This is a genomic window from Microcoleus sp. Aus8_D2 (assembly GCF_036702665.1).
Lineage (GTDB): Bacteria > Cyanobacteriota > Cyanobacteriia > Cyanobacteriales > Microcoleaceae > Microcoleus.
Map to the genome: position 1 here is coordinate 8,458 of NZ_JAUBUN010000008.1, position 44,122 is coordinate 52,579.

Sequence of the window (44,122 nt, forward strand, 5' to 3'; positions counted from 1 at the left end):
CTAGGATAAGAGGACTAAAGTCCTCACTACAAACCTATTTTATAGCTGTCTATTTGTGACAGAAACAGTTTTTTTTGCAAAGCCTGGTTTGTAGTGAGGACTTCAGTCCTTCTTAACTCAACTAGGATAAGAGGACTAAAGTCCTCACTACAAACCTATTTTATAGCTGTCTATTTGTGACAGAAACAGTTTTTTTTGTGGCTGTGTCGGAGTCACCTGAAATTAACCGCACTGAAATTATTGTCTCGAAGCTACACCCAACTGTTGAAACAGCATACTCGGCAAATATGCCCCACCACCTACCCATTCGGCTTCGGTACTTAAATCTGCCAAATTTTTAAAGGCTTCAAAAATGCTGCCTGCCACCATTGTATTCTTGACGCGACCGACAATTTTGCCTTTTTCTACTTTATAGCCTAAGTCTAAGTTGACAGAAAATTCGCCAGCTAACTGATTTGACTGACCGGCCCCTAAAACCTGTTCTATTATAAGACCTTCGTCCATGCTAGCAATCAAGTCTTGGGTGCTGGTGTTTCCTGGGGAAATACAGAAGTTGGTCAAGTCTGGGCCCGGGCGAGACAATCCGCCACGGAAACCGTTACCGGTCGATCGTACACCGGCGCGGGCGGCCCACCTGCGATCCCAATAAAATCCGGTGACAGTTCCTTTGTCAATCAAGACTTTGCGGGTGGTGGGGGTTCCTTCGTCGTCGAAGGGACAAGTGGAAGGGCCTAGGGTGGGGTCTTCAAAAAAGGTGAAGCGTTCGTCAAATAAGGTTTCGCCGATTTTGTCGGCTAGGGGAGAGGCTTTTTGAACTACTGCTTGACCTGAAAGGATGGTATCAAATAAACCTCCGAGGGTGCTGGCGGCGGCTCTGGGGGTAAACAATACTGGGTAGGAACCGCTGGGGATGGTGGCTGAATGTTCGGCGAGGCGGTATTTTTCGAGGAGCGATTGCAGGATGCTGTCGGTATCTAGGGGTCGATCGCGCGCGACATCGTAACTGTATGCTTGCATAAAGTCTTCTCCTTGTACCAAATTTCCGGCGATCGTCCCGCTGACGATTTGGCTGCTTCTTTCGGCATACACGTCTTGCGTCGTGGCAATTTTGACGCGGCCGCTGCGGACGTGGAAGCCCACATCTACCATAATATCGGCATTGTAGGCGTGAACTTGCTCGATGAGGTTTTTGCCGTTTTCGACTAATTCAGCGGTTGTGGGCGGAGTGTAGGTGGTTTCCGGGCCTTTGAGGTGGAAGTCGGAGGCGAGTTCAAATTCTGCGGGGTCGCCGATTTCGGCTGTTTGAATTGCTGCATCTACTAAGTCGTCTATCCGGGTTAAGTCTGTGGAACTAGCAAAGCCGATTTTGCCTTGGTAAATTAGCCGGAGTGCTACGCCTTGCAGTGCTTTGGTTTGCAGGGACTTGAGGCGATTGTTTTCAAATTCGATCGGCGTGTCTTGACTCGACAGGTAATATACTTCAGCGGCATCCGCTCGCTGACTTGCCAATTTCAAAATCTGCTCTATGGTTGAATCGCTCACAATAATAATAGCCTTTCAGGTTGGTCTTTTTTTATTTTAGCGAGTGTTTCGCATGAAAATAGTCTCTCTTACCTTGACCGGCAATAACGCCGACTTAATAGAAGCTGCTGCAAGTCAGTGTCGCCGATTGGGTAGCAATACGAAGGACAGTTTTAGATCTAGTCGAGTATCCAAAACCCTTACTGGCTATATGGTGGACTATTTTTTCTTTCGTTTAAGTCCAGCCCTAAGTTTCGTAAAATGCGTTAAAAATGACAGGGCTTGCCCTCTAAGGCTTACAGGGCCGTTAAAAAACTGTCCGAACTATTGGGTAGATGCTTGTATTGTAATTGATACTGGCGTCTCTGACGAGAGTTTAGCCATTGCTTCGGCCATTGCTGGAGCAAAATATGTAGAGCGCAAATTTGAGTGGGTATCTGACTTTGCTGCTGCTCGGAATTTGGGCTGGGAAGCCGTCAAAAAAAATCGGTGCAGATTGGGCAATTATTTTCGATACAGGCGATCGCATTCACCGACAAGTAAATAGTATTCGAGATGGGAGCGATCGTCTAGGAGGTGACATTTTTCTAGTTGGCGAAAGTCATAGAAGTTACTGCAAATAAAAAAATATATAATTGCGACCACCTTAAAATATATCGGTGCGACTAGCGATTGGCAAAATTATAGTTCAGATTAGGGATGTTAGATCTCTTCCAAAAGTCTTTTTGAGCAATTTTTGGAACGGGCTCTCCGGCCCATTCCACAAAAATTTTTTTTTCTGTGGAACGGGCCGGAGAGCCCGTTCCTAACTATTTTTGCAAGAGGTCTGTTATTAAGATATTGCTCGAAAGTCGATTTCGCGCGATCGTGGCGATTGCTCTAATTCATTTTTTCATCAAAAAAATTACTCTTACAATATCCTAGGCCACGCCACTGCAAAAAGTACGATTAAATTACTAGACCAAAAAAGCAGTAACAACCACAATAAGCTGCTGACAACTATTGGATTGTGATTGTTAAGTTGAGCCATTGCTGTCACAAGCTGTTGACCTTGCCATAATTGCCAAATTCTAAAAGCTGTGTACATTGTTCCGCTAAACACTACCAAGCTGGGAAACAAAACACGACTCAAAATCTGCTCTGCTGCAATTTGGACTATTAAAACCACTAAATAGAATCCCATAATTTTTCTGGGTTCGGGAGAGCGCCACCAGATAAACAAGGCAATTCCAGGAAGTAATAGTCCTATAAAAACTGCTAACTTTATCCATATTTGAATAAAGTTAGTTTCTGAGGTGCTGTAATTAATCGTCTTTGCGATGGGCAAAGTATCCCTAAACATTAACCAGTTGATGGGCAACAATATTAGAGTAGCAAAAGCGATAAACAAAAGCGTTGTTTTCCAACAAAATGCCACAATTTATTACCTCAATGTTTGAATTTTAGTAGCGAGACGATTGTGCGCCGATTCGGTGACTGTTTTGCAGAAACTATTGTGAGGTTTGGATCTTATTGTTTGTTTGCACTTAGCTACTGAGTTTGCCTTGGGATGCCAACTTTCCGTTTTCTCCAACGATGACTTAATGCCGCAATACCAAACATCAGCAATCCTGGCAGAGAAGATGGTTCTGGAACTGCAACGCTGGTGACGCTGACATTTGGATCTAGGGCATCTCCTTGAGAGTAAATATAATCACGCGCAACTGGGTCTTCAAGCATATTTGCTCGCAAAAATAGGGCGCTCCAACGCGCGATCGTTTCAATCCCAACGGCTCGCTCTAGTGTAGCAGTGTTGCTGTCGGGGATCGCACCAACAGGGCGATCGACATTGGTGATGCTAAAGTGATTGGCATTATTAACACTAATCAAAGTTTTGGGCGGTGTTTGAATGTTATCAAAGGTGCGTTGGGCTCGCTCGCTCAGGGCTACACCATCGCTCTGCCCTTGAATCAATGCCACTGCAATGCCATCATTAGCAATGGGGACATATTCATTAGTAATTGGATTTCGCAAGTTGGCTCCAAAAAATACACCTGCTAATAGTTCTTTCGGCCTGGTAAATGGCTCTCGACAGAGAAACAATTCTGTGAGACATTGGTTGGCGATCGCCGATAAGCCCACCGCACCACCAAAAGAATGACCCAATAAACCGAGGCGCTGCGTATCGACAACAGACGCAATAGGAGATGTGGGCTTTGTATTCTCGATCGCCATTTGAGACAAAACCGCCGCAATTTGCGAAGTTTCTGACGCCAAGTTGGGTGGTAAACTGGGATTGAAGGGCGAAGGGCGTAAATGGTTGGGCACGACTACCACAAAGCCGTACCGTGCGACGAGGCTAGCATAATCTGAGTAAAACGATTTATCTACAAGCGCACCTTGCAATAAAAGTGCGATCGGAAAAGAGTAATTTCCCGAAGTAAGATCCGATGGTTGGGGATAGTAAATGTCTGCTAAATCGTTATTAGCAGATATCGTGGTGCTGTAACGATCCGAGCCGTCAAATTGCGGCGAGTAATCGAGGGTTGCTGCGTAGGTTTTGCCGCCAACGGCAACAGCAATTGCAACAATTGCACAGATGATAGATATCTGTTGTGCCGATATAAAATTAGCGCTAATATTCATAATTAACATGGCTCTATCGGGGTACGAAAGCTATATATAAAATAGTAAATCTGGGATTAGTTTAAGTAACAATGGGAAAAATCTATAGATAGATTGTATGAGCAATCCCCTTGCTTGTGCGTTGCCATTATTTTGATAACTTTTGATAAATATAGCAGTTTGCAATATTTGCGGTTTATAGCCATTACAGTTCTCATTTGTGCAGGCATTTACCCTGAATGAATCGGAGCTGCACCTGGACTTCTGATGCAGGTGGTATCCAAATACTGCCTTAAATTTATACTCTAAACCAATTTATAAAATCTACCTAAAGGTAGAGAATTGGTTGCCTATTTATAGCAAACAAAGTAAATAGTTTGCTTCCCTAAAATTGAATTATGAATCACAATTTAAATGGCGGAATTTCAGTGGCTGTACCATTTATAAAAAATCTGACTACCAAACAAGTGTTTGGCTTGTTTTCTCAATCCAAAGCGTCAGGTGCGGATCTATCAACTTGTTGCTCTTTTTTTAGGGATTGTCTGTGGATACGCACCGTAAAAAGACTGAGGTCAGCTTATAGATTATCTGCTTCTAGCAGCGGTAAATCTGGTGATGGTGCTCTTGGTTGCGATCGCTCGTAATGTTGGCGCCATACTTTATAGTAAAGAATCGGCACAGCCGATCGCGATAATAACAGTTAGGCGATTTCCCCAGCCATCTGAGAGATGGCTAAGCCTTGGAAAATCGGATGGATCGGTAAGGATAATTGCCGTATTAGCTTAAGTTGTTATCAATGGCAGTCCTGGCCGCAGGGACGACTCCTCGAAACCGGGTTTTTTACCCTTACTGCGGGTAACAAGAAGGATTTTCGTAAAAAACCCGGTTTCTGACTCCTAGTGCGTAAGTTTTAAAGGGTCTTTTTCTTGTTTAAGCATTATATTTTTGATAAAATCTAACTCAGCCAAGCTAAGCCTGCTAAAGTAAGAAATATCGCCATTAATGCCACCCATACAAATAGATTGCCTTTGGTATTAACCTGAGTCAAATCTACAGGTTCTGGTAAGGCTGGCTTTGGTTTTGCGTACTTGATATCAGCGTTCGGATTGGCTTGAAAATTAATTGATTTATTGTCATCCAAAGCTGCTAAATCGGGGATTTTTACCGTCCATTCGTCAGGGATACTGAGTTTGGGGGCTTCGAGAATGAACAGCAAGCGCTTTGCTTGTTGGCGGGTTTCTTGGCGGGGATGGCGGGTGAGTTTGCGGCAAAGCTCGATCGCCCTTGCTGTATCGCCAGAGGCTTCGTAGGCTGTCACCAGCCACATCTGCACCTCGCCACCCAACCGGGATGTGCGATCGACCAAACCTGTCGCTGTTTCTAAACTTTGGATAGCTTGACCGTAGCGGCCGCTCTCAAAAGCTACTCGACCAGCTTGGTACTCAGTTTCAACTATTTCTAACTTTTCGGAAGTCACCAGCCCTCACCCAATTGACAAATATTATTTTCCCCAATTCCCCAAACCCTAGAATTCGCTGTTGTGTGACGACATACCGGACTCGTTGTCGCGCTTGGAACCCAGCAAGTCTAACTGGTCTACCCTAATTACTGGCTTTGAGCGATTTGAACCCGTATTGCGGTCTTGCCAGCGATCGAACTTCAAAGAGCCAGTTACTCCAATTAGAGAGCCTTTGCGAACGTAGTCAGCAGCAATCTGCGCTGTTTTGCCCCAGATTTCCAGATTAAACCAGTCTGGCTGATCGCTGTTCTTCGTTTTGCGGTTGACTGCCAGCGTCAAATTACACTTAACTGTACCCGACTCAAAATACTTCACGTCCGGGTCGCCGCCGACGCGGCCTACTAAAGTCACAACGTTAAGACTCATAAATTTTTTCGGGAATGTGCTCGATTGGTGATGTAGTTAAAGTCTCCCAGACGCGCGCTCGCCTCCAAACTGAACTTGGAACAGCGCGAATCAGGGCTTCATCCTGATTTTACACCCACTGACGAGAACATATTTATTGTGGATGATTGGCGAGTCTGCGATCAACTTATGCTCGACAATGTACATTTCTGACTAGACTCAGGATGAAAAACGTAATAGAATCCACCTCGGTTACACTTTTGTAACAACATTATTGCACACATTAGTATTTTAGTTTGGGGGGGTACAAATCAGTGGGTCTTCTCAATCGATTTTCCTTATCTAGAGATATGGGTATCGACCTCGGTACTGCTAACACGCTCGTTTATGTATCCGGCAAAGGTATTGTTCTGCAAGAACCGTCCGTAGTGGCGATCGACCAAGACTTGAAAATACCGCTGGCTGTCGGAGAAGACGCTAAAAAAATGCTCGGGCGCACGCCTGGGAATGTCATAGCACTTCGCCCGCTGCGCGACGGGGTAATCGCCGACTTCGATACGGCCGAACTCATGCTCAAGACTTTTATCCGCAGGGTTCACGAAGGCAAAAGTTTGGTTTCGCCACGGATCATTATTGGCATCCCTAGTGGTGTCACCGGAGTCGAGAGGCGGGCTGTCATTGAGGCGGCTACTCAGGCCGGTGCTAGAGAAGTACGGTTAATTGATGAACCTATCGCGGCGGCGATCGGGGCTGGACTGCCTGTGGCTGAGGCAACTGGCAATATGATTATAGATATCGGTGGGGGTACGACGGAAGTTGCGGTTTTGAGTTTGCAAGGTACCGTGATCAGCGAGTCTGTGCGGGTGGCGGGCGACGAACTCAATGAGGCGATCGTCCAATACATGAAAAAAGTTCACAATTTGGTCATCGGCGAACGCACTGCTGAAGAAATTAAGATTCAGGTGGGTTCTGCATATCCAACGACCGAGGATGACGACGTGATGATGGAAGTGCGGGGCTTGCACTTGCTCTCAGGTCTACCGCGAACTGTTACAATCAAAGGCCCAGAAATTCGCGAAAGTATGTCGGAACCGCTTTCAGTAATCGTGGAAGCTGTCAAGCGTACTTTGGAACGCACTCCCCCGGAATTAGCAGCAGATATTATTGACAGAGGAATTATGCTGGCCGGTGGTGGCGCACTCATGAAAGGTTTAGATACTCTGATCAGTCACGAAACTGGAATTGTGACTCACGTGGCAGCAGATCCTCTGTGCTGCGTGGTTTTGGGAACTGGTAGGGTTTTGGAAAACAAACAGTTGGAACGGGTTTTCAGCGGGCAGTCGTCGCGCAATATGTAGTTAACAAATTTGGGATTTTGGATTTAGAACTAGGGCTGCCATCTAAAATCTAAAATCCTGACATAACAATTTTACATTACTGAAATTATGCTAAAAAACACAATCCGCAGGTGGTGGGATCTGCGCCTACAAATCGCTCTTTTAGGTTTAGCTGTAACTGCGGCTTGGGGAGTTCGACAAACACAAGGTGCTGCACTGTTTGAAGTTTACAATTGGGTGTCTCGTCCGTTTCACGCCAATGGCTCTGGGCAAGAGCAGATCATCTCGGCTAGAACTCAAGAATTGCAAGCGCAGCTATTAGAATCTGAGGCTCAAAATCAGAAGCTAAAAGAGCTTTTAGGTTACGTTTCTGCTAAGAAACCTAAAGGGATTGTTGCTCCGATTGTGGGTCGCAGCGCTGACCATTGGTGGCAACAAGTAACGTTGGGGCGAGGCAGTAAGGATGGGATTAAAACAGATTTTACTGTCATGGGTCCCGGCGGTTTGGTAGGTCGGGTTGTCAGCGTGACTCCTAATACTAGCTTGGTGTTGTTAATTAGCGACCCTACGAGTCAATTGGGTGTGGGAATTACCCGCAGTCGCAACATGGGTTTTATGCGCGGGAAAGGCCCCAATCAGGCTGTGATGGAGTTTTTTGATAATGTTCCTAATGTCAAGCCTGGGGATCTAGTTTCAACTTCTTCTTTCAGTCAGTTGTTCCCTGCTGGTTTGCCTGTGGGAAAAGTGGTTTCGGTGGATATGAATAAAACTCCTGCTCCCGAAGCTGTTGTTGAGTTCTCTGCACCGATGAATGCTCTGGAGTGGGCGGTTGTTTATCCCCACGATAAGCAAGCCGAACTCAAGGCTTCGCAGGGTGAATCTTCTGCACCTTCGGGGGGAGCAAACCAGTAATGAAGCGTTTATTTCGGATGTCTTCGCGATCGCGCCAATTTCTCAACTTCAGCGTTACATTTGTTTCTGTGATGCTGTGCATACTGATATTGCCCACTCGGTTCCCGGGAATGGAATTGTTGGGAATTGGTCCGAACTGGCTGTTAATTTGGTTGGTAGCTTGGAGTATTAAGCGGAAACGTACAGTTTGGGGAGCTGCTAGCATGGGCTTGGCTTTGGGGTTTCTTCAAGATGCGATGACGGCTCCTTATCCCACCCATGCTGTAAGTCTAGTTGTTGTAGGTGTCTTAACAGTTGTTTTGCAGAAAACTTGGTCGATTCCGGCTGATATTGTTGAGAGAGATCCGATTCCGATCGCCTTAATTGTGTTTGGGATGGCGGTGCTGGCGGAAACGGTGATGGGGCTGCAATTTTTGGCTATGGGCGATCGGGCTTTACTGGAAATTTGGAGCTATCACCAGCGAGTGGCTTTGTGTTCTGCTATTCTCAGCAGTCTTTGGGCTCCGGTAATTTATTTTCCCCTCAATCGCTTGTGGGAAATGACCAGGAATTTTGAAAAATCTTAGTCATAGGGCATAGGGCATAGGGCATAGGGCATGGGCCAAACAGGGCATAGGGCATAGGGCATAGGGCATAGGGCATAGGGCATAGGGCATAGGGCATAGGGCATAGGGCATAGGGCATAGGGGATTAGTCATTAGTGCTGTCCCCACTCGCGAATATTAGTCATCAGTCATCAGTCATCAGCCATCAGTTAATAGTTAATAGTTAACTAATTGGGAGTTGCACACGAGTGGCGAGAAACCGGATTTTTTACGAAAAGACGTGTTGTCGCCCACTGATTCAGTAAAAAACCCGGTTTCTAAGGTTCGGAGTGCGTCCAAGACTGTAGTCAGTCTACTATCACTTGTTGCGCCGATCCTAATAAGTGATGAACGGCAATAATCAAGTCGCTGAGAATGTAATTAGGCTGGTGCTTTTGCAGTTGATAGCGGCTGCGAATGCCGCAGGTAACGGCAATTGTGGGTATTCCCAATGCTTGTCCTGCGAGGATATCTGCTTCGGTATCTCCGATCATCCAAGCCGAACTCAGGGATGACTCAAATTCTTCTGCAACTTCCGCCAACAATTCGGTTTTTAAGGCTGTATAGTTGTGATAAGCGGCATCCGGCATCTGAGTTCCGCGAATGCTGGTAAACAGTCTGGCTAAACCGTAATTTTGCAACAGTTGAACGGCTTGATTTCTCGGCCGCAGGGTGACTAAAATAAGCCGCACGCCACGAGAGTGCAAAAGTGCGATCGCCCATTGCACTCCTGGCTGGATGCGATCTAAGTGCAACAAGTCTGGCTGATTGACGATCCGACTCACGCATCCGAGAAAAACATGAATTTCTTCTCCCGACAAGCCGGAACTTTTAGCTATTTCAGCATCGGGCACTCGGTTTTGTTTCATTTGCCAAAACTGCTGTTTGCTGAGGATTTGGAGGTTGAGGTTGATTCCCTGGGCCCCGTAGGCTGCTTGAGTGTCGGCTAATCCCTGTTGATATGTGGTGTAGTAGCGATCGGACACATCGACTATGGGCCCGTCTAAATCGCAAAATACCGTCATCCGGGGGGACGAGTCAGCGTCTGATGGTAGGTTGTACTGAGGGTTTTGAGAGTCCGGGGCAACAGCAGTTAACATATAAGGTTAAGTAAATCAAGGGAGTTATACATTTCTTGACTTTAGCAAGATTCTATAAGTTATAATACAAAATTTTTAGTCAGATTATTAAAAAAACCTATTAAGATTTTGAGGATTGGTGTGAATAAGGGCGATCGATCCGGCTGGCGCGTCCATAAAATCAAGGAAAAAAGTGATTTTTGTGGCTGTTGATATGTGCTTTAACCATTAAAGTTTAGAATTAAGTTTTTAGTCTTTTGTAATTTACCCATGCTCAAACAAAGCGATTTTGTTAGGAATTCGGACACTAATCGAGTAGAGGTGCTTTCCGAAGCACTGCCTTACATCCAACACTTTGCCGGTCGCACAATTGTGGTCAAATATGGCGGTGCGGCGATGAAAGATAGCACTCTCAAAGACAAAGTAGTTCGAGATATTGTACTGCTAGCTTGCGTGGGGATGCGTCCGGTTGTGGTTCACGGCGGCGGCCCAGAAATTAATATTTGGCTGGAAAAACTGGGAATTGAACCACAATTTAAGGATGGTTTGCGGGTGACTGATGCCGCCACAATGGAAGTCGTAGAAATGGTTTTGGTGGGCAAGGTAAATAAGGAAATTGTTTCGTTAATCAACCAAGCTGGCGGCAAAGCAGTGGGATTGTGCGGCAAGGATGCGAATCTAATTCAAGCTCGTCCCGATGGCCGAGAAGGAATTGGGTTTGTGGGTGAAGTTAGCGGCGTGAAAATCCAGATTTTGGAGTCTTTGGTAAACAGCGGTTATATTCCGGTAGTGTCGAGCGTGGCGGCGGATGAACACGGTCAATCTTACAACATTAATGCTGACACAGTTGCCGGAGAAATTGCGGCTGGTTTGGGAGCAGAAAAGTTAATTTTGATGACTGACACTGCGGGAATTTTGGAAGATTATCACAAGCCGGATACTCTGATTGCTAAGTTGGATATTCAGGAAGCGAGAGAGTTAGTTGAGTCGGGCGTTGTGTCGGGCGGGATGATTCCGAAGGTTAATTGTTGCGTGCGGAGTTTGGCTCAGGGTGTGAAGGGCGCTCACATTATTGATGGGCGAATTCCTCACGCTTTGCTGCAAGAAATATTCACGGATGCGGGGATTGGCTCGATGATTGTTGCTTCTGAGTTTAGCGGGGCGAAGTTAAGGCACAAGTAAGGCATAAATTTTAGCGTGGGGCGGGTAAGTGAAGCGGTAAATCCTTGCTTTACCCGTCCTGAGAATCGCTTTTTAGTTTCCTGGTAGGACTTGTGGGAACTATTGTTGAAGTGTACGATCTGGTAAAGGAACGTGAGTATTTAATGGAGTTTGCTGATAGTCAAGGGATTCAAGATGCTATGGCTATTGTGAAAGCAGATGAAATTTTAGTTCTGCAATATGAACTTGCAGTTGCTTAGTAATGTGAGGGGAGTAGAAGTGAGATAACGGCGATTCACGCTCGGGATAGCTACGCTCGCGCGTACTTTGGACTGAAAGGGATCTCGCCCGCGTGAGATTTGGGATGGGAGACGGGCGATCGCGACTAAACCGCTTTTTAAGCAAGTTTTGAGCCTAAGTTATAATAAAGATCGCTTTATAAGGAGCAATTAGATGAATATTGTCCTAAAACCAGAATACGAAGAGTTTATTCAAGCGCAAATGCAAAGCGGGAAATATGGCAGTGTTGAAGAAATAATTGGAGAAGCGATCGCGCTTTTGAGAGAACGAAAACGACACATCGAAGAACTGCGCGATCAAATAGCGGTGGGAAGCGCACAAATTGCTAAGGGACAAGTCACAGATGGGGAACTTGTTTTTGCCAGACTGCAAGAAAAGATCGATCGCATAGAACAGTCAGGGGTATGAACAGTTACACATTTTCCGATGAAGCTGTCCGAGACTTGAATGAGATTTGCGAGTACATTGCTAGAAATAGTTCCAAAGCAGCCAGCGAGCTTTTTGATGCCATCCGTCAAAAATGTAAACTTGTGGCCGAATTTCCAAATATGGGCAAACGTTATGAGATGTTGGCCCCCAATTTGCGCGGATTTATTGTGAGGGATTTCTTGATTTTTTACTACCCCAGATCGGACGGGATTGATATTGCTCGCGTGGTGCGTGGCGATCGAGATTTGGCATTATTGTTTTCAGAGTTAGGGGAAGATTAATCGGCGTTGGATGTATCTGAATGGCGATCGCACTTTTGGAAAAAAGGGATCTCGCCCGCGTGAGATTTGGGATGGGAGATGGGCGAGATCGCACTTTTGGAAGGAAAAGGCGCACTTTGGGATTGGGGATGACCACCGCCCTGACTTTTTATGAATTTTTTACCTAGTTCTAGCCTAAGCTATAATTAAAGATGGATCTGTCCTGTTAATCTCCGATGACTACACAATCTGTTTCGCGTTATGTCGCACGTCACCCTGAAATATTGCAAGGCGAACCAATTATCGCAGAAACGAGAACTTCTGTTCGTGCGATCGTAGAATTGTGGCGTTTGGGTATTACTCCTGAAGAAATTCCGATGCACTTACCTCATCTGAAATTAGCTCAAGTTTTTGATGCACTGAGCTTTTATTTGGATAATCAGGAAGAAATAAATACTTATATTGAACGCAATCGAATTCCTGAAGAATTGATTCATCCTGCTGTTAAATCAGCAATGGAAAAACTGTGAAATTGTTTGCAACTATCTATACAGATGAAGATGTTTCTAAGCTTGTAGCCACTTTATTGCGGGCTAGGGGTTTTGATGTGACGACAACGAGCGAACAGGGAATGCTGAGTCAATCGGATAGTCAACAATTGGCTTATGCTGCATCTATTGAACGATGTTTGCTTACTCACAATCGCGTAGATTTTGAGCGATTACACCTAGAATATATGACAGCAGGACACTCACATTCTGGGATTATTGTGATTCCTCAAAAGAACGCCTATGAGATTGCCCAACGGGTTGCTATTCTGTTAAATACGCTCACGGCTGATGAAATCGCTAATCAGCTTTTGTATGTGTAAAGCGATCGCTTATTAGAAAAATGGATTTCGCTCGCGTGAGATTTGGGATAAGGGGCGAGATCGCTTTATTCCCAAAGGGATCTCGCCAAAGTTACTGCTGTTTGATTTACACCCTAAACAAGAGTAGTTTTCACGTATTCGGTTACAGGTTTCAAATCGATATCATCATTGGAAGCCAACGTTTTAAATAGATGGCGCGGGATGCCGGCCGCCATCAAAGCTTCTAGATCGCGATCGAGCTTTGACCAATCCCCATAAATACCGACAAACTGAGTTACACAAGCTAAAGATGAATCCTTGGGGTCATTGACGCCCGTGTATCTGTACTCAATATCAAAACCTGCTTTTTCTCCGATTTCTTCAATATCCCAGTCCACAAGATCCATATCCGTTGGTTCAACAGCTAGGGCAATATGACCGGGCGGTATGGGGTCAAGTGGTTCGCAGCACCAACCAAAAGAAGAGTTCCACAGGCTCTTACCAACCGATTCTCGAATTTTCATGAGTTTTCCTCACTCAAAGTAGCAGCGAAACCAGGCTTTTCCTTCATAGCGAAGGCATTTTTTACGTTTCAATGAAGAGTTGTTACATCAGAATATGCTAGGATTTTAGCATCCGCAGTTAGTAACGGACACGCGCAAATCCTCGCCGTTGCGACGATGATTTGATCTGCGGGATCGCGGTGAAAACCTATAAGTTTAGTTGACTCGACAATAATCGGAATGGTGAGATCGAGTAGCTGCACTCCGGGATAAGCCAAAGCTTGTGTTAACCACTCATCAACTGTAACGGACAAAGTAAGTCTTCCCATTTCTACTAATTTAGAAACTTCCCAACAAGAAATGATGCTGATTCCTAAACCTTGAGATTGATATTGTTGTATCCAGTCCCGATGTTTCTGAGTCAGTCGCGGGTTATCGTCAACCCACCAAACCCATATATGAGTATCTAGTACAATCATTGTAACACTTCCCAATCTTCCAACGAAACCGCAGGTTCCAACGGTTCATCGTAGCGAATAACTGTGCCGCGTAAAGGATATAGAAAAGCATTGTTCATGGTTTCATTAACTAAATTTAGATAGCTAATGAATTCTCGATATCCATCCAATTCTGTTTGTTCTTCGGAAGTTAGACTTGATGCTTGTTGTTGAGCAGTTAAAGTTTTGATTCTCTCCTGGGTTTTGATAGAAGCGCTAAATATTAAAAGTCCGTTGACTAACTCAATGCGGACAGAACCTTCGCTTGGTAAGCTGTTGGGTAAGTGAGGCAGCTTGAGGGGCAAGTTAGCAATCATGGCATTAATTGACTGTATTTAATATGCTTTGATGTTGATTATTCAATTATACTAATTGCTGGGTGGCGTGTGACAAATATTCTACAGCATAAATTCTTTGGATGGTGCGATCGCACTTTTCGACTGAAAGGGATATCGCCCGCGTGAGATTTGGGATGGGAGACGGGCGATTCACGATCGGGATAGCTTCGCTCGCGCGTACTGAATTCAGTATAATATGAAATGGCTTAAAGATTATCTCTTATGACCGATGAGTTGCGACAACAAATTGCTGAAATAGCTAGTAAATTTAAGCTATTTGAATGTAAGGCTTGTGCTTTAAGTATCCAAGATTTTTTAATTCAAAGAGGTATTTCTGGAAAAAAGATAAAAATTTACACTGGCAGCGCCAAGGGAAAATATGGTAATATTTACCATGATGACCTGGGACAGAATATTTCTACGAATGGACGGCATGAAGGGATTGCAGTTCAAATAGATGGGGAGGTATTAATTTTTGATAATATCCATAATGAAGGAATTCCTAAACAAGAGTGGCTGGGAAAGTTTTATTGTTTAGCGCTCGATCTGGGCGGTGAATTTGAGATTGCGGAAGTTGAAATTTAGCTAATAAGGAAATAAAACGATGTTAGATTTGTATGATTTGCTAGGAAAGATTCAAAAAAGATCGTCTTTGTACTTGGGGAAACAATCGCTTAGCCATCTCCATGTTTTCTTAGATGGCTATACTTTTGCTCGCCGTCAACTTGGGATTCCTGTCACAGAAGAAGAAAAAAAGTTTGAGGATTTTCAAGAATGGATAGAGAATCGATTTAACCAAGCAGATACTCAATCTTGGAGTAGGATTATTCTTTTCTATTCTGAGGATGAAGCAGATGCACTGAAACGTTTTTTTGATTTATTTGAGGAATTTTTGAAGTGTGAAAAGTTACTAAAAGATGATGCAACAAATAATTACGAAATGTCGGATGAGTTGAGTGTTGTAGCTGGAAATATTTGAGTTTGATATTGATAGGGATGTCCGAGGGGCGAGATCACTTTGGAATGAAAGGGATCTCGCCCGCGTGAGATTTGGGATGGGATAGGGGCGCACTTTTGGAATGAAAGGGATCTCGCTCGTGTGAGATTTGGGATGGGAGACGGGCGCACTTTTGGAAGGAAAGGGATCTCGCCAATAACATTACTGCCAGATAGCTATCAATAATCTAGGTCATAATTCATGGTAAAATTAATTGTGCTTTCTCCGGTTCCTAAAGGAGTACGTACAGAACGGGGAAATAGGAACTCGAAACTAGACACTCCATTGCCAAAATCAATGTAATTACCGCCACTTCGACCCATAACAAGCACAGTTTCTTGCCAATTTCCACCGTTTACTCTATACAGAAACGGCATAGGGCCCGTGTAGCCAGCCGTCTGCTCTGCATTTACATAGAAACCACCAATCTGTTTAGCACCTGATACTGTATTATAGGGGCCAAACTTGCACTCAAAGCTAAATTCTGCTCTGGGAATGAAACAAGACCCTCTTCTTTCTGGGCCAGCCCAGTTGTTTGCTAAAGCCACAAGGGGAACTGACATTAGAATTGCTAGGATGGAAAATGTAGCTCCTAAAATAGTAATTTTTGCAGTTTTTTGGGACATTATTTGACTCTAATTAGATGTAGGTTTACGTAGATTTGCATCGATTCGTAAGGGAGAGGAATAAGAGCGATCGCCCTTTTGGAATCAAAGGGCGATTGCCTCTTATAAAAAAGATAGGTCATACCTAGAAAGACTTAAATGACAATCGAAACTAAAATGTTTACCTCACAGAAAAACATACTTTTATTCGCTGACAAGTAGGTAGCCGGGGTTAAAAAAACTATGTAGCGGTATGTAAATAGGGCTAATGATTGCTGCTAGAGGCATTCGGATACTTTACAATCGATTACATAGTTTTCTTTTATAGCGGCGACTACTTATATTTGAGCTAAGGATTTACTTTTAGTCCGAAAATAATCATCAAACAAATTATTTCCATTGGAATGGAATGGTTTGTCTCTGCCACATATTTGTCTTGTTTCCAGTAAGTTTGTTGATTTCAACGTGTGAGTGAACTCCCTGAGATACGCCATTGTAACCAACTTTTCCAATTTGCTCATTTACTTCTACACGAGCACCTGCTCGTTTAAATTTTGATGGTATTGAGCCTTGTTGTAAGTGCAAATACATAGCTCGATAACCATCATCTATACCGTCATTGTCATCCAATTTTACAACCAAATAATTAGCAGTTGTTCCTTGCCTTCCATCATCAATACTTAACAGATTTGAATTTCTGTCAGGGGTACTATCCTTCCAATCAACTACTGTTCCGGCACGCATTGCGTATAGTTGTGTGCCAATTCTAGCGGGAAAATCAACTGCATACTGTTGACCAAACATCGAATTATGATTCCAACTAATCGGACTTGCTACACTTTGACCCAAAGGATGAACGAATCCTCGTAACGGATTAGAAGGTGATGGATTAGAAAATAGATTTTGTGTTGTAAGGGTGACTCTAGGCGTACCATTACTCAGCCATTCGAGAGTTCCTTTCTCAAAACTTTGCCGCCAATTGCCACTACCAGGAGGCAATTGTGATTCTTCACTGGTAGGCAAGCCAAGCTGACTATTTTGACCTCCTAAACTATTGAGGTAATAATTGCCCAGACTACCGCGAACAGAGAAAGTACCCTGGGCTGAGTGAAATATTGCACCGTTTTGGAAGTTTTGTCGCCATTTACTAGATACAAATTGGTATTCAGCACCCGTAGGTTTACCCAACTGGTTAGCTATACTTGGATTCCTGTCGTAAAAAGCACGAATGCTACCTTGGATAGGAAATGAACTCAACTGTTTCTCTATTAAATATTGCTGTCCGTCGATCGCGACAACCTCCCGATCGTCCTCACCCTTCAACGCCTGAAGCTCACCCTGACTCAACTCCTTACCCTGAACAACCCTCGAAAAAATCGCTCCCTCATCACCCGGTGAATCCGTAACATTCAACCGCGCATCAACAGAGTGCCCGATCTCTTCCAACAGCACATCCGCCACCGCCGCTGGATTCGCGCCATTCTGATCTAAAAATTCCTTCGATAAATAAATCGTATCCGTCGCCGCCGCAAAAGCCCCATTCGCCCCACCAATCTCAGCAGACGAGACAACTTTCACGGGGGGAATTGCACTAAAATCGCGATTAAACCATCCTTCAGCTAAGGCTTTCCCACCCGCAGCATCCCAGTTTTCGCCAAAAGCCACATTCATCTTAGTCACGAAATCTGGCTCAGCAGCAAACTTACTCAGATCCTCATATACCTCTGACATTGCCTGACCGGTGAGCAAATCGACAGAGCTATCCTGTAAACTGGTGTTGGAATCCGTTGTCAGCGCCTTAGCCATCAGAGTCGGCGAAGCGTCTGGCAAAATGATATTGTCGTAGCTGTTTGGCGTTAAAGTCGGGATATTAACTTCTTGACCGACACCCCCTGTTAGCGTGCGGTTAGCATCTAACTTTGGGATAATTCCTGGAGTCGGTTCTAGGCTGGTATTCCAAGGCGCGATCGCACTTTCGTTATTGAATTCAGGCGTGAAAAAATTAGACACGTTATTACCCATTTCCCCGTGTTGAATCGGAACAAGTACAGAGACTTGCCGCGTGTTTGCTTGTATTAAATAAACGATTTCATGTCAAAGCCGATCGCCCGTTCAGTCCAAACTCCGAGTATGTATACTCAAGAGCAAGACAGTCGATCGACCTGATGCACCATTAACTCCGATGAACCGCAACCGTAGCGGTACTTCTGAGCTTCTATTTATCTATCGGGCTGAGTCCGAAGTTTTTATGCAAAAGACTCGTAATTTATTACAAAACTTTACTTTTGCCTGCCAGACCCTTGCAAATACTAGCTTTGACGTTGGTTGAGGCGATCGCGCCCATTGCTGACTCTGAGTATTCCTACTCGGCGTCTCACCGCTTCAACAAACTGAACTATGCCTGATGTATATAACAATACAGTAAGTAAAGCTAGCATACAACTAACAACCGTTAGCAATTTCGGTTATGCTAACGTTAGCCACATCTCACCACCCCCGACAATGGCCTCAAAAGAAGACTTATTTGCCGAAGCTGCCAAACACTGGGACTTAGAAAGGCTTTACGAAGCTTTCGCAGAAGCTAAACGGCAAATCTCTCCCCGATCGCGCAGGGGACTCACAGAAACCGAAAAGCTTTATCTCCGAGGGCTGCTTTCCGGTTGCAGTCCCGCCGAAATAGCTAAAAAAATGTTTCAGACTCCCAAAAGTGCAGAGGTTTATTTGTGTAAAACTTTATACCAATATGTTAAAAAACTCGCAGATTTACCGAACGAACCAGTGGGAAATTGGAGAAATGTGTGCGATCGGCTACAGGAAGCAGGATTTAAAACTCTGTCTTCTTCTGAATTTAAAATGAATAATTCTTTGCCAACAGAAGCATTGGTAAAAATAGTTAATATAGGTTTTAAAGAAAGTACAGTATCAATTGATATAAACATTCGACTAGAATTCCCCTCAACTTCAGAAACTCCGAAAAAAGAAGACTTAGATAAAAACGATTAGATGGGCGATTTATGATAAAATATCAGAAATGCACCCACGCTAGCCTCAGAAACCCGGTTTCTTCCTAGATTTCTCGTCACTGTTCGCAAAAAATCGTAGAAACCGGGTTTCTTGTCAACGATGCGTTGTTATAAAAGATCAAAATTAAAACAGTCTCACCCGCTCAGATTTTACCTACAACAATCAAAATAGTCAAATCTATGTCTCGATTTAATGTACGGTCAAAAAATCAAGCTCTTGCCTTTGTCCTGGGTTTATTAATCTTTGTCATTTTCATTCCCGGATGCTGGGCTTTAACAACTAAGATTTCTCCAACACCTCAGCAAACAGATAACAAAGTAGCTGTCCGTGCCGATGTAAAAAACGCCTCAAATTCTCACTCTTCATTAGGGATTGGGCTGAGTGGTATTGCTGACTACTCAACAGAATTACCCTTTTTAGATGCTTTCAAATCTTCTAGACAATGGATAACTCAATGCGTCAGCGGACAACCCAACTGTAATGGTGAATGGGATACAGAAGAATACAAGCTTTTAAATCTTGATGAAAATGGGTGGGTGAAATCTCTCCCATCTCCCGAAGAGGCTCCTAAATATACGAGGGTAAGTACCCTATTACTTCGGGAAATCCCCAATCGCTATCCTTCCGGGCAATATATTGTTACTTATGACGGTGAGGGTGCGATCGAATATAACTTTGATGCCCAAAAAGATGATGCTGCATCTAAACCTGGGAGAGATATCATTAATGTCGATGCCACACAAGGCGGAGGCATAATGATTACAATTACTGCTACAGATCCTAAAAAAACAGGTAACTATATCCGCAATATTAAAGTTGTTCGCTCCCAAGACGAACAGCTTGCTCAAAGCGGTGAAATATTTAACCCGCTGTTTATAGAAAAAATTAAAAGGTTTAGAGTTTTGCGTTTTATGGACTGGATGGGGACAAACGGTTCTCAACAAAAAGAATGGTCAAACCGACCTAAACCAGAGAGTGTATCCTATGCTTACAGAGGAAATGTTCCCATAGAAATTATGGTGAAATTATCTAATAAACTCCAAGCCGAACCCTGGTTTAATATGCCGCATCAGGCTACGGATGAATATATGACTAACTTTGCTAAAATGGTCAAAGATAGTTTAGATACCAAACTGAAAGTTCATGTAGAATATTCTAATGAGGTTTGGAATTGGTCATTTCCCCAGTCGGATTATGCGTTGAAACAAGGTAAAGCTAAGTGGGGAGATAAAGGCGATGCTTTTATGCAATGGCACGGAATGCGTAATGCTCAAATGTGCGATATCTGGAAAGGCGTTTTTGCCGATCAAAAGCATCGAGTTGTCTGCGTGTTGGGCACTCAAAGAGCTTGGAGAGATTTAGCACATTATGCTTTGGAGTGTTCCTATTGGGTTGCTGAGGGCAATAAACCTTGTTATCAACATGGCATAGATGCCCTAGCCGTCGCTGGATATGTTAGCGGTAATTTGGGCGCGAAGGAAAATGTTAGCAAGGTAGAGTCTTGGTTGAAGGATGCCGATGGGGGGTTTGGGAAAGCTTTTAAGCAATTGAGAGAGGGCGGGTTGTTGGGTGGATTTAAGGATAGTTTGCCTGATGTTGAGAATGATTTTAAGTATTACTTGGATGAGGCTATAAAAAAGGGTTTAAAGTTATTTGTTTACGAGGGCGGTCAACATATTGTAGGTAGTGAAGGAGTAGAGAATAACGAAAAACTGACCAAGTTTTTTATGGAGTTAAATAGGCGTCCAGAAATGTATGATATCTACACTCAACTATTGAATAGTTGGAAACAATCTGGAGGCAGTCTTTTTATGCACTTTGTGGATGTGGGTGAATTTAGTAAGTGGGGAAGTTGGGGGGCTTTGGAGTATGTGGAGCAAAAGGAGTCGCCTAAGTATAATGCTTTGATGGATTTTATGGATAAGAATGTTTGCTGGTGGGATGGCTGTGCTCTTGAGGGAAGTTGAGGAATTGGGTAGGGTGCGTCACGAAAGGAAAACACGCTTTATATCATCTCCGGTCGATTACTATAACAAAAATGGAACGCACGTGCGGACTTAAGTCCGCAGCTATAGAGCGGACTTAAGTCCGCACGTGCGTTCCTTACTTATTGCGGTCAATCGACCGGACATGATATTATTTGTACGAAGGGAAATTTGCAAAAGTATTGCTGTTAGGTTTTTTTATTCTAATACGATCGATTGGTGCGTCGCTATGAGATTTGCTATGTTTTTTTGAGGATGGTTGATGGCGACACACCCTACAAATACTATTGAGGGACGATCGCGCTTTTGGTGCAATCAAGTATCGTTCGATCGCACTTGTTCAAAATCTTCAGCATCCGCCGGCAAACCAGAACCCTCGCCATTTCTCAAGCGCGGCGATTCGCCATTACCCGCAGCCGCACCGTAACCCCCAGAATACTTGTCATCCAAACCCGAATCCCTCAGCGAAATTGCACTTCTTTGACTCTGCGACAATCGATCGCCCGATCGGCGATTTGTCCCAGAAATCGGCGGCTTGCGAGTTAAAGTTTTCCAAGCAGCCATCACCCCACTCACCACGCTGCGAGTTGTTACCTGCACGTTGTGCGCCTGTTTTTTTGCAGTACCAATACTACGATCGACCTGTTTGACAACCTCGCCCGCACTTTGCACCCCATCACTGACATCATCCGTCAACTCGCTAATTTCCAGCCCCGTCAACCGAATCGCCTCCAAAGTCGGTGGAAACTCGCGAGAAAGCGTGTCAGCGAGCTTTTCCACGCTGCGGGCTGCCCTTGCTAGCGCTTGCACCGCAGGTATTAAAGTCACTAAAACAGCAGTTAAGCTAACTGCTACTAGCAAAATCGAAAGTCCTAGCCAGAATATGGGATCGCTCACTTGAATCTCGGATTTGGGGCTGACCTAAGTGTTGCAGTAAATCAAGAATTGCGATCGACTCGCAATGACTAAAATACCTTATTTTTGCTCGCTCCTCACCTGATTAGCGGACGGGAGGGCGCGATGGGGGACTCACTTCTACTTCTGTTTCCGTCAGCGTTTGGCGTTCCCGCTGAGTCGCTTCTAAACCCGCTGCGATCGCCTCCTTCAATCTAACCAAAGTTTCGTCCCAATTTCGCAGTGCAGTTTCCGAAAGTCGATCGGCCTGCAATTGCACGCTAGTCGATAAATCCTCCGCCAACTCCGGCAAAGCATCGGCCGATTTTTTCAAGATCTGCCGCGTCTCCTTGCCCGTTCGCGGTGCCATCAACAAGCCAGTCACGGCCCCGATCGCCGAACCCACCAACAGACCGCCAATAAAGAATCCTGAGCGTTTAGTTGACATTTTTATAACTTCTCTCCATACAATTTTAGGATAGCTTACCTCAAAGGTCGATCGCGCTTGGGCCAAAGCATCCGCCCCAAACCCAGCAATCCCAAAAGTTGCTGAACCTGTTGCAGTTGCAATTCCAGTTGTTGATAATGCACCCGCAATTCGCGAGCACGTTGCTGCCTTTTTGCAAAAAAGTTGGGCGATTTGCCGAGGACATTCCTGCTACAGCGCTCTATTGCTGCGATCCGAACTTCAAAACGTGCGATCGTCCGCCTAATTTTCCACACCTTCGCAGCTATATAAAAACAGGTCACAGATATCATTAAATTGATAATTACAACACCCGTCAGCATTTTTCACCTGTTTGCAACTACTAATATATTCCGCTATTGGTGGCAGAATTCTAGCCCTATATTGTAGGGATTACACTCGTTACCAGGCTCCAGCCTGGTAACGCCGATCCGGAGGCTCTGCCTCCATTTTTAAGAGCGAGGCAGAGCCTCTCAATATGGATTCCCAGGCTGGAGCCTGGGAACCAGTTATATTTCGCTTTTATCTGAGGCCAGATCCCCCTAAATCCCCCTTAAGAAGGGGGACTTCCACGCTTCCTGTCCCCCCCTTATTAAGGGGAGTAGGGGTCGAGTAGGGGGCAAGCTAAGGGGGGATCTGGCCTCAATCGCAGACAGCAGATATAGACTGCATAAGACCTGAAATTGACAGGAACGAACCTTGTTGCGCCCCATCAAGGTGAATAAAGTTTCAAGCTTGAGACATAGCAGGCAAACAAACCTTAGTACCGCCCAAACCGCAATAACCGTTCGGGTTTTTAGCAAGATACTGCTGGTGATAGCTTTCTGCGTAATAAAACTCAGGAGCATCAATAATTTCAGTAGTAATCTTGCCGTAACCAGCAGGCGTCAGAGCTTGCTGGTAAGCATCCCGCGACGATTCAGCTAGCTGCTTTTGGCTGGCTGAATACGTGTAAATTCCCGATCGATATTGAGTACCCGAATCATTACCCTGACGCATTCCTTGAGTCGGATTGTGGCTTTCCCAAAAAACTTTTAGCAGCGTTTCGTAACTCACTACTTTCGGATCGAACACAACCAAAACAACTTCATTATGTCCCGTCATCCCGCTGCAAACTTCATTGTAAGTAGGATTCGGAGTAATCCCCGCCGCGTAGCCCACAGCAGTCGAAAAAACACCTTTTTCCTGCCAAAATTTGCGTTCCGCGCCCCAAAAACAGCCCAGCCCAAACATGGCCGTCTCCATGCCGTTTGGAAACGGAGCTTTGAGCGGATTGCCGTTAACAAAGTGAGTTGCCGGTACCGGCATCAACTCTGCCCGTCCCGGCAATGCGTCTTGGGGAGACGGCAGGCTCGACTTTTTGCCAAATCCAAATAGCGCCATAAGTTCGTGAGGAGATCTCTGATAAACGTCTTTACCTTACTTAATAATATCAGATATCCACTGAAAATAGTCGGCCTTTTGAAGGTAGAAGGTAAAAGGCACAAGGCAGAATTGTTTTTCGGAGTTTTTTTTGTGATACTGCTCACTCTCAAGGCAGTTTTTCATCACATTAAAAAGTGCTATCTGTCACTAAAAAATACCTAAAATATCACTTATTTTTGAGCCATCAATCACCCGGATTTTCGGTCAGACAGGCGATTATTAAAGGTATAGTGTTGTAGCAGTTATTCAAGATGATTTATTTGGAGCGTGTAGAAATGGCAGCTAAACCTTGCACTAAGCCTTTAAAATCTAATCCGTTTATTAGTTACCGCGACCCGATTACAGGGAAGTGGGTTGTCGTACCTCAGAATTTGCCGAAAATAGTGGAACAACCACAGCTACTCTGAGCTTGAGTTGTACTATTAACTTTATATTGAAAATTAACAGTTTTCTCCTATTTCTAGGGCTATATTCATTCAGTTGACGGTTGACAGTTGACAGTTGACAGTTGACAGTTGACAGTTGACAGTTGACAGTTGACAGTTGACAGCACTTTCCCTGGAAAGAAGAGGGTTGGAGTAATGAATAGTTTTCTTTTAATTTCTCCCGATCGGGGTTCCGGCTTTAAACCAATTCTTTTTGGTAAGTTTTTGTAGTGAGTAATTTATTTTTTGGGTTTCTGCGGACTAAAGTCCTCACTACAAACCTAGTTTTTTTATTTGAGCGAAACTTTGAGATTGGGGAATTAGTGAGAACTTTATTATTTAGGATTTTTTGCGGACTGAAGTCCTCACTACAAACCTATTTGATTTTTTTTTGAGTGCATCAGCACCCTAATTTTCGGCAGTGTTCATCTCTTTTTTGAGTTCCAAATACCGATAGAGATATTCAGAAATTATTCCGTGCAAAAACAAGTCGCGCGCTGCATTAAATGGACTGTTGGGTGCTAGCGGATGGCGGTTGACAATTACATGATTCCAGTCGTAATTTCCGGTAATTTCGCTGACATATACTCCGAAGTTTTCATCTAACTGAAGCGACATCACTGCTCGCGCAAATTCGTCGCTAGTCAAACACAGAGAATAAAATACTTTAAACAATTCGATCGCAGATTCTAAATCCAAAATCCTCAGCCACCTGCGTTTGTCAAAATCTATTGCAACTTCCACCGGTTGAATGCTATCATAATTGATTCCGCGTTTTTTGACAAGCTGCAACCAGTTGGGATTTGTCAGTATTGCTTGGTTGTAATCCCAGACAAAGTTATACAGAATTAAGTCGTGTTCTAGAAAGGCATTGTCAGCTAAATCGCTAACTGTGCGCGGATAAAGTTTTGACTTTTCAATCTGGGTGTCTGGGCCGTTATCAATCAAGAAGTTGATAATGTTGGAGCCGATGCAGATGTGGCGCACAATTAAATAACAAGCTTCTGGCGAGACAAAGTTATTTAGGAAAAATGCTGCGGATTTGTGCATTAATGTGTAAGCGCGAAATTGAAACGGCAACAGGCGCTTTGTTGTCATAATTACCGCCAGCAACAAGTTAGCAATTACTTTGATCGGAATCAGCAAATAACTGCGAGTCCAGTTTTGCAAATCCCGGATCATGTAGGCTTTTGCAACTAAATCGACGGGAATTGACCGATCGCAAAACAGGACATCCCAAACATTCGGATCTCGGCGGTTGTACGGTTTCGGATCATAGGGGATTTGCCGCTCGTCGGGGAGAGTTTCGATATCTTGTTTTTGCAGCTTTTGCATTAGCGGATTTCCTCCAATTGCAGCAAGTATAAACGAGCCGTGACGCGAGCAGTTTTGACAATGCGGCGGGCTATATCCTCCGTCATCCACTCGGCATTAATCAAATTTTCTAATTTGGCTAAATGCGACTCGTCATTGGCTCCGTGATAAGCTAAAAATGATACTTGTTCGTCTTGCAAACCGAGAGTTTCTTTGATTTCTTTTGCCCACTTTCCCGCCAACCGATCGCCCAATCCTTCGATAATAAACATACTGCCAATTAAATCAACCGGATTTTCCCGCGATGCTTGGTGGAAGATAAAAGCTGATAGCGCTTCGCTGCCAATATTCTTATCATATTCGACAATTTTTGACAACTCGCCGCCGACAGAAACATAATTCCGTTCTAGCATTTGATAGTCGCGGTGTTCGTCTTGGGCGTGACCGATAAAAGTCGATCGCAAACGAAAGTCAGTCATGTTAGAAGCAGCGCGCGCAATCCAGCGTGCTCCCTCGACAACTTGCGGGCGGAGATTGCACAGCAAAGCTTGATAGTCTTCTATTGTAAACTCTCCCCGGTACAATTTGCGGACAATGGGAACGGAACGGATTTCGCGATCGAACCTCAGCCAAATCCAGGCTAACTCCCGCAACAAATAAGCTTGCGGAGAGTAAATCATTTCCGGTTTAACACTTTCCAGAGGCGAATCTTCAGAAACATCAGAGGATTGAGACATAGGAGAAGTCATAGATTTTTTGGTGCTTTCCACAGCAGTTAACATCATGTATGCCGTTGTAAAGCGACCGCTTTCCGGAACAAAACAAAAGATTTTTTGTCCCGGCTGCAATTTGCCAGATTTGAACAATTCCTCTAACATTAAATAAATCGAGGCGCAGCCTGTATTTCCCCGCGCGTACAAGTTGGTAAACCATTTTTCTTGGGGAATCATGCAGCCTGCTTGTTCCAAAAGTTCCACAATTTGTCCCCGGAAAAAGTGAGAGGAATAGTGGCACAGCAACCAGTCAATTTCCTGCGGACAAACTCTGCCGTTTTTAATCAAGCTCAGCCAACCTTCGACACCTAATTTCATTACATTGTCTAGCAAACGAATATTTTGCCGCAAGTCAAAAGCTCCGGCTGTGGCTGCATCGAGGTAGGATGAATAATCTAGCCAGCTTTTAGTTGCTGTTTCGCTTGTCATTCCTGAATACATACAAATTGGATAGGCATTGGCGTGGGAAATCAATTCAATCCATTCTATTTTTAAGCTAATTCCTGTGGCATTCGGATGGTTTTGCAGCAAAAATGCTCCGGCGCCGTCGGATAGCATCCAACGCAGAAATTCTGTATCGAAAGGTAGGGGTTTTCCGGCTTGCACTGATGTTTCTGCTTCAAATTTACTATTTTTGAACAGGCGCGAGGGAAATTCGGAGGCTACGGCGATTGCTGTTTGTTTTTTGCCGAGTTCGAGTTGAGATGCGGCGTAGTTTAAGGCACTAACTCCAGCGCAGCAAACTCCTTGAGTTGAAACTATTTCTAGGGGAGATAATTCGGAAAGTTCCCCATGTACTGTGCTGGCAAATCCCGGTACCAATAAGTCTGGTAAAGTGGTAGCGCAGGCTAATAAGTCGATCGCCCCTGGTTCCAAATTTGCTTGGGCGATCGCATCCCGGACGGCAAACGCTGCCATTTGGCTGTTAGAATACAGTGTTTGCTGCTGTTTGTCGATCGCGTAATAGCGCTGTTTAATCCCGTTACTGTTGAGAATGCGCTGTCTGACTCTCGAAGGGCGATCGGCAATTTTGCCTAGATACTCCTCCATCTCATCATTATTAATCGCTTCCCCTGGCAAAAATTTTCCAATCCGATTGATATAAGCGCTGTGCATACCGTCAACCTCTCAAAATGCTAATTTAGTCGAGTTCGTTACTTTGTTAAATCAAGCCAGAAAACATCTAAAATTGATTTTGCTTTGTGAAGCAGCGAACTTGCAAGGAGCAACCAGTTGTATTGTAGAGTCAGGGGAAATTAGACAAGTTCAGCAACAGCGGCAACAAGTAACCTGAAGCAGGGTGAAGTTTTTGGGAAAATTAAGCCAAAATATATAACTAGAGTTCCTTCGCTGCTTCCCGACTGAAATGGATATTGCAAAACTAGATGATTGGTATTCTCAATCTCAACGCCGCGCCGCTGTTTCGCTGTTGATGAAACGAGTAGGCGTCACTCGCACTAGGGCTGAATGCTTTGTCAGGCTTTGGATTTACTTATCAGTGAAACAGCTTCAGGAAAACCAGCCCCGCGTCAAACCGCCGCTGGCGAAACTGGACTTGCTAGCAACAGAAGTGCAGTGCACCCACCGGGAAGCAGCAGAACTATTTTACTCGGATTCCGATCGCGGGAGCGATCGCGCCGCCGGCATGATGTTAGATAAACTAGAAGCACTCGGATTGATCGCAAAACACTTTGACGGTAACGCTACAGCAATTGAAATTCAACCCATCCCAGAAATTTTAGATACCCCGAAGCCCGAAAATCCGGTTCAACTCAAATTAGATCATTTTAATCCTCGGTGCGATGCAATTCCCGTAGCAAATTTATTAGCAACCTATTACAACTGGATGAACCGGAGCACGAACGCAGTTCCCTACCAAATTGCTAAATTTCTCCGGGTTTTGGCCGGCAAATATTCAAAAGGAATGGGAGTTTTGCGCCGCTGCGACAACCATAATCCTGTCGGCTTTTACTTACTTTATCCCACCGCAGCCGAATCGGAAGTTAATTTTTTTAACGCACCTAGTAAAAGCCTGCACTTAACTTCTGTTTCTGCTGAGATCGATCCTTTTACGATGGCACTTCCGGGAGATGAAAATTGCCAGTCAGTATTTGTCCGCAGTTGGACAATCGACCCGCAATATTTAGAAGAATACCGCGTTTTTTTCGTGGAACACATACAGCAAGTTTTAGTTGAAATGAAAAAAGATTTTCCCAATCTTTGCGACGTGCATATGCTAATGATTCACCCGATATACGAAAAAATGAGCTTGGCTTTGGGGTTTCAAAAGACTAACAGTGACGCTCAGTTATCTCTTTATTGGATGTATTTAGCGTTGGATAGATTTTTGGCGCTGGATATTAAGGAAGCGCTAAAAAATTTGTAAGTAATATTCAATCCCTGTTCGTAGTAAGGACTTTAGTCCTAATTTTCCCAGGTTCGCAGTCAGGACTTTAGTCCTAATTCTTTCTAAGAGGCGGACTGAAGTCCTCACTACGAACCTGGTTTGTAGTAAGGACTTTAGTCCTAATTCTTTCTAAGAGTAGGACTGAAGTCCTCACTACGAACAAGGTTTACAAAACCTCGCGACCGAGATAAGATTGGAGAACTTCCGGCACTTTTACCGTCCCATCCGGCTGCTGGTAATTCTCCAAAATAGCGGCCATTGTCCGCCCCACAGCCAAACCGGAACCGTTGAGGGCGTGCACGAATTGAGTACCTTTTTTACCCGCTTCTTTAAACCGAATATTCGCCCGCCGCGCTTGAAAATCTGCGACATTGGAACAACTCGAAATCTCGCGGTATTTGCCCGCAGAAGGCAGCCACACCTCTAAATCGTAGGTTTTTGCCGCGGCGAAACCTAAGTCGCCGGTACAAAGCTCGATCGCCCGATAAGGCAATTTCAGCGCCTGCAAAACACCCTCAGCATCCTGCACGAGCTTTTCGTGTTCGGCTTCCGACGTACTCGGATGCACCAGTTTCACCAATTCCACCTTATTAAATTGGTGCAACCGAATCAATCCTCGCGTATCTTTGCCGTAACTTCCCGCTTCCCGGCGAAAACAAGGAGTGAAAGAACAGTGATAAATTGGTAACTGTTCTGCTGTCAATATTTCACCTCGGTACAAATTGACAACCGGAACTTCCGAAGTAGGAATCAACCATAAATCATCTTGATCGCACTTAAAACTTTCTTCCGCAAATTTGGGAAGTTGACCTGTTGCAGTGAGGGATTCGGTGTTAACTAAAAGTGGGGGAATTACTTCTATATAACCAGCTTTTGTATGGCGGTCGAGCATAAATTGAATAATCGCTCTTTCCAGGGCTGCACCCGCTCCAACTAACGTGACAAAGCGGGGACTAGCAATTTTTACTGCCCGTTCAAAGTTGAGAATTCCTAACTTTTCGCCGATTTCCCAGTGTGGCAAAATCTTGGGATTTTGGGGGATGTATTCGTCACCCCAGCGGCGAATTTCGATATTTTCATCTTCATTTTTACCCAACGGAGTTGACTTACCGGGTAAGTTCGGCAATGGTAACAATAGAGCTTCTATTTGAGATTTTAAGTCTTTTTCCTGTGCTTGCAATTCGTTCGACTGGGTGCCGACTTCGTTACCTTCTGCTTGCAAAGTTTGAATTTCGGGAGATTCGAGGGGTAAACCCGATTTTCTTTTTTGCCCGATGAGTTTGGCTATTTCGTTGCTGCGGGCTTGCAGTTGCGATCGCTTACCTTCGAGTTCCCGCTGCTGTTTGTCTAATTGTACGATCGGCTCGATTTCGTAGTTGCCTCCGCGAGTGTTGAGGCACTCTTGTACGGCTTGCGGATTTTCTCGGATTAATTTGAGGTCTAGCACGGATTTATTTTAAATAATATAGGACTTGCCGATCGCCAACCCGATTTCTGGAAAAATATCGGCTTTGGCGAGCATAAATCTACCAATCTACAGGCTTTCTGAGGATTTTTGCGTCTGTCCTATCTTAGGTTAACAGCGACAATGCGATCGGACATACAAGCTTTGGCAATCATTTAGCACCTCAAAGATAATTTATTCTCATCGAACAAACTGCGTTGGTGTCACCCATGATGGGTGACACCCCACAAAAGGATGCTATACTAAGCACATTAGTAGATGCACCCTGATAATTTTCTCCCCTAACCAGCGATGGTGAGGGGCTTTTTGTTTTAGGGCGACATGAAAGCCGAGACGGGGTTTTTTGCACTGGCCTTGTTTGCAAGGTGCGTCGCTGTAAGATTGTCGATATTTAGCTAGGGATTTTTCATGGCGACGCACCCTACGACTTCTGGTATTCAACCCGCGTCGGCGGGTTGTGTTTGTATAGACCTGGTTTCAACCGCCCAGTCTTCTTGCTTATTCTGTTTCCTCGAAATATTTTCCAGCGAAGGCGGCATCCAATCCTACGCCCAAGACATCCTGAAAGCTTACCTGTCACTAACCGCAGCAAACAACTTTCCGCCACAAGCAGAAGTTTTGCTGTTGCGAGATTCTCCAGATTGTCACAATCCCTTCGAGTCCAAAAATCTCAAATTCTCTTACCTAAAAACTGATCCCGCTTGGCTTGGCCGTCTGAAGTTTGCCGCCAAATTGCTAACCAGCTTGCTACAAAAACGACCGCAACGGGTTTTCTGCGGTCACATCAAACTCGCACCGCTCATTAAAACATTATGCCAGGCGTTGGGAATTCCCTACACGATTTTAACTTACGGCAAGGAAGTTTGGGAAACACTTCCGCTAAAAGATCAAATAGCAATGAGACAAGCCGATCGCATTTGGACGATTAGCAGGTACACGCGCGAGCGTACTTGCGAACTCAACAACTTAAATCCCGACAAATTCCAAATAGTACCTTGTACTGTCAATGAAAAAATATTTACTATCGGCCCCAAACCGCTGCATTTATTAGAAAAGTACGATCTGGTTGGTGCTAAAATATTGATGACTGTAGCCAGATTGCGATCGACCGATAGTTACAAAGGCGTCGATGTCACAATTCAAGCTTTGCCGGAAATTGCCAAAAGTTTTCCCAATGTGAAATACTTAGTAATTGGACGCGGGGACGATCGCCCTAGATTAGCAAAACTCGCCCTTAATTTGGGAGTTTCCGAAAGAGTAATCTTTGCGGGTTTTGTACCGACAGAAGACTTAGCAGCACATTATCAGTTAGCCGATGCTTATGTAATGCCCTCCCAGGAAGGCTTCGGTATAGTGTATTTGGAAGCTTTAGCTTGCGGAATACCAGTGCTCGCCGGGGACGCGGACGGGTCAGCAGATCCGCTGCAAGATGGTAAACTGGGATGGAGAGTTCCTCACCGAGATCCGGCAGCAGTAGCGGTTGCTTGTGTGGAAATGCTTCAAGGAAAAGATAAAAAGTGCGATCGGCCGTGGTTGAGGGAACAAACCCTCGCAAAATTTAGTTTTCAACCGCTTTGTCAATCCTTACAAGGGATTTTTCAACCATCAGACACTGATTAACTCATAACCTAGAGAGCGGTTTCAGGGTGTACAATGGGAAGATTAACTCGATCGACCGCCTGAATTTCTGAGTAGGATAGAGTTATGCCTACCAGCAAAGACACCAAAGGAGACCACCGTGAACCAAGGCACCCCCAAAATCTCTTTAAACCTACCCCGTATTAGCAATTGGCTGATATTGCTGGGCATCGCCTGCGTGTTGGTGTCAATTGGTTTGGGTTGGGTAGTTAAATCATTGTTGATTGTAGTAGGTTTGTTGCTGCTGACACCTGTGGTAGGATTTTTCGTGCTTCAGTGGTGGTTGAAACGCAATTTAATTGAGGACAAGTGTCCTGTTTGTCAATACGAATTCACAGCTTTAAATCAAACTCAGTTTCAGTGTGCCAACTGCGGCGAACCTCTGAAAATAGAGGAAGGTCATTTTAGCCGCTTGACGCCGCCCGGTACGATCGATGTTACCGCAGTTGAAGTATCATCGGTTCAACAATTAGAAGATTAATTCTTGGGCATGGGGAATTGGGCATGGGGAATTGGGCATGGGGCATGGGGCATAGGGCGTGGGGCATAGGGCATGGGGCATCGGGCATCGGGCATGGGGCATGGGGCATAGGGCATCGGGCATGGGGCATTGAGAATTGAGAATTGGGGATAGGGCATGGGGCATGGGGCATAGGGCATCGGGCATGGGGCATTGAGAATTGAGAATTGGGGATAGGGCATGGGGCCTAAGTTATTTGTTACTTGTTATTTGTTACTTGTTACTTATTACTTATTACTTGTCACTTATTACTTATTACTTATTACTTGTTATTTGTTTTAATAACCAATTCTCAATTCTCAATGCCCCATGCCCGATGCCCTATGCCCTATGCCCCATGCCCAATTCCCAATTCCCCATGCCCCATGCCCCATGCCCCATTCCCAATTCCCAATTCCCAAAATTATTTTTCTAAACGCACTGCGTACCACTGCAAAAATTTTCCCGGCCCGACATCTAATTCACAATAAGTATCAATTAAATACCTAGCTTGTTCTTCCACAGAAGAGAATTTGAGCACATCCTGCGGCAAATCTTCGTGTTCTCCGGCTAAAACCGCTGTCAGCTTTTCTAATAGTTCCACCGCCGTCAAAAACTGCTCCGGCTGGTTTGTTTCTAATACCACAAAGGTGTCTTCGTCATACAGTGACATAGTTTTAAAGGTTGAGGTTAATTATTTCTAAAGTTTCCAGCAGTTAAGCTAGCCAAAGTATAAACTCTTAATTACAATTTTTGGGGCTCCGGCTCGATCGTGTTAAGATAGAACAACATCAGAATTCCTACCGGATTACCGTTATTAACTTAGTTTTTAACCGGGTTGTCAACTGATCCGCCACAGCATTTCTGAGGAGATTTGTCAAGTGCAAATTTGTCAACTGTCCAATTGTCAAGAAATATTCGATCGACCTTTATCTAATTATAACTGGCACTACACATTCCCATGATTACATCTACCACTTCAACCCCTGCGGCGCGCAAGCCCTCTAAATCAGAAGGTCTCAAAGAACGCAGCAACTATTTACGAGAACCCGTTGCGACTGAACTGTTACAAGAAACAACCCACTTCACCGAAGACGGGATTCAGATTCTCAAATTTCACGGCTCGTACCAGCAAGACAACCGCGACAATCGAGTTAAAGGACAAGAAAAAGACTATCAGTTCATGCTCCGCACCCGCAATCCCGGCGGGTTAGTTCCACCCGAGCTATTCTTGGCGTTAGATAAGCTATCAGAAGAATACGGCAACCACACGCTGCGCGTCACAACCCGCCAAGGTTTCCAAATTCACGGCGTGCTGAAAAAAAATCTTAAAGCAGTGTTTTCCTCAATTATTAAAAATATGGGGTCAACCTTGGGAGCTTGCGGCGACTTGAACCGCAACGTCATGGCACCGCCAGCACCATACAAAAATCGCCCAGAATATCAGTATGCTCTGAAATACGCCAACAATGTCGCCGATTTGCTGACACCGCAAACCGGTGCTTATTACGAAATCTGGTTGGATGGGGAAAAGGCTGTTAGTGCTGAGGAAGATCCCGCAGTCAAGGCCGCCAGACAGTCAAACGGTAACGGCACAATCTTTAGCGACGACAAGGAAGAGCCGATTTACGGCGAGCATTATATGCCGCGCAAGTTCAAGTGTTCCGTTACTGTACCGGGAGACAATTCAATAGACTTGTACTCTCAGGATTTGAGCTTGGTGGTAATTACCAATGAAGCTGGCGAGTTGCAAGGTTTTGACGTGTTTGCCGGCGGCGGTTTGGGCCGCACTCACAATAAAGAAGAAACTTTTGCTCGGGTTGCGGACGAGATTTGCTATGTTGCCAAAGATGATGTTTACAATTTGGTCAAGGCAATTGTAGCAACGCAAAGAGATTTTGGCGATCGCACAGACAGACGACACGCCCGACTCAAGTACCTGATTAACGACAAAGGCGTCAAGTGGTTCCAAGAAAAAGTAGCCGAATATTTTGGCAAACCGCTAGAAGCGTTTAAACCGCTGCCTGAGTGGAAGTATTTTGATTTCTTGGGCTGGCACGAACAAGGCGACGGCAAGCTGTTTGTCGGCATTTCCGTAGAAAACGGTCGGATTAAGGATGAAGGCTCGTTTCAGCTAAAAACGGCTTTGCGGGAAATCGTGCAGAAGTACAATTTGCCCCTGCTGGTGACACCGCACCAAAACGTCACGATTTACGATATTTCGCCGGATATCAAATCAGAAATTCAGGGAATACTCGATCGCAGCGGCATTCAAGCGGAAACTGCGATCGATCCTTTGGTACGCTATGCAATGGCGTGTCCGGCAATGCCGACGTGCGGACTGGCAATTACCGAATCCGAGCGCGTGATTCCCAGCATTTTAGAGCGGATTCGGGCGCTTTTGACCAAAGTTGGTTTAGAAGACGAGCATTTTGTGGTGCGGATGACTGGTTGCCCCAATGGATGCGCTCGCCCTTATATGGCAGAATTGGGATTTGTCGGGAGTTCCCCGGAATCCTACCAGATTTGGCTGGGCGGTTCTCCCTCGCAGACGCGGCTGGCTAAACCAATTGAGGAAAAGCTGCACGTCAATAATTTTGAAGCTTTTCTGGAGCCAATTTTTGTTTATTTCAAGCAAAAACGGCAAACGAGCGAGAGTTTTGGCGATTTTTGCGATCGCGTTGGGTTAGAATCTATCCGTCAATTTGTAACCAATCACCAATCTGCTGACTCGATGACAACTGAGATTAATGATTTAGATGTTACGTCTAGTAACGGCGATGAGAACGAGACTGCCACTGCTGGCGGTGGTAAAGTCCGCCGTCGAATTAGCGTCCGCGATGAAATCTACAACGAGCTCAAGGAAGAAGCAGCCCGTCAGGGCAAGCCAATCACGCAGCTAGCTACAGAGGCAATTTCCACTTATTTGAAGAAGATTAAGGAGGAAGCATAAGCCGATTTTCGATTGTCAATTTTCGATCGCATTAGATAGAGTTCACACAAAATTAATATAAGGGCAAAGCATTTGCAGAAAAAAGCTTGGATTTGTCAAATAATTCCGCTTGTAAATGCTTTGCCTTTATGATTTCTGAGCGGTTCAAACCATACCTGCCCATCTCCTCTGAGTCTCTCTTCCTCTGCGTTCTCTGCGTTCTCTGCGGTTAAATAAAAGAAATCTAATAGAAAACGAGCAATCTAAAATTCAATGCCTCAATTACAAAGATTAGCAGTAAATCCGGCTCAAATTTACGATCGCACCATCAACTTAACTGCCGAACAACAGCATTATTTAAATCGGGTGTTGCGCTTGCAAGCGGGCGATCGATTTATAGCAATGGACGGCCGAGGACATTGGTGGTCAGCAATTCTAGAAGCCCAGGAAACCGGGTTATTTGCGTCGATAACAGAGGAGATTGCGGTTAACAGGGAGCTCCCGGCCACAGTGACTTTGATCGCCGCTTTGCCCAAGGGAAACGGCTTTGATGAGGTTGTCCGGCAGGCGACGGAGTTGGGAGTGGCTAGTATTGTGCCAGTGACGAGCGATCGCACTTTGCTCAAACCGAGTCCTCAAAAAGTCGATCGCTGGAGAAGAATTGCTGCGGAAGCTGCGGAACAGTCGGAACGTCAAATTGTGCCGACGGTTTATGAGCCAGTTTCCTTTGATTTTGCTGTCAAAGATTGCCGTCAGAAATATCGATTTATTTGTGCTGCTCGCGGGAATAATCAGCATTTGTGGGATTGTTTGGCTGGTTTAGAACCCCCCCAGCCCCCCGGGCTTCGGGGGGAGCAAGAACCGGATGAATTATCGACTGTAATAGCTGGTTTAGAACCCCCCCAGCCCCCCGGGCTTCGGGGGGAGAAAGAACCGGATGAATTATCGACTGTAATAGCTGGTTTAGAACCCCCCCAACCCCCCGGGCTTCGGGGGGAGCAAGAATTAGAACCCCATTTTGTAGGGGCGGTGGATGGTGCGTGCGTGCCCCCGGCTGGGGCAGAATTATCGATCGCGATCGCGGTTGGCCCGGAGGGCGGCTGGACTGATGGAGAAGTGGAAAGGGCGATCGAGTTTGGTTTTGAACCTGTTTCTTTGGGTAGGAGAATCTTGAGGGCGGTAACAGCACCGATGGTGGCTTTATCCTTGGTAGGAGCCGCTTTTGAAAAGTACCCATCCCAAAAAATATTTCCCTGAAGTGCTAGATATTGTAAAGGAAGCTAAAATGTCAATGAGTCATTAGGAATAAAACTAAAATGTTAAAATCAGTAAAGGGTATATATCGAGACGGTCAAGTTGTGTTATTGGAAACTCCTGGTGACTTAACAGAAGGGAAAGTTATCGTTACTTTTCTGGCAGAATCAGGATTAGTAGAGCTGCAATCTCGCGGTATCGATCGGCAACAAGCAGGAGATTTACGGGTAAGGTTGAGCAGGTTTGCAGAGGATTGGGAACGACCCGAAATGGATGCTTACGATGCTTTATAGGCGAGGTGATGTAGTGCTGGCTCTGTTTCCCAATGCTGATTTGCGCACTGCGAAACGCCGTCCAGTTTTGATAGTTCAAGCTGACAATCTGGGGACTGGCTTAGGACAAACTATTACGGCGATGATTACTAGCAATTTAGCCCGCGCAGGACACCCAAGCCGGGTTTTTGTTTCCCTAGCAACACCGGAAGGCCAGCAAACACGATTGTTAGCTGATTCCGTAATCATGACAGACAATCTGGTGACGCTTCTAGAAGTTGAAATCGATCGCAAAATTGGTATTTGGTCAAATATGGCGAGAGTAGATGCAGCTATCAAACATACTTTAGCAATCCCATCGACAGGGCGAACAGCCAAATATAAAAAAAAGTTTTAAATTTATTAAATCAAATCAGTCTTGTGTTAAGAGAATTCGTAAAATAGGTGTTTAAGGGCAATGAAAAGAAATTTAAGGAAAAGCCGATCGCTCTTTTTGTCGATCGCGCTTTTGACAATGTTAGCTACAACATTAGTTTTCGCACAATCTGAGCGCTCTGCGATCGCTCAACAGATTAATTGCGATCGCCCCCAAGGAGATGCACAAGTCAGATCTTGTATTAGGTTGAGGTATGAAGCCTCGGACAAACGGCTGAATGAGGTTTACAAGCAACTGGCTGCTAAATTGAGCGGCGAAGAGCGATCGCTCCTTGTGGAAGCACAATTAGGGTGGATTAAGTTGCGGGACAATAACTGTGAATTTGAAACCTATAGAAGTCGTGGCGGTACTGGCCATTCCGGTTTCCTCAATGAATGTTTGGATCGCATGACAAAAGCGCGCACTGCGGAATTGGAAAAGTATTGAAACTAACTTAATTTGCTTTAAGGGCGATCGAGTTCAACCCACCTCGGCTATTCGTATCCAGCCTGATTTGGCAACTTTATGTAAAGTTTTGTAAGAAACTCGATTTTTCCGATAAATAGAGCGGAAAGAGGCTGAAAGACAGAGATATATACATATATACAGGCTTTTGAATATTGTTGTTGCGGTTTACCAAGGCTGAGGATTTGCAACAACCAGAGAACTTATAACACAGAGGAAAACTTATGAAAGGGATCTCGATTTTTAATGCAGTCACAGGCTTAGTCATTGTTGGATTTACGTCTTCGCCAGTGTTTGCAGAGTACAAAGGGGCGATCGAAGTAACACCAACTCTGATAGCTCAACAACAGTATATTTGCGAAAAAGCCACAACTAACATAGAGATTAACAGGTGTCTGCGCTTAAGGTACGAGGCCTCGGACAAACGACTCAACCAGGTTTACAAACAACTGATGTCTAAATTGAGCCACCAAGAGCGATCGACACTGATCAAAATACAGCGACAATGGATTAAGTCACGAGATCGAGACTGCAATCTTGAAGTTTCAATCAATCGAGGCGGTACTGGTTATAGCGGTTTTCTAAATCAATGTTTAGAAAGAAAAACCACACAACGCACCGCTGAATTACAAAGTCGTTTAGAAAAGAGATAAAATAGAAACTACACCCTGTCCAGACTTGGTAATGCGTGCGATACTTAACTAATAGACTTCTCCCATAATTCTGGTGGGGCAGGCATCTTGCCTGCCCTTGACTTGCATTTTGGTATAATTATAATTAGGTTCCGCGTAAGTCCTGCCTTAAAAACAGGAAGAAATTAGGCATATAAATATATGCAAAAATCCAACATTCCCACCAAATTATTTACGTTATTAATCGGTACAATAGTGATTGTTTATCTGTGGGCAACATCAGTTAATGCCCAAGCGCAACTGACAGAGCGCTCGCAACTAGCACTTGATGGAATCGGGCAGATCGTAGTAGGAATGACAGTTGATGAAGCTGCGCAGGCTGCTGGAGTTAAATTAGTGAAAAGCAATGCTAGTCTTAATGAAGAATATTGTGCCTATTTTCAGCCACAAGGAGAGCCAAAAGGAATTAGTTTTATGGTAACAAAGCGTCGCCTTGCCAGAGTAGATATTAACACCGAGCGGGTTACTACAATCAGAGGTGCTAAAATTGGCGATAGTGAAGACAGAATTTTCTCACTATATCCAGGGCAAATTCAAGCAACTAAACATCATTACCTGGGCTACCCACCTCGCAATGGAAAATATCTAACTTTTGTACCGAAAGATGCGGCTGACAAAAACTACCGGATGATTTTTGAGACTAGCCTTAATCGGGTAATAAATTTTAGGGCTGGAAAACTTCCTGAAGTTGGGTACGTAGAAAACTGTTACTAATACCATTTTTCCTCTCATCATGCAACAGTAATCGAGCGGGTGCGGATCCACCAACAATCCCTAGCTACATATCGACAATTTAACAGATCCGCACCCGCTCGCAATGGTATTATAAACAAACACAACATTTATTGTGTAGCAATCTTTTGTCAAAATGGTATAATGATTGCCCATCCCACCTAGAATAAAGTATTGATGAACAGTCGCTCGCCCCTCATAATTACAATTAGCTTAGCCATTCAATATCCATCTGTCTAAATCTGCGCTCCGAAGCGTTCATCTGCGGTAAAAAAATACCCATAATTCTTGCAAAAACTCTCTAGCAAAAACAGGTTTATGAAAAATCGAGATCCCTTCACCCTCACCCTCACCCTCATCTCAGCAATCCTAACCACGATTACACCAACAGTCTTGGCCCAACCGCAGCCCCCAGCCAACGAAATCTACATCAATAAAAATTGCCGCCCCAACCAACAACTACCCCAACTTGAAAGATACACTATCTTCTTCAATAACGAATTTACAACTAACGGTCAAAAATACTTATTCTACAGCGCCCGCTATCAAGATGGAGGCGTGATTTTATGTATATCTAAACCAAATTTTAACCAGCCAAAAGCTTTAAATCAACCCAAAATACAAGCCAATTTTATTGATAAAATAGTCCGAGATACCAAAAACAAAACTGCTTTCATCATCACAGTTAGAGAAGGAAATGGTCTTGATACACCCATGACAAATTATGGCTTAGATTTCAGTAATGTCGATCGACCAAAACTCACATCCCTGTCCCTCCTACAGCAGCGGGGAACCCTCAAAGACGGCGACCCCAGCCTTCCCAACGGCAGCTTGTACCGCGAACACAGCTTCCAAGGACGTGCAGGTCAATCCGTGACCATCGACCTCACAAGCAGGTCATTCAACCATTTTATTACACTGATCTCTGCCAGCGGCGATAAGATTGCAGACATCCAACCTGTTCGTGCGAATGGCCGAGAATCCCAAATAATCGTAAAACTGCCCAGTAGCGGCACTTACAAAATAGTTGTTCAAGGACTCGATCGCACCAGCAAAGGTTCATACACCTTAAGCATTAATTCCAATCAACTTTAACAAACACCAGCCCAAATATTATATAGCACTTCTCAGCACACATCCGCGTTCCGAAGCGTACCCTTCGTCCAGGCGAAGCGCCTACATCTGCGGTTACAAAATCTAAACCTTATCCTTGCAAACAGCCAAAAATCACACACAAACATCAAAGCAAAACTTCTTAACCACTGGCGGAACCAACCAAACATCAGCCAAGATAGAAACAAACCCATTCCCGCAACCGCCATGACAGACATCCACCAAATAGCTACCGCCCTAGAAAGCCAAGACTACAAACAAGCAGCCCAACTCATCAAACAACTGCAAAAAGAATCACCCGAAAATCCCTGGGTACAATACTACATTGGTCGTTACTACGAACTCACCAACAACCCCGACAAAGCCCAAACAACCTACAAACAAATACTCCGCGACATCACTAACCCCAAAATCGTTTCCCAAGCCCGCCAAGGCATTCAACGCATTGAAACCGCACAACAAAACCTGCGCCAACAAGCCATCGAAACCGCCAAAAATGACCCCAGCAGCCTCGAACCCGGACTCCTCATCCTCGAACCCGTGAGTCCCGAAGACAAACCCGCAGCCGTACAAAATATCAGCAGAATCTTCAAAATCGACGCCTACACAACCCGGATGCAAATCCAAAGCCGCGGCTGGAGACTCTACAAAACAGGCCCCATCGCCGAACTCAGAATTTACGGCCAAGAACTCATTAAAGCCGGAATTCCCGTATTTTGGGCAACCCTAGCCGACATTCAAAACATCCAAATCTTCCGAGTGCAACACTTCCAGTCTCTCTCTTCCCCGGCTGTTGTTTGTAAAGATCACCTAAATCGACTAGGTTCTATAGAATTTAACTGGTCAGAAGTCAGCCAAAGAGTAGAAGGCTTGTTACCGATGTTCATCGAAATCATGGACTACTCGCCCAACCGCAGAACCGAGCAATTTCGCCACAAAGAAATCACCCAAGATTACGCTCAAATCTGCGACTTGCACATTCCCAGCAGAAACTGTATTCTGCGAATTTGCGACCAGAGTTACGAATTTAAACAAGGCGTTGACTTCACTCAAAGTTCAGCAACTAGCGTAGCTTCACCGCAGTCAAAAAACCAAACATCCAGAGTCAAAAAATCCCCACAAATGCCTCAAAGTACCACCAGAATAAACTGGAATCACTTGCTAGAAATATTTGACCAACAGCTTGACGTTACAGTGTGGTCGGAATTTACTCCCTTTGCGGAGACAGTCCTCGATTACACGCATATGTTAAGCAAGATAGACTCTCATGTAGAGGTCGAGCGCAAATCCGAAACTCCTTGGGACGCTGCTTTCCAACTATACAGCGGATTAGCCTTTCTCAGACACCAAGGAAATAGGGAAGAAGAAGAAGAATCAAGAAGGAATAAGTATTCGTAGGGTGCGTCGCTATCAAAAATCTTAAGAAAAGATAGACAATCTCATGGCGACGCACCTTATACCACAATACGGTTCACGATCGAAGATAATTGCTCAGCGCGCACCTGACTTCACTGAGAAATGTCATAGTCTCTGCGATTGCCGCGCTCGCTCGCTGCGGACAAAAAACGTTAAGTGAACCCTATTGCCTTATACCATTTATCAAAAGTCTTGTTACACAACAATTGTTGGGCGAGAGTGAAACGGAGGGTTGTCTTTTCAACGATTCTGTAAGGTGCGTCGCTCGCTCGATTGTCGCTTTTTGTGCGAGGAATTGTCGATGTATCCGCACCCTACGAATAATGTTGCTCAGACACCCAAGAAATAGGGAATAAAAAAAGAGTTAAAAATCAAAAATGAGAAATCCCATTTTTAATTTTTTAACCCCAGCATTGGGAATGATTCAATGCCCAATTCCCTATTACCAATGGCCTAATTTCTACTTGGTTTTCACCTGACGAGCCATTTCCCGGAAATTGTTCATGCTGGGCCCTGGGCTGCGACGATTTCCAGTTGGTGTCGGCATTAAATTATTAGGAGCAAAAGTCAGAACCGGTTGAGCTTGACTCGACACTTTCCCGTTAGTTGCAGCAGGTACCTTCGCCGGTTCCGAAGTCTTAGCAGCAACGCTAGCGACTGGTTCCTTTGCTTTCTTCGCCGGTTCAGACTTCTCAGACTTAACAGGCTCAGCTTTTGCTGGTGCGGCTGCAACAGGCTCAGCCTTGGCAGGCGCAACCTTTGCCGGTTCCTTCGCCGAAGATTCGCCCAAATCTAGGAAATATTCAGACTTTTTCAAGCCCAACAGTCCGGCGAAAAAGCTGAAAATACCGCCGAAGAAATTTTTGATAAAACCAAACATTAGACTTACTCCTTTTGTTCTTTTAGAGAAATTTGTACAAGTTTGTCAACAAAGTCAGACTACGAGGTAAGGCAACCTTTGTCTACATTTCTTAATCAAAATTTACATTTTTTGATGAAAAATGCAGAGCTTCTAGTAATTTTTACTCAGTAATGCCAGTCTTAACTTTGCACTTATTTACGATTATCTCAGAATTTATGACGGATTTCCAATTTGCCAGCGAGATCTCGCTCCGATTCACCATCTGTCCCACTAGGGGTCAAACTCCCTAGGGGAGTGATCTATGCTGTACTCAGCAAGCAATTTTCTTTTCAAATGAACAGTTCGCTCGATCGCAATCCCGTCATCCTGATACACGGAATTTGGGACACCAAAACCATATTCAGTCAAATGTCCGCCCGCCTCACCCAACTCGGATGGTGTGTCCACAGCCTCAATCTCACCCCCAACGACGGTAGCCTCGGCCTCGACTCTCTAGCCAAGCAACTCGCACACTACATTTCTGAGACTTTTGATCCAGAACAGGCGATCGACATAGTAGGCTACAGCATGGGCGGCATTGTCAGCCGCTACTACGTCCAGCGACTCGGAGGCCTTAACCGAGTCCAGCGTTTCATCACCATATCTTCCCCCCACAAAGGAACCCTCACCGCCTATTCCCTACCCCTACCAGGATACCTGGATATGCGCCCCGATAGCGGCTTGCTGCGCGATTTGAATCAAGATGTAACCGTGCTCAAACGCATAAACTTTACATCAATATGGACGCCATTTGACATCATGATTTTACCGTCAAATAGCTCCCAAATGCCAGTAGGCAAAGAAGTCAAACTCAACGTAATGTTGCACCGCCAAATGGTAACAGAAACCCAAAGTATTAACGCATTAATAGAAGAACTAAAAGCACCTATTAAAAATAAAGTTCCCACTTAAAAATGAATAGCAAATTCAGCAGCAACCCAGTCTTGCTAATTCACGGAATCTTCAGGAAATCAGGAATTTTTCACAAAATGTCTGCCTACCTCAGAGATTTAGGTTGGTCAGTTTACACTCTAGATCTCTCGCCCCAATGGGGGAACGCCAGCATAGACGAATTAGCCCAACAAATGGCAACCTATATAGACAAAAAGTTCGCTCCAGAACAGCGTTTAGATATAGTAGGGTTGAGTATGGGCGGTTTAGTAACTCGTTACTACCTGCAAAGGTTAGGCGGCATGAACCGAGTGCAGCGCTTTATTGCCATATCTTCGCCTCATAGCGGTACTTGGATGGCTTACACTCTCTGGGGAAAAGGCTGCGTTCAAATGCGTCCTGGCAGTGCTTTTCTGGAAGATTTAAATCGAGATGCTGCCTTGTTGGAAAAGCTGAATTTTACTTCGATTTGGACAGATTGGGATTTCATCATCGTCCCTGCTTCTAGTTCGCAAATATCGGCGGCAAAAGAAGTAAAATTGTCCGTGTTCGCCCATGCTATGATGGCGAGGCATTCCAGCAGTTTAAAAGCGGTTGCCGAAGCACTCTCAGAACCATTTAAAAATTATTAGTATCATGTCTCTCAGGTTTGTAGTGAGGACTTTAGTCCTTTTCTCAATCTGAGGACTAAAGTCCTCACTACGAACCTATTTTGATGGCGGGTTCGTAGTGAGGACTTTAGTCCTTTTCTCAATCTGAGGACTAAAGTCCTCACTACGAACCTAACCTATTTTGATGACAGGTTTGTAGTGAGGACTTTAGTCCTTTTCTCAATCTGAGGACTAAAGTCCTCACTACGAACCTAACCTATTTTGATGACAGG

General features: G+C 44.7%; 50 protein-coding genes. 29 read left to right on the forward strand and 21 right to left on the reverse strand.

Features of this window, described 5'->3' with window-relative positions; all coding sequences use genetic code 11:
• Window positions 1–237: 237 nt before the first annotated feature.
• Entirely contained in the window at window positions 238–1,542 is a 1,305-nt protein-coding gene (locus QUB64_RS08395; RefSeq protein ID WP_333268287.1) for a TldD/PmbA family protein, read from the reverse strand.
• Between the two features lie 404 nt (window positions 1,543–1,946).
• Between QUB64_RS08395 and QUB64_RS08400 the strand changes: the two genes are divergently transcribed.
• Entirely contained in the window at window positions 1,947–2,144 is a 198-nt protein-coding gene (locus tag QUB64_RS08400) for a hypothetical protein (RefSeq protein WP_333268290.1), read from the forward strand.
• Window positions 2,145–2,431: 287 nt separating this feature from the next.
• Here QUB64_RS08400 and QUB64_RS08405 read toward each other — a convergent pair whose 3' ends face one another.
• The 4 genes from QUB64_RS08405 to QUB64_RS08420 all read right to left on the reverse strand — a co-directional run bounded on the left by QUB64_RS08405 (window position 2,432) and on the right by QUB64_RS08420 (window position 6,010).
• Window positions 2,432–2,848, reverse strand: coding sequence for a hypothetical protein (locus QUB64_RS08405; RefSeq protein ID WP_333394020.1), 417 nt, complete (start codon window positions 2,846–2,848; stop codon window positions 2,432–2,434).
• Window positions 2,849–3,051: 203 nt separating this feature from the next.
• Window positions 3,052–4,155 carry an alpha/beta hydrolase family protein gene (locus QUB64_RS08410; protein ID WP_333268295.1) on the reverse strand — a complete coding sequence of 368 codons (1,104 nt, stop codon included), beginning with the start codon at window positions 4,153–4,155 and terminating at the stop codon, window positions 3,052–3,054.
• Between the two features lie 925 nt (window positions 4,156–5,080).
• The gene (locus tag QUB64_RS08415; RefSeq protein ID WP_333268298.1) at window positions 5,081–5,602 is read right to left on the reverse strand and encodes a tetratricopeptide repeat protein; all 522 of its coding nucleotides are present in this window, start codon (window positions 5,600–5,602) and stop codon (window positions 5,081–5,083) included.
• A 48-nt stretch (window positions 5,603–5,650) separates the two neighbouring features.
• Window positions 5,651–6,010: a single-stranded DNA-binding protein gene (locus QUB64_RS08420; protein ID WP_333268300.1), complete on the reverse strand. Its 360-nt coding sequence runs from the start codon at window positions 6,008–6,010 to the stop codon at window positions 5,651–5,653.
• Window positions 6,011–6,339: 329 nt separating this feature from the next.
• Here QUB64_RS08420 and QUB64_RS08425 point away from each other — a divergent pair, with 329 nt between their 5' ends.
• The 3 genes from QUB64_RS08425 (at window position 6,340) to mreD (ending at window position 8,804) form a co-directional block, all read left to right on the forward strand.
• Window positions 6,340–7,347 carry a rod shape-determining protein gene (locus tag QUB64_RS08425; RefSeq protein ID WP_333268302.1) on the forward strand — a complete coding sequence of 336 codons (1,008 nt, stop codon included), beginning with the start codon at window positions 6,340–6,342 and terminating at the stop codon, window positions 7,345–7,347.
• Window positions 7,348–7,434: 87 nt separating this feature from the next.
• Complete coding sequence (gene mreC, locus QUB64_RS08430) at window positions 7,435–8,238, forward strand: rod shape-determining protein MreC (RefSeq protein ID WP_333268304.1); 804 nt, start codon at window positions 7,435–7,437, stop codon at window positions 8,236–8,238.
• Complete coding sequence (gene mreD / locus QUB64_RS08435; RefSeq protein WP_333268306.1) at window positions 8,238–8,804, forward strand: rod shape-determining protein MreD; 567 nt, start codon at window positions 8,238–8,240, stop codon at window positions 8,802–8,804. Before mreC ends, mreD begins: the two co-directional genes overlap by 1 nt.
• Before the next feature lie 326 nt (window positions 8,805–9,130).
• Here mreD and QUB64_RS08440 read toward each other — a convergent pair whose 3' ends face one another.
• Entirely contained in the window at window positions 9,131–9,922 is a 792-nt protein-coding gene (locus QUB64_RS08440) for an HAD family hydrolase (protein ID WP_333268308.1), read from the reverse strand.
• Window positions 9,923–10,171: 249 nt separating this feature from the next.
• Between QUB64_RS08440 and argB the strand changes: the two genes are divergently transcribed.
• From argB to QUB64_RS08475, 7 genes are all read left to right on the forward strand, one after another.
• On the forward strand, window positions 10,172–11,083 hold the full coding sequence (gene argB, locus QUB64_RS08445) for an acetylglutamate kinase (protein WP_333268310.1): 912 nt from the start codon (window positions 10,172–10,174) through the stop codon (window positions 11,081–11,083).
• 92 nt (window positions 11,084–11,175) lie between these two features.
• Entirely contained in the window at window positions 11,176–11,322 is a 147-nt protein-coding gene (locus tag QUB64_RS08450; protein WP_333268312.1) for a hypothetical protein, read from the forward strand.
• A 193-nt stretch (window positions 11,323–11,515) separates the two neighbouring features.
• The gene (locus tag QUB64_RS08455; protein WP_333268314.1) at window positions 11,516–11,770 is read left to right on the forward strand and encodes a type II toxin-antitoxin system ParD family antitoxin; all 255 of its coding nucleotides are present in this window, start codon (window positions 11,516–11,518) and stop codon (window positions 11,768–11,770) included.
• Window positions 11,767–12,072: a type II toxin-antitoxin system RelE/ParE family toxin gene (locus QUB64_RS08460; RefSeq protein ID WP_333268316.1), complete on the forward strand. Its 306-nt coding sequence runs from the start codon at window positions 11,767–11,769 to the stop codon at window positions 12,070–12,072. The genes QUB64_RS08455 and QUB64_RS08460 overlap by 4 nt, the downstream gene beginning before the upstream one ends.
• A gap of 20 nt (window positions 12,073–12,092) precedes the next feature.
• Window positions 12,093–12,239, forward strand: coding sequence for a hypothetical protein (locus tag QUB64_RS08465; RefSeq protein WP_333268319.1), 147 nt, complete (start codon window positions 12,093–12,095; stop codon window positions 12,237–12,239).
• A 48-nt stretch (window positions 12,240–12,287) separates the two neighbouring features.
• On the forward strand, window positions 12,288–12,581 hold the full coding sequence (locus QUB64_RS08470; protein WP_333268321.1) for a DUF433 domain-containing protein: 294 nt from the start codon (window positions 12,288–12,290) through the stop codon (window positions 12,579–12,581).
• Window positions 12,578–12,922: a DUF5615 family PIN-like protein gene (locus QUB64_RS08475; protein WP_333268323.1), complete on the forward strand. Its 345-nt coding sequence runs from the start codon at window positions 12,578–12,580 to the stop codon at window positions 12,920–12,922. The genes QUB64_RS08470 and QUB64_RS08475 overlap by 4 nt, the downstream gene beginning before the upstream one ends.
• Before the next feature lie 113 nt (window positions 12,923–13,035).
• On the opposite strand, the gene QUB64_RS08480 is transcribed toward QUB64_RS08475, so the two are convergent.
• From QUB64_RS08480 to QUB64_RS08495, 4 genes are all read right to left on the reverse strand, one after another.
• Entirely contained in the window at window positions 13,036–13,425 is a 390-nt protein-coding gene (locus QUB64_RS08480) for a hypothetical protein (protein ID WP_333268325.1), read from the reverse strand.
• Window positions 13,426–13,493: 68 nt separating this feature from the next.
• Window positions 13,494–13,883, reverse strand: a complete 390-nt coding sequence (locus QUB64_RS08485) for a type II toxin-antitoxin system VapC family toxin (RefSeq protein ID WP_333268327.1) — start codon at window positions 13,881–13,883, stop codon at window positions 13,494–13,496.
• Window positions 13,880–14,218 carry a hypothetical protein gene (locus QUB64_RS08490; protein ID WP_333268329.1) on the reverse strand — a complete coding sequence of 113 codons (339 nt, stop codon included), beginning with the start codon at window positions 14,216–14,218 and terminating at the stop codon, window positions 13,880–13,882. The genes QUB64_RS08485 and QUB64_RS08490 overlap by 4 nt, the downstream gene beginning before the upstream one ends.
• A gap of 46 nt (window positions 14,219–14,264) precedes the next feature.
• On the reverse strand, window positions 14,265–14,393 hold the full coding sequence (locus QUB64_RS08495; protein WP_333268331.1) for a hypothetical protein: 129 nt from the start codon (window positions 14,391–14,393) through the stop codon (window positions 14,265–14,267).
• A 68-nt stretch (window positions 14,394–14,461) separates the two neighbouring features.
• Here QUB64_RS08495 and QUB64_RS08500 point away from each other — a divergent pair, with 68 nt between their 5' ends.
• Window positions 14,462–14,824 (forward strand): papain fold toxin domain-containing protein, encoded by a 363-nt coding sequence (locus QUB64_RS08500; RefSeq protein ID WP_333268333.1) that lies wholly within the window; start codon window positions 14,462–14,464, stop codon window positions 14,822–14,824.
• A 19-nt stretch (window positions 14,825–14,843) separates the two neighbouring features.
• The gene (locus QUB64_RS08505; RefSeq protein ID WP_333268335.1) at window positions 14,844–15,218 is read left to right on the forward strand and encodes a hypothetical protein; all 375 of its coding nucleotides are present in this window, start codon (window positions 14,844–14,846) and stop codon (window positions 15,216–15,218) included.
• Between the two features lie 197 nt (window positions 15,219–15,415).
• On the opposite strand, the gene QUB64_RS08510 is transcribed toward QUB64_RS08505, so the two are convergent.
• Both QUB64_RS08510 and QUB64_RS08515 read right to left on the reverse strand, forming a co-directional pair.
• Window positions 15,416–15,862, reverse strand: a complete 447-nt coding sequence (locus QUB64_RS08510) for a hypothetical protein (protein WP_333268337.1) — start codon at window positions 15,860–15,862, stop codon at window positions 15,416–15,418.
• A gap of 369 nt (window positions 15,863–16,231) precedes the next feature.
• Window positions 16,232–17,851, reverse strand: coding sequence for a peptidoglycan DD-metalloendopeptidase family protein (locus tag QUB64_RS08515; RefSeq protein ID WP_333394024.1), 1,620 nt, complete (start codon window positions 17,849–17,851; stop codon window positions 16,232–16,234).
• A gap of 387 nt (window positions 17,852–18,238) precedes the next feature.
• Between QUB64_RS08515 and QUB64_RS08520 the strand changes: the two genes are divergently transcribed.
• Entirely contained in the window at window positions 18,239–18,844 is a 606-nt protein-coding gene (locus QUB64_RS08520) for a helix-turn-helix transcriptional regulator (protein ID WP_333268341.1), read from the forward strand.
• Between the two features lie 200 nt (window positions 18,845–19,044).
• Window positions 19,045–20,832, forward strand: coding sequence for a cellulose-binding protein (locus QUB64_RS08525; protein WP_333268343.1), 1,788 nt, complete (start codon window positions 19,045–19,047; stop codon window positions 20,830–20,832).
• A 333-nt stretch (window positions 20,833–21,165) separates the two neighbouring features.
• On the opposite strand, the gene QUB64_RS08530 is transcribed toward QUB64_RS08525, so the two are convergent.
• From QUB64_RS08530 to QUB64_RS08555, 6 genes are all read right to left on the reverse strand, one after another.
• A complete protein-coding gene (locus tag QUB64_RS08530; RefSeq protein WP_333268345.1) occupies window positions 21,166–21,747 on the reverse strand; it encodes a DUF948 domain-containing protein in 582 nt (193 codons plus the stop codon).
• A 103-nt stretch (window positions 21,748–21,850) separates the two neighbouring features.
• On the reverse strand, window positions 21,851–22,192 hold the full coding sequence (locus tag QUB64_RS08535) for a YtxH domain-containing protein (RefSeq protein ID WP_333268347.1): 342 nt from the start codon (window positions 22,190–22,192) through the stop codon (window positions 21,851–21,853).
• A 35-nt stretch (window positions 22,193–22,227) separates the two neighbouring features.
• Window positions 22,228–22,533 carry a hypothetical protein gene (locus QUB64_RS08540; protein ID WP_333268349.1) on the reverse strand — a complete coding sequence of 102 codons (306 nt, stop codon included), beginning with the start codon at window positions 22,531–22,533 and terminating at the stop codon, window positions 22,228–22,230.
• Between the two features lie 406 nt (window positions 22,534–22,939).
• Window positions 22,940–23,593: a peptide-methionine (S)-S-oxide reductase MsrA gene (msrA, locus tag QUB64_RS08545; RefSeq protein ID WP_333268351.1), complete on the reverse strand. Its 654-nt coding sequence runs from the start codon at window positions 23,591–23,593 to the stop codon at window positions 22,940–22,942.
• Between the two features lie 875 nt (window positions 23,594–24,468).
• The gene (locus QUB64_RS08550; protein WP_333268353.1) at window positions 24,469–25,395 is read right to left on the reverse strand and encodes a DUF6999 family protein; all 927 of its coding nucleotides are present in this window, start codon (window positions 25,393–25,395) and stop codon (window positions 24,469–24,471) included.
• Window positions 25,395–27,263, reverse strand: a complete 1,869-nt coding sequence (locus QUB64_RS08555; RefSeq protein WP_333268355.1) for a 3-oxoacyl-[acyl-carrier-protein] synthase III C-terminal domain-containing protein — start codon at window positions 27,261–27,263, stop codon at window positions 25,395–25,397. Before QUB64_RS08555 ends, QUB64_RS08550 begins: the two co-directional genes overlap by 1 nt.
• A 250-nt stretch (window positions 27,264–27,513) precedes the next feature.
• Between QUB64_RS08555 and QUB64_RS08560 the strand changes: the two genes are divergently transcribed.
• Complete coding sequence (locus QUB64_RS08560; RefSeq protein WP_333268357.1) at window positions 27,514–28,533, forward strand: hypothetical protein; 1,020 nt, start codon at window positions 27,514–27,516, stop codon at window positions 28,531–28,533.
• Between the two features lie 187 nt (window positions 28,534–28,720).
• Here the strand turns inward: QUB64_RS08560 and serS are convergent, their stop codons facing one another.
• Window positions 28,721–30,001, reverse strand: coding sequence for a serine--tRNA ligase (gene serS / locus QUB64_RS08565; protein WP_333268359.1), 1,281 nt, complete (start codon window positions 29,999–30,001; stop codon window positions 28,721–28,723).
• A 426-nt stretch (window positions 30,002–30,427) separates the two neighbouring features.
• On the opposite strand from serS, the gene QUB64_RS08570 reads away from it, so the two are divergent.
• Together QUB64_RS08570 and QUB64_RS08575 are read left to right on the forward strand one after the other, a co-directional pair.
• Window positions 30,428–31,639 (forward strand): glycosyltransferase family 4 protein, encoded by a 1,212-nt coding sequence (locus tag QUB64_RS08570; protein WP_333268361.1) that lies wholly within the window; start codon window positions 30,428–30,430, stop codon window positions 31,637–31,639.
• A gap of 118 nt (window positions 31,640–31,757) precedes the next feature.
• Window positions 31,758–32,138, forward strand: coding sequence for a hypothetical protein (locus tag QUB64_RS08575; protein WP_333268363.1), 381 nt, complete (start codon window positions 31,758–31,760; stop codon window positions 32,136–32,138).
• Between the two features lie 442 nt (window positions 32,139–32,580).
• On the opposite strand, the gene QUB64_RS08580 is transcribed toward QUB64_RS08575, so the two are convergent.
• Window positions 32,581–32,829 carry a chlororespiratory reduction protein 7 gene (locus tag QUB64_RS08580; protein ID WP_333268366.1) on the reverse strand — a complete coding sequence of 83 codons (249 nt, stop codon included), beginning with the start codon at window positions 32,827–32,829 and terminating at the stop codon, window positions 32,581–32,583.
• 288 nt (window positions 32,830–33,117) lie between these two features.
• Here QUB64_RS08580 and sir point away from each other — a divergent pair, with 288 nt between their 5' ends.
• The 9 genes from sir (at window position 33,118) to QUB64_RS08625 (ending at window position 41,429) form a co-directional block, all read left to right on the forward strand.
• The gene (sir, locus tag QUB64_RS08585) at window positions 33,118–35,109 is read left to right on the forward strand and encodes a sulfite reductase, ferredoxin dependent (protein ID WP_333268368.1); all 1,992 of its coding nucleotides are present in this window, start codon (window positions 33,118–33,120) and stop codon (window positions 35,107–35,109) included.
• A 252-nt stretch (window positions 35,110–35,361) separates the two neighbouring features.
• The gene (locus QUB64_RS08590) at window positions 35,362–36,345 is read left to right on the forward strand and encodes an RsmE family RNA methyltransferase (RefSeq protein ID WP_333268370.1); all 984 of its coding nucleotides are present in this window, start codon (window positions 35,362–35,364) and stop codon (window positions 36,343–36,345) included.
• Between the two features lie 59 nt (window positions 36,346–36,404).
• On the forward strand, window positions 36,405–36,635 hold the full coding sequence (locus QUB64_RS08595; RefSeq protein WP_333268372.1) for a hypothetical protein: 231 nt from the start codon (window positions 36,405–36,407) through the stop codon (window positions 36,633–36,635).
• Window positions 36,625–37,011 carry a type II toxin-antitoxin system PemK/MazF family toxin gene (locus tag QUB64_RS08600; RefSeq protein WP_333325305.1) on the forward strand — a complete coding sequence of 129 codons (387 nt, stop codon included), beginning with the start codon at window positions 36,625–36,627 and terminating at the stop codon, window positions 37,009–37,011. The genes QUB64_RS08595 and QUB64_RS08600 overlap by 11 nt, the downstream gene beginning before the upstream one ends.
• Before the next feature lie 60 nt (window positions 37,012–37,071).
• On the forward strand, window positions 37,072–37,476 hold the full coding sequence (locus QUB64_RS08605; RefSeq protein WP_333268377.1) for a lysozyme inhibitor LprI family protein: 405 nt from the start codon (window positions 37,072–37,074) through the stop codon (window positions 37,474–37,476).
• 242 nt (window positions 37,477–37,718) lie between these two features.
• Entirely contained in the window at window positions 37,719–38,147 is a 429-nt protein-coding gene (locus tag QUB64_RS08610) for a lysozyme inhibitor LprI family protein (protein ID WP_333268379.1), read from the forward strand.
• A gap of 180 nt (window positions 38,148–38,327) precedes the next feature.
• Window positions 38,328–38,900 (forward strand): hypothetical protein, encoded by a 573-nt coding sequence (locus QUB64_RS08615; RefSeq protein ID WP_333268381.1) that lies wholly within the window; start codon window positions 38,328–38,330, stop codon window positions 38,898–38,900.
• Between the two features lie 336 nt (window positions 38,901–39,236).
• Window positions 39,237–40,013, forward strand: coding sequence for a PPC domain-containing protein (locus QUB64_RS08620; RefSeq protein ID WP_333268383.1), 777 nt, complete (start codon window positions 39,237–39,239; stop codon window positions 40,011–40,013).
• A 225-nt stretch (window positions 40,014–40,238) separates the two neighbouring features.
• Window positions 40,239–41,429 (forward strand): tetratricopeptide repeat protein, encoded by a 1,191-nt coding sequence (locus tag QUB64_RS08625; protein WP_333268385.1) that lies wholly within the window; start codon window positions 40,239–40,241, stop codon window positions 41,427–41,429.
• A gap of 478 nt (window positions 41,430–41,907) precedes the next feature.
• On the opposite strand, the gene QUB64_RS08630 is transcribed toward QUB64_RS08625, so the two are convergent.
• Window positions 41,908–42,327: a hypothetical protein gene (locus QUB64_RS08630; RefSeq protein ID WP_333268387.1), complete on the reverse strand. Its 420-nt coding sequence runs from the start codon at window positions 42,325–42,327 to the stop codon at window positions 41,908–41,910.
• 315 nt (window positions 42,328–42,642) lie between these two features.
• On the opposite strand from QUB64_RS08630, the gene QUB64_RS08635 reads away from it, so the two are divergent.
• Together QUB64_RS08635 and QUB64_RS08640 are read left to right on the forward strand one after the other, a co-directional pair.
• On the forward strand, window positions 42,643–43,260 hold the full coding sequence (locus QUB64_RS08635) for an esterase/lipase family protein (protein WP_333268389.1): 618 nt from the start codon (window positions 42,643–42,645) through the stop codon (window positions 43,258–43,260).
• A 2-nt stretch (window positions 43,261–43,262) separates the two neighbouring features.
• Window positions 43,263–43,871: an esterase/lipase family protein gene (locus QUB64_RS08640; protein WP_333268391.1), complete on the forward strand. Its 609-nt coding sequence runs from the start codon at window positions 43,263–43,265 to the stop codon at window positions 43,869–43,871.
• Window positions 43,872–44,122 lie beyond the last annotated feature (251 nt).

Bases quoted from the DNA above. Each gene is read 5' to 3' on its own strand.
- QUB64_RS08410 (WP_333268295.1), bottom strand. From the start codon at position 4,155: ATGTTAATTATGAATATTAGCGCTAATTTTATATCGGCACAACAGATA.
- QUB64_RS08420 (WP_333268300.1), bottom strand. From the start codon at position 6,010: ATGAGTCTTAACGTTGTGACTTTAGTAGGCCGCGTCGGCGGCGACCCG.
- QUB64_RS08425 (WP_333268302.1), top strand. From the start codon at position 6,340: ATGGGTATCGACCTCGGTACTGCTAACACGCTCGTTTATGTATCCGGC.
- mreC (WP_333268304.1), top strand. From the start codon at position 7,435: ATGCTAAAAAACACAATCCGCAGGTGGTGGGATCTGCGCCTACAAATC.
- mreD (WP_333268306.1), top strand. From the start codon at position 8,238: ATGAAGCGTTTATTTCGGATGTCTTCGCGATCGCGCCAATTTCTCAAC.
- QUB64_RS08440 (WP_333268308.1), bottom strand. From the start codon at position 9,922: ATGTTAACTGCTGTTGCCCCGGACTCTCAAAACCCTCAGTACAACCTA.
- argB (WP_333268310.1), top strand. From the start codon at position 10,172: ATGCTCAAACAAAGCGATTTTGTTAGGAATTCGGACACTAATCGAGTA.
- QUB64_RS08455 (WP_333268314.1), top strand. From the start codon at position 11,516: ATGAATATTGTCCTAAAACCAGAATACGAAGAGTTTATTCAAGCGCAA.
- QUB64_RS08460 (WP_333268316.1), top strand. From the start codon at position 11,767: ATGAACAGTTACACATTTTCCGATGAAGCTGTCCGAGACTTGAATGAG.
- QUB64_RS08465 (WP_333268319.1), top strand. From the start codon at position 12,093: ATGGCGATCGCACTTTTGGAAAAAAGGGATCTCGCCCGCGTGAGATTT.
- QUB64_RS08470 (WP_333268321.1), top strand. From the start codon at position 12,288: ATGACTACACAATCTGTTTCGCGTTATGTCGCACGTCACCCTGAAATA.
- QUB64_RS08480 (WP_333268325.1), bottom strand. From the start codon at position 13,425: ATGAAAATTCGAGAATCGGTTGGTAAGAGCCTGTGGAACTCTTCTTTT.
- QUB64_RS08485 (WP_333268327.1), bottom strand. From the start codon at position 13,883: ATGATTGTACTAGATACTCATATATGGGTTTGGTGGGTTGACGATAAC.
- QUB64_RS08490 (WP_333268329.1), bottom strand. From the start codon at position 14,218: ATGATTGCTAACTTGCCCCTCAAGCTGCCTCACTTACCCAACAGCTTA.
- QUB64_RS08500 (WP_333268333.1), top strand. From the start codon at position 14,462: ATGACCGATGAGTTGCGACAACAAATTGCTGAAATAGCTAGTAAATTT.
- QUB64_RS08505 (WP_333268335.1), top strand. From the start codon at position 14,844: ATGTTAGATTTGTATGATTTGCTAGGAAAGATTCAAAAAAGATCGTCT.
- QUB64_RS08510 (WP_333268337.1), bottom strand. From the start codon at position 15,862: ATGTCCCAAAAAACTGCAAAAATTACTATTTTAGGAGCTACATTTTCC.
- QUB64_RS08520 (WP_333268341.1), top strand. From the start codon at position 18,239: ATGCCTGATGTATATAACAATACAGTAAGTAAAGCTAGCATACAACTA.
- QUB64_RS08525 (WP_333268343.1), top strand. From the start codon at position 19,045: ATGTCTCGATTTAATGTACGGTCAAAAAATCAAGCTCTTGCCTTTGTC.
- QUB64_RS08535 (WP_333268347.1), bottom strand. From the start codon at position 22,192: ATGTCAACTAAACGCTCAGGATTCTTTATTGGCGGTCTGTTGGTGGGT.
- QUB64_RS08540 (WP_333268349.1), bottom strand. From the start codon at position 22,533: ATGCTGACGGGTGTTGTAATTATCAATTTAATGATATCTGTGACCTGT.
- msrA (WP_333268351.1), bottom strand. From the start codon at position 23,593: ATGGCGCTATTTGGATTTGGCAAAAAGTCGAGCCTGCCGTCTCCCCAA.
- QUB64_RS08550 (WP_333268353.1), bottom strand. From the start codon at position 25,395: ATGCAAAAGCTGCAAAAACAAGATATCGAAACTCTCCCCGACGAGCGG.
- QUB64_RS08555 (WP_333268355.1), bottom strand. From the start codon at position 27,263: ATGCACAGCGCTTATATCAATCGGATTGGAAAATTTTTGCCAGGGGAA.
- QUB64_RS08560 (WP_333268357.1), top strand. From the start codon at position 27,514: ATGGATATTGCAAAACTAGATGATTGGTATTCTCAATCTCAACGCCGC.
- QUB64_RS08570 (WP_333268361.1), top strand. From the start codon at position 30,428: ATGGCGACGCACCCTACGACTTCTGGTATTCAACCCGCGTCGGCGGGT.
- QUB64_RS08580 (WP_333268366.1), bottom strand. From the start codon at position 32,829: ATGTCACTGTATGACGAAGACACCTTTGTGGTATTAGAAACAAACCAG.
- sir (WP_333268368.1), top strand. From the start codon at position 33,118: ATGATTACATCTACCACTTCAACCCCTGCGGCGCGCAAGCCCTCTAAA.
- QUB64_RS08590 (WP_333268370.1), top strand. From the start codon at position 35,362: ATGCCTCAATTACAAAGATTAGCAGTAAATCCGGCTCAAATTTACGAT.
- QUB64_RS08595 (WP_333268372.1), top strand. From the start codon at position 36,405: ATGTTAAAATCAGTAAAGGGTATATATCGAGACGGTCAAGTTGTGTTA.
- QUB64_RS08600 (WP_333325305.1), top strand. From the start codon at position 36,625: ATGCTTTATAGGCGAGGTGATGTAGTGCTGGCTCTGTTTCCCAATGCT.
- QUB64_RS08605 (WP_333268377.1), top strand. From the start codon at position 37,072: ATGAAAAGAAATTTAAGGAAAAGCCGATCGCTCTTTTTGTCGATCGCG.
- QUB64_RS08610 (WP_333268379.1), top strand. From the start codon at position 37,719: ATGAAAGGGATCTCGATTTTTAATGCAGTCACAGGCTTAGTCATTGTT.
- QUB64_RS08615 (WP_333268381.1), top strand. From the start codon at position 38,328: ATGCAAAAATCCAACATTCCCACCAAATTATTTACGTTATTAATCGGT.
- QUB64_RS08620 (WP_333268383.1), top strand. From the start codon at position 39,237: ATGAAAAATCGAGATCCCTTCACCCTCACCCTCACCCTCATCTCAGCA.
- QUB64_RS08625 (WP_333268385.1), top strand. From the start codon at position 40,239: ATGACAGACATCCACCAAATAGCTACCGCCCTAGAAAGCCAAGACTAC.
- QUB64_RS08630 (WP_333268387.1), bottom strand. From the start codon at position 42,327: ATGTTTGGTTTTATCAAAAATTTCTTCGGCGGTATTTTCAGCTTTTTC.
- QUB64_RS08635 (WP_333268389.1), top strand. From the start codon at position 42,643: ATGAACAGTTCGCTCGATCGCAATCCCGTCATCCTGATACACGGAATT.
- QUB64_RS08640 (WP_333268391.1), top strand. From the start codon at position 43,263: ATGAATAGCAAATTCAGCAGCAACCCAGTCTTGCTAATTCACGGAATC.